Origin of the sequence: Streptomyces sp. NPDC005962 (assembly GCF_040629205.1) — a bacterium.
Taxonomy (GTDB): Bacteria; Actinomycetota; Actinomycetes; order Streptomycetales; family Streptomycetaceae; genus Streptomyces.
Genome location: NZ_JBEXVE010000014.1, coordinates 169,403 through 211,243 on the forward strand (window position 1 = coordinate 169,403; position 41,841 = coordinate 211,243).

The 41,841-nt window shown below is 72.3% G+C and carries 41 protein-coding genes (1 of these 41 running past the window's edge); 22 read left to right on the forward strand and 19 right to left on the reverse strand.

Translation table 11 applies throughout. The features are described from left to right. The 3 genes from ABZ370_RS24005 to ABZ370_RS24015 form a co-directional block, all read right to left on the reverse strand. A protein-coding gene (locus ABZ370_RS24005; RefSeq protein WP_358624408.1) for a hypothetical protein crosses the window boundary here: on the reverse strand, window positions 1–57 show its start. The gene continues 555 nt to the left of window position 1, outside the view; 57 of the gene's 612 nt are visible here — the first part of the coding sequence; its start codon is at window positions 55–57; its stop codon lies beyond the left edge, outside the window. Window positions 58–307: 250 nt separating this feature from the next. Beyond that, window positions 308–547, reverse strand: coding sequence for a DUF397 domain-containing protein (locus ABZ370_RS24010; protein ID WP_358624411.1), 240 nt, complete (start codon window positions 545–547; stop codon window positions 308–310). After that, entirely contained in the window at window positions 547–1,413 is an 867-nt protein-coding gene (locus tag ABZ370_RS24015; protein WP_358624413.1) for a helix-turn-helix transcriptional regulator, read from the reverse strand. The genes ABZ370_RS24010 and ABZ370_RS24015 overlap by 1 nt, the downstream gene beginning before the upstream one ends. A 292-nt stretch (window positions 1,414–1,705) precedes the next feature. On the opposite strand from ABZ370_RS24015, the gene ABZ370_RS24020 reads away from it, so the two are divergent. Further along, window positions 1,706–3,106 carry a hypothetical protein gene (locus ABZ370_RS24020; RefSeq protein WP_358624415.1) on the forward strand — a complete coding sequence of 467 codons (1,401 nt, stop codon included), beginning with the start codon at window positions 1,706–1,708 and terminating at the stop codon, window positions 3,104–3,106. Window positions 3,107–3,229: 123 nt separating this feature from the next. On the opposite strand, the gene ABZ370_RS24025 is transcribed toward ABZ370_RS24020, so the two are convergent. Then, a complete protein-coding gene (locus ABZ370_RS24025) occupies window positions 3,230–4,030 on the reverse strand; it encodes an SDR family NAD(P)-dependent oxidoreductase (RefSeq protein ID WP_358624418.1) in 801 nt (266 codons plus the stop codon). Window positions 4,031–4,393: 363 nt separating this feature from the next. Between ABZ370_RS24025 and ABZ370_RS24030 the strand changes: the two genes are divergently transcribed. From ABZ370_RS24030 to ABZ370_RS24040, 3 genes are all read left to right on the forward strand, one after another. Beyond that, window positions 4,394–4,975: an ATP-binding protein gene (locus ABZ370_RS24030; protein ID WP_358624420.1), complete on the forward strand. Its 582-nt coding sequence runs from the start codon at window positions 4,394–4,396 to the stop codon at window positions 4,973–4,975. Beyond that, window positions 4,972–5,439, forward strand: coding sequence for a hypothetical protein (locus ABZ370_RS24035; RefSeq protein ID WP_358624422.1), 468 nt, complete (start codon window positions 4,972–4,974; stop codon window positions 5,437–5,439). Before ABZ370_RS24030 ends, ABZ370_RS24035 begins: the two co-directional genes overlap by 4 nt. Before the next feature lie 75 nt (window positions 5,440–5,514). Continuing rightward, the gene (locus ABZ370_RS24040) at window positions 5,515–6,288 is read left to right on the forward strand and encodes a sulfite exporter TauE/SafE family protein (RefSeq protein WP_358624425.1); all 774 of its coding nucleotides are present in this window, start codon (window positions 5,515–5,517) and stop codon (window positions 6,286–6,288) included. Between the two features lies 1 nt (window position 6,289). Here the strand turns inward: ABZ370_RS24040 and ABZ370_RS24045 are convergent, their stop codons facing one another. Together ABZ370_RS24045 and ABZ370_RS24050 are read right to left on the reverse strand one after the other, a co-directional pair. Further along, window positions 6,290–7,150: an NAD(P)H-binding protein gene (locus tag ABZ370_RS24045; protein WP_358624427.1), complete on the reverse strand. Its 861-nt coding sequence runs from the start codon at window positions 7,148–7,150 to the stop codon at window positions 6,290–6,292. After that, complete coding sequence (locus ABZ370_RS24050) at window positions 7,143–7,580, reverse strand: nuclear transport factor 2 family protein (RefSeq protein WP_358624430.1); 438 nt, start codon at window positions 7,578–7,580, stop codon at window positions 7,143–7,145. Before ABZ370_RS24050 ends, ABZ370_RS24045 begins: the two co-directional genes overlap by 8 nt. A 95-nt stretch (window positions 7,581–7,675) precedes the next feature. Here ABZ370_RS24050 and ABZ370_RS24055 point away from each other — a divergent pair, with 95 nt between their 5' ends. The 4 genes from ABZ370_RS24055 (at window position 7,676) to ABZ370_RS24070 (ending at window position 12,623) form a co-directional block, all read left to right on the forward strand. After that, window positions 7,676–8,305: a TetR/AcrR family transcriptional regulator gene (locus ABZ370_RS24055; protein WP_358624432.1), complete on the forward strand. Its 630-nt coding sequence runs from the start codon at window positions 7,676–7,678 to the stop codon at window positions 8,303–8,305. 168 nt (window positions 8,306–8,473) lie between these two features. After that, window positions 8,474–9,328 carry a caspase family protein gene (locus ABZ370_RS24060; RefSeq protein ID WP_358624433.1) on the forward strand — a complete coding sequence of 285 codons (855 nt, stop codon included), beginning with the start codon at window positions 8,474–8,476 and terminating at the stop codon, window positions 9,326–9,328. 13 nt (window positions 9,329–9,341) lie between these two features. Continuing rightward, the gene (locus tag ABZ370_RS24065) at window positions 9,342–11,432 is read left to right on the forward strand and encodes a SpoIIE family protein phosphatase (RefSeq protein WP_358624436.1); all 2,091 of its coding nucleotides are present in this window, start codon (window positions 9,342–9,344) and stop codon (window positions 11,430–11,432) included. 57 nt (window positions 11,433–11,489) lie between these two features. After that, the gene (locus ABZ370_RS24070) at window positions 11,490–12,623 is read left to right on the forward strand and encodes an asparaginase (RefSeq protein ID WP_358624438.1); all 1,134 of its coding nucleotides are present in this window, start codon (window positions 11,490–11,492) and stop codon (window positions 12,621–12,623) included. Window positions 12,624–12,634: 11 nt separating this feature from the next. On the opposite strand, the gene ABZ370_RS24075 is transcribed toward ABZ370_RS24070, so the two are convergent. Both ABZ370_RS24075 and ligD read right to left on the reverse strand, forming a co-directional pair. Continuing rightward, a complete protein-coding gene (locus ABZ370_RS24075) occupies window positions 12,635–13,621 on the reverse strand; it encodes a helix-turn-helix domain-containing protein (RefSeq protein ID WP_358624440.1) in 987 nt (328 codons plus the stop codon). Window positions 13,622–13,638: 17 nt separating this feature from the next. Then, window positions 13,639–14,643, reverse strand: a complete 1,005-nt coding sequence (gene ligD, locus ABZ370_RS24080; RefSeq protein ID WP_358624442.1) for a non-homologous end-joining DNA ligase — start codon at window positions 14,641–14,643, stop codon at window positions 13,639–13,641. 80 nt (window positions 14,644–14,723) lie between these two features. Between ligD and ABZ370_RS24085 the strand changes: the two genes are divergently transcribed. Continuing rightward, window positions 14,724–15,785, forward strand: a complete 1,062-nt coding sequence (locus tag ABZ370_RS24085) for an ATP-dependent DNA ligase (protein WP_358624444.1) — start codon at window positions 14,724–14,726, stop codon at window positions 15,783–15,785. A gap of 16 nt (window positions 15,786–15,801) precedes the next feature. Here the strand turns inward: ABZ370_RS24085 and ABZ370_RS24090 are convergent, their stop codons facing one another. Further along, window positions 15,802–16,464 (reverse strand): dienelactone hydrolase family protein, encoded by a 663-nt coding sequence (locus tag ABZ370_RS24090; protein ID WP_358624447.1) that lies wholly within the window; start codon window positions 16,462–16,464, stop codon window positions 15,802–15,804. 58 nt (window positions 16,465–16,522) lie between these two features. Continuing rightward, window positions 16,523–17,308, reverse strand: a complete 786-nt coding sequence (locus tag ABZ370_RS24095) for a SigB/SigF/SigG family RNA polymerase sigma factor (RefSeq protein WP_358624449.1) — start codon at window positions 17,306–17,308, stop codon at window positions 16,523–16,525. A 243-nt stretch (window positions 17,309–17,551) separates the two neighbouring features. On the opposite strand from ABZ370_RS24095, the gene ABZ370_RS24100 reads away from it, so the two are divergent. Next, on the forward strand, window positions 17,552–18,142 hold the full coding sequence (locus ABZ370_RS24100; protein WP_358624451.1) for an HhH-GPD-type base excision DNA repair protein: 591 nt from the start codon (window positions 17,552–17,554) through the stop codon (window positions 18,140–18,142). 6 nt (window positions 18,143–18,148) lie between these two features. On the opposite strand, the gene ABZ370_RS24105 is transcribed toward ABZ370_RS24100, so the two are convergent. From ABZ370_RS24105 to pdxA, 3 genes are all read right to left on the reverse strand, one after another. Beyond that, window positions 18,149–19,117, reverse strand: a complete 969-nt coding sequence (locus ABZ370_RS24105; RefSeq protein ID WP_358624453.1) for an alpha/beta hydrolase — start codon at window positions 19,115–19,117, stop codon at window positions 18,149–18,151. A gap of 485 nt (window positions 19,118–19,602) precedes the next feature. Further along, window positions 19,603–20,385, reverse strand: coding sequence for a DeoR/GlpR family DNA-binding transcription regulator (locus ABZ370_RS24110; protein ID WP_358624455.1), 783 nt, complete (start codon window positions 20,383–20,385; stop codon window positions 19,603–19,605). 50 nt (window positions 20,386–20,435) lie between these two features. Further along, on the reverse strand, window positions 20,436–22,919 hold the full coding sequence (gene pdxA, locus ABZ370_RS24115; RefSeq protein WP_358624457.1) for a 4-hydroxythreonine-4-phosphate dehydrogenase PdxA: 2,484 nt from the start codon (window positions 22,917–22,919) through the stop codon (window positions 20,436–20,438). 171 nt (window positions 22,920–23,090) lie between these two features. On the opposite strand from pdxA, the gene ABZ370_RS24120 reads away from it, so the two are divergent. The 9 genes from ABZ370_RS24120 (at window position 23,091) to ABZ370_RS24160 (ending at window position 32,285) form a co-directional block, all read left to right on the forward strand. Continuing rightward, a complete protein-coding gene (locus ABZ370_RS24120; protein WP_358624459.1) occupies window positions 23,091–24,665 on the forward strand; it encodes an ABC transporter substrate-binding protein in 1,575 nt (524 codons plus the stop codon). 3 nt (window positions 24,666–24,668) lie between these two features. Beyond that, a complete protein-coding gene (locus ABZ370_RS24125; protein WP_358624461.1) occupies window positions 24,669–25,598 on the forward strand; it encodes an ABC transporter permease in 930 nt (309 codons plus the stop codon). Window positions 25,599–25,601: 3 nt separating this feature from the next. Further along, on the forward strand, window positions 25,602–26,570 hold the full coding sequence (locus tag ABZ370_RS24130; protein ID WP_358624464.1) for an ABC transporter permease: 969 nt from the start codon (window positions 25,602–25,604) through the stop codon (window positions 26,568–26,570). Then, window positions 26,570–27,478, forward strand: a complete 909-nt coding sequence (locus tag ABZ370_RS24135; RefSeq protein ID WP_358624465.1) for an ABC transporter ATP-binding protein — start codon at window positions 26,570–26,572, stop codon at window positions 27,476–27,478. Before ABZ370_RS24130 ends, ABZ370_RS24135 begins: the two co-directional genes overlap by 1 nt. Then, the gene (locus ABZ370_RS24140; protein ID WP_358624467.1) at window positions 27,475–28,350 is read left to right on the forward strand and encodes an ATP-binding cassette domain-containing protein; all 876 of its coding nucleotides are present in this window, start codon (window positions 27,475–27,477) and stop codon (window positions 28,348–28,350) included. Before ABZ370_RS24135 ends, ABZ370_RS24140 begins: the two co-directional genes overlap by 4 nt. Beyond that, entirely contained in the window at window positions 28,347–29,366 is a 1,020-nt protein-coding gene (locus ABZ370_RS24145; protein ID WP_358624470.1) for an aldo/keto reductase, read from the forward strand. Before ABZ370_RS24140 ends, ABZ370_RS24145 begins: the two co-directional genes overlap by 4 nt. Window positions 29,367–29,441: 75 nt before the next feature. Further along, window positions 29,442–30,647, forward strand: a complete 1,206-nt coding sequence (locus ABZ370_RS24150) for an exo-alpha-sialidase (protein WP_358624473.1) — start codon at window positions 29,442–29,444, stop codon at window positions 30,645–30,647. Next, entirely contained in the window at window positions 30,640–31,338 is a 699-nt protein-coding gene (locus ABZ370_RS24155; protein ID WP_358624476.1) for an SDR family oxidoreductase, read from the forward strand. Before ABZ370_RS24150 ends, ABZ370_RS24155 begins: the two co-directional genes overlap by 8 nt. A 149-nt stretch (window positions 31,339–31,487) precedes the next feature. Beyond that, on the forward strand, window positions 31,488–32,285 hold the full coding sequence (locus ABZ370_RS24160; RefSeq protein ID WP_358624478.1) for an endonuclease: 798 nt from the start codon (window positions 31,488–31,490) through the stop codon (window positions 32,283–32,285). 25 nt (window positions 32,286–32,310) lie between these two features. Here ABZ370_RS24160 and ABZ370_RS24165 read toward each other — a convergent pair whose 3' ends face one another. Further along, window positions 32,311–32,943, reverse strand: coding sequence for a ScbR family autoregulator-binding transcription factor (locus ABZ370_RS24165; protein WP_358624481.1), 633 nt, complete (start codon window positions 32,941–32,943; stop codon window positions 32,311–32,313). A gap of 185 nt (window positions 32,944–33,128) precedes the next feature. On the opposite strand from ABZ370_RS24165, the gene ABZ370_RS24170 reads away from it, so the two are divergent. Beyond that, window positions 33,129–33,989, forward strand: a complete 861-nt coding sequence (locus tag ABZ370_RS24170) for a ScbA/BarX family gamma-butyrolactone biosynthesis protein (protein ID WP_358624484.1) — start codon at window positions 33,129–33,131, stop codon at window positions 33,987–33,989. A 305-nt stretch (window positions 33,990–34,294) separates the two neighbouring features. Next, on the forward strand, window positions 34,295–34,972 hold the full coding sequence (locus ABZ370_RS24175) for an HAD family phosphatase (RefSeq protein ID WP_358624487.1): 678 nt from the start codon (window positions 34,295–34,297) through the stop codon (window positions 34,970–34,972). Between the two features lie 34 nt (window positions 34,973–35,006). Here the strand turns inward: ABZ370_RS24175 and ABZ370_RS24180 are convergent, their stop codons facing one another. The 4 genes from ABZ370_RS24180 to ABZ370_RS24195 form a co-directional block, all read right to left on the reverse strand. Continuing rightward, window positions 35,007–35,507 (reverse strand): hypothetical protein, encoded by a 501-nt coding sequence (locus ABZ370_RS24180; protein WP_358624490.1) that lies wholly within the window; start codon window positions 35,505–35,507, stop codon window positions 35,007–35,009. Window positions 35,508–35,590: 83 nt separating this feature from the next. Beyond that, window positions 35,591–36,568 carry an SCO0930 family lipoprotein gene (locus ABZ370_RS24185; RefSeq protein WP_358624492.1) on the reverse strand — a complete coding sequence of 326 codons (978 nt, stop codon included), beginning with the start codon at window positions 36,566–36,568 and terminating at the stop codon, window positions 35,591–35,593. Between the two features lie 196 nt (window positions 36,569–36,764). Next, on the reverse strand, window positions 36,765–38,279 hold the full coding sequence (locus tag ABZ370_RS24190) for an NADH-ubiquinone oxidoreductase-F iron-sulfur binding region domain-containing protein (protein ID WP_358624494.1): 1,515 nt from the start codon (window positions 38,277–38,279) through the stop codon (window positions 36,765–36,767). Beyond that, on the reverse strand, window positions 38,276–39,016 hold the full coding sequence (locus tag ABZ370_RS24195; protein ID WP_358624496.1) for a hypothetical protein: 741 nt from the start codon (window positions 39,014–39,016) through the stop codon (window positions 38,276–38,278). Before ABZ370_RS24195 ends, ABZ370_RS24190 begins: the two co-directional genes overlap by 4 nt. Before the next feature lie 495 nt (window positions 39,017–39,511). On the opposite strand from ABZ370_RS24195, the gene ABZ370_RS24200 reads away from it, so the two are divergent. Beyond that, window positions 39,512–40,690, forward strand: coding sequence for a helix-turn-helix domain-containing protein (locus ABZ370_RS24200; protein ID WP_358624498.1), 1,179 nt, complete (start codon window positions 39,512–39,514; stop codon window positions 40,688–40,690). Between the two features lie 122 nt (window positions 40,691–40,812). Here the strand turns inward: ABZ370_RS24200 and ABZ370_RS24205 are convergent, their stop codons facing one another. Continuing rightward, window positions 40,813–41,643, reverse strand: a complete 831-nt coding sequence (locus ABZ370_RS24205) for a sigma-70 family RNA polymerase sigma factor (protein WP_358624499.1) — start codon at window positions 41,641–41,643, stop codon at window positions 40,813–40,815. Window positions 41,644–41,841 lie beyond the last annotated feature (198 nt).

Here is a 41,841-nt window from a genome sequence, read left to right on the forward strand (position 1 = left end):
GTCACAGCCCTCGACGATCAGTGTGCGCCGCTGTGCGACCGCATGCTGGAGCTTCATCCCGTCTTCCCGTCGTTCCGGGGCGACCCGGATTGGATGGAGGGACGACACCGCCGCCCGCCACGGCGCCTTCAGTGTGCGTGGCGGGGCGACGGGGGCGGGAGTGCGCTACGGGGTTGTGCGGTTGTGCGACCGTAGTGGTTTTCGAATTGTGGCCCGTCAGGGTGTACGCCCGGCGCGCTTTCGGGGTCAGCGGCCGGGCGGGAGCCCGGCGGTGCGGGCGCGGGGCCCGGCGGCCCCGGCGCGGGGCCTACGCGATGAGGAAGTCGGCCACGCCCGCTTTGGCGGCCTCCAGGAAGGAGGCGACCTCGGAGCGGGTGTAGATCAGGGCGGGGCCGCCGGGGTCGGTGGACTGACGGAGGGCCACCCGGCCGTCCGGCAGCCGCTTGGCCTCGATACAGGTGCCTCCGTTGGACCCGCTCCAGGGCTTTTCCCAGCCCTCCGTGCCCAGGTCCGTGGCCGGCATCCCGGTGTAGACGGGGTCTGTCATCACAGCTCCTTACGCAGTTCGGCCAGGATGGTGCTGGTATCGCCGATCGGGTCGGCCTGGACGGCCATCCGGTCCAGGACCTCCAGATAGGCCCCGACCTCCTTCGGACGGTCCACATAGACCGCGCCGGTGAGGCTCTCGGTGTAGACGACGTCCGGCAGTTCGGAGAACCCGAAGCGGAAGTAGTGGAAGGGCCCGAAGGCCCCGGGGTGCGGTCCGGACGCGAAACGCATGATCTGCAGCCGGACCTTGGGCATCGACAGGGTGTCGATGATGTAGTCGATCTGGTTCCGCATCACCTCGCGGGGGCCGACGGGGCGGCGCAGCACCGTTTCGTCAAGGATGGCCCACATGATCGGCGCGTCCGGCTTGGCGAGCAGGCTCTGCCGCTGGAGGCGCAGCGCGATCCGGCGTTCCAGCTCCTCCTCGGTGTCGTTGGGGAAGCCGATGCGGAGCACCGCCCGGGCGTAGTCCTCCGTCTGGAGCAGCCCGGGGACGTAGTGCGGCTCGTACGCACGGATGACGGTGGCCTCGCTCTCCAGGCTGACATACGCACTGAACCAGTCGGGCAGTACGTCCCGGAACTGATGCCACCAGCCGGGCTGATTGGCCTCCCGGGCGAGGGCGAGGAAGCTTTCGATCTCGGGTCCACGGACGCCGTAATTCCGCAGCAGTTCCTTGACGTACGGGATCTTGAGGCCGACTTCCGCCTTCTCCATCCGGCGCACCGTCAACGGGGTCACTTCGATGGCCTGAGCTGCCTCTTCGAAGGAAACCTGGGCCCGCTCCCGTAAGTGCCGCAGTCGCTTGCCGAGGACCCTGCGTAAGACGGTGGGGGCGCCGCCGCTCGGCCGTGCCTCGCTCACGTCCCGCCTCCCGGAGTGGCTGTCATATGCCTGCACAGTGTGCCTGGACAGTGTGCCATGAGCCCGACGACACAGACAGAGCTATGCGGATCGTTCTGAAATTATCAGAACGATGGTTGCGGGGTGAGCGACTCACCACGCATAGTGAGCGGGTGACCCATCTCACCCTCCACGGCGGGGGCTCCCAACCTCCTTTGTCCACAACGTCGTTGACGCGGCCGATGAGTACGGCGGCGCGGCGCGGCGGGGAACCCGTATACCTCCGTGGCGCGTGCCGGGGAGGGTTACGGTGATGCCGGGCGCACAGCCGGGAAGCGGGCGCCAGTGCGCCCCGGCCAACGCCGCCCTGGCCGCGGCCCTCAAGGAATCCGGGTGCTCCTACGCCTCGTTGGCGCACCGGGTCAACGAACTGGGCCGCAGGCAAGGACATGAGTCGAACTACGACAAGGCGTCCGTCACCCGCTGGTTGCAGGGCGGACAGCCGCGCGGCAACACCCCGGAACTGATCGCCGCCGTGCTCTCCCACCGGCTCGGGCGGCCGCTGGTGCCCGCCGAGCTCGGCTTCATCGCCGACCGTCAGCGCCCCGTCGTCGCCAGAGCGCTGGCCTACCGGGAGGACGTAGCAGAGACCTTGCACACGCTCGCCGAACTCGGCTCCACCGATATCTCCCGCCGCAGCCTGCTGGGTGCGGTGCCCTTCGTCGCCGGAGCCCTGGTGACCCCACAGCGCGAATGGCTGCTGTGGCTGGTCGAGAACCAGGACACCCCCCGGCTCTCCTCCGTGGCCGATGGCGGCCGGGTCGAGCAGGTCCACGCGGCCATCAGCATGTTCGACGAGATGGACAACCGCTTCGGCGGCGGCCAGGTCCGCGCCAGCATCGTGCTCTATCTGTCGACCGAGGTCGTGCCGATGCTCCAGCAGCGCGGCGCACCGCCGCACGAGCGGCGCCAGCTGTTCACCGCGGCCGCCAAGCTGGCCGCGATGGCCGGCTGGAGCTCCTACGACAACGCCGAATACGGCCTGGCCCAGCGCTATATGACCCAGGCGCTGCGGCTGTGCGCCGAGGGCGGCGACCGGGTGCTCGGCGGTCAGATCCTGGCCGGTCTCTCCCATCTCGCCACCAACCTCGGCCAGCCGGAGGCGGGGGTCGAGCTGGCCCGGGTCGGCGTCGCCACCGCGAAGCACGCGGGCAGTCCGCTCGGCCTGATGCGGCTGCACGCCATGTCCGCCCGCGGCCATGCCGCGCTCGATCAGCCCCGGGAGGCGTCCAAGTCGCTGCGCGCCGCCGACGCCCAGCTGGAGGCGAGCCGGGGTGCCCAGCAGGAGTCGCCCTGGGTGCGCTTCCTGGACCACCACTATCTGGCGGCCGAGGCAGCCCTGTGCTTCCGGGACCTGGGGAACGCGGCGGAGGCCGAGAACTCGGCAGCCGAGTCGGTGCGCGCCAACGCCGACCGCCGTCGCCGCCAGGCGATCAGCCGCTCCGTCCTGGCCACGGCCTACCTCCAGCAGAACCGGCTGGACGAGGCCATCGGCACCGCGGGCGAGGCGCTGGACACCCTCAGCGGGGTGCACAGCGAGCGCTCGATCCAGGCGCTGCGCGACTTCCGCACCCGGCTGCGGCCCCGGCGGGGCGAGCCCATGGTGCGTGACTTCGAGCATCGCTCCCGGTCGGTGCTCGGGTCCGCGGCCTGACCTCGCGGCACGCGGCGGGCCCCCGGAGCGGGGGACCGGGGGGCTGCCGCGTGCACGGGCGCAGGGCCCAGAGGGTGTCGCCCGGTCCGGGCGACACCCCCTGGGTGTGTTTCGGGTATGGCGTCAGTAGCCGTTCGGGGTGGGGGCGTTCTGGGCCCGGTCCACGGGCAGATGCGCGCCCGAGACCCCGCTCGCGGCGTCGGAGAGCAGAAACGCCACGACCCGGGCCACCTCGACCGGGGTGACCAGCCCGCCGCACGGGACCTCGGCCGTGAACCGGGCGTATCTCTCGGGCTCCGAGGCGCGCATCCGGTCCCAGCGCTTGCCGGGGATGAGCATCGAGCCGGGCGAGACGGCGTTCACCCGGATGTGGTCCGGGCCCAGTTCGCGGGCGAGTGAGGCCGCCAGATGGATCTGGGCGGCCTTGGCCGCCCCGTACTGCGCCTGGGGTCCCGGTTTCCACCCGGAGATGGACGCGATCACCACCACCGAGCCGCCGCCGCACCGCCGCAGATGCGGTACCGCGGCCTTGACCAGCCGCGCCGCATGACCGACGTTCAGCTCCCAGGTCGCGGACCAGTCCCGGGCGTCCGCCTCCTCCAGTCCGCGGCCCCGTGCGCCCCCGGCACACGCCACTACGCCGTCCAGTCCGCCGAAACGTTCCGCCGCTGCCTGGACGAATGCCTCCAGCCGGTGCGGTGCGGTGAGGTCGAGGGCCTCGGTGAACAGCGCCCCGGGGTCCTCTCCATGTCCCGGCCCGGGCCCTTCCGTATATAGCGACGCCTCAAGAGTCCGCAGGTCCTCGGCCGTGCGCGCACAGGTGGCCACCCGGGCGCCGTCCGCGGCCAGCAGCCGCACGATCTGTTCGCCGAGTCCCCGGGTCCCCCCGGTGACCAGGACGCGCTTGCCGTCCAGGCGGAACACCCCGTTCACACCTGCCCCGCCAGGGCCGTACAGCCCGAACCACTACGCCCGTACAACCGGACAACCCCCATGCCCTCTCGCCCACCGGTCGGTTCAACCGTTTTTCTACATGACGGTGACCGATGACGCTCCGAGCTGCCTTCGAAGGAGGAACCATGCCGGTTTCCGGCACCAACCGCGACCGCGTCGACTCCGTCCGTGGCAGCCGGTCCAGGCGGGTCGGACGGGGGACGCGCACCAACCGCCACCGGCTCAGATGCAGCGCCGTCAGTCGCCAGCAAACGCCTACCCGTTCAACGGAACGTCAACCACCCCATGTGCCCGTATGTCATGAGAGTCCACAGACCGACGAGGACGGACACCGTGAGCCGATCCCTCCCAGGACTGCCGCAGCGGCCGGCACCGGCCGATGACGAGGACCTGGGGCGCGACCGCCCTGCCCTCGCGGTGTCCGTCAACCGCCACCGCATCCGGATCACCGGGCCCGAACCGTGCGGGGAGGGGACGATGAGTGCCCTCGTCACCCGCCGGCTCTTCCGGGCCGAATTCCCCGCCCTTCCCGACCGTGCCGCCGCGGTGCGGCGCATGGTCACCGGCCATCTGAACGAATGGCGGCTCGGCGCGCTCGTGGACGGCGCCGTCCTCGCCACCAACGAACTGTTCGCCAACGCGGTCGAGCACGGCAGTGCCGGCCCCGCCGACACCGTGACCATCACCGTCTCCCTGGAGGTCGCCGCCGGACCCTTCGGCCATGAGCTGCGGGTCGAGGTGGCCGACGGCTCGCCCGTCATCCCCATCTTCCGCAGCGCCTCGCCGATTGAGGAGTCCGGCCGCGGTCTCGCCATCGTCGACTGCCTGGCCAGCGACTGGGGCACCGAGCCGCCGGACCCGGGGGGCGAGGGGAAGAAGGTGTGGTTCACCCTGCCGCTCGAACGCGCCTCATGAGCCCTGTGGGCGGCACCGTGCAGACCGACGCGGCCGACTGGCTGCTGTCCGCCAGTGACGACCCCGGCCGGGTACGGCTCCAGTGGGCCAGCGGTGACGGCCTCGCCGACCTGCCGGTGGGCACCGTCTTCGACCTGGTCCGGATGGCCGACGACATCGGTACGGCGGTGATACAGGCCCTGCAGCGGCGCGACGCCGCGACGGGGCCCGTGATGCTGGCGACCTCCAGCCATGTGCTGACCTTCCTCGTCCCGCCCGGGGCCGCCGCCGAGTGGAAGCGCTGGCTGGCCGGGACCCCGTACGCCCGCCGCCGCACGGTCGCGGCGGCCGGGGCGGGCCGGGTGCTGCGGTGCCCCCGCCCGGGGTGTGTGCGGCGCGGGCACATCTGGCTGACCCGGCCCGGCGACGGCCTCACCGACAGCCGTACGCTGCGGGCCGCGCTGGAGGAAGCGGCCGAACGCTAGGCGGACGTCTCCCGAGCGGGCTCGGCGGCACCCCGCCGTATCCGCGCAGGTGGGGACGTAGCATCGTGTCCCGGCATGGACACCATCGCCCTCTGGGAACTGGCCGTGCTCGCCTGTGCGGCCCTGCTCGTCGGCTTCTCGAAGACCGCCGTCAGCGGGGCCAACACGGTCAGCCTCGCCCTCTTCGCGGCCGTACTGCCCGCCCGTGCGTCGACGGGCGTGCTGCTGCCGCTGCTCATCGTCGGCGATGTGATCGCCGTGTTCACCTACCGGCGGCACGCCCACTGGGCCACCCTGTGGCGGCTGCTTCCCGCGGTCGCCGTCGGGGTGGTGGCGGGCTGGGCGTTCATGCTGTGGGCCGACGACGCGGCGGTGCGTGTGTCGATCGGCGCGATCCTGCTGTTCATGGCCGCCGTCACGATGTGGCGGCGGCGTATGGGCGCGGACGCGGCGGCGGCCGACCGGCCGGACGGCGGCGCCGGGGGCGGGGGCGGGGGCCGGGTCAAGGCTGGTTCGTACGGCGCGCTCGGCGGGTTCACCACCATGGTCGCCAACGCGGGCGGCCCGGTGATGTCCCTCTACCTGATCTCCTCCGGCTTCCGGAAGCTTGGCTTCCTGGGCACCTCGGCCTGGTTCTTCCTGATCGTGAACGTGTGCAAGGTGCCCTTCAGCGTCGGTCTCGGCCTGATCGACCGCCACTCCCTGCTGCTGGACGCGGGCCTCGCCCTCTTCGTGATACCCGGCGCGATCCTCGGCAAGATATGCGTCGACCGCATCGACCAGCTGCTCTTCGAGCGGCTGGTCATCGCGGCGACCGTGCTGGGCGGAGCCCAGCTGCTGCTGCGGTGATCTAGTCCCAGGCTGCCCGGTGGGCCTTCGCGAAGTCGCGGAACGACCGCGGCTCGTGGCCCGTGATCCGGCGGACCGTGTCCGTCGTACGGTCCTCCGCACCGCCCCGGATGTCCTCGTCCAGGCCCGCCAGCACCGCCGCGAACTCCGGCGGAATCCCCGCCTCCGCCAGACTCTCCCGCAACACCCCGGCGGTCACCGGGACATGGCCGACCGGCCGCCCGGAGACCTCGGCCACGACGCGCGCCGCGTCGGCGTAGCCGAGCGCCTCCGGGCCGGTGATGACGTGGTCCGTGTCGTGCGGGCGGTCGTCCAGCAGGGCCCGGACGGCGACGGCGGCGATGTCCTCCGCGTCGACGAAGGCCACCCGGCCGTCACCGGTGGCGGTGACGATCTGCCCGTCGCCGCGGATGGCATGGGCCACCGGGTGGTCGCCGGTGAAGTTCTGCATGAACCACGACGGCCGCAGCACCGCCCACTCGGGCACGGTGTCCCGCACCAGCCGGTGCAGCGCGCCCAGGCCCGGTGCGTCGGCGGGGATCGCGGAGGAGCTGAGCAGCACCACCCGCCGTACGCCCCGGGCGAGCGCGGCGGTCAGGAACGGTTCGACGACGGGCACCGGGTCGGCCTCGCCCACGGGGGCGACCAGGTAGAGCCGCTCCACCCCGGTCAGCGCGGCGGCGTGGGTGGCCGGGTCGTACCAGTCGAAGCGCACCCCGTCCGCGCCCGCGCCCGCACCCGCTTCCGGGCCGGGCCGCCGGGCGGCCGCGCGCACCGCCGCGCCGCGCTCGCGCAGCATCCGTACGACGCGCGAGCCGGTGTTCCCGGTCGCGCCGGTGACCAGCACGGTGGGTTCAGCCATCGGTCCGGCTCCCCTCGGCGGCGAAGGCCAGCCCGTCGTTCAGTCCGTCGTTCAGCAGGAGCGGATTCCAGTAGTCCCGGTACGAGGCGATCTCGCCGTCCCGGACGGTGATGACGGCGACGTAGTCGATCCGCAGCGGGCGGCCGGTCGGGACGGCGACGGCGTCCACCGCGAACTCCACGATCAGTACGCCGGGGTCCGCGGTCCGGTGGACGGTCTCATGGACCACAGCCCGCAGATCGATGTGGTCGGTGTAGTCGCGCACGTACTCCCGCACCGCCTCGCGCCCCTCCAGCCTGCGCGGCCAGCCGGGCGGGGCGAACGGGAACTCCATGGTGCCGTCCTCGGCCCACAGATCCGCGAATCCCCGCATGTCGTGGGCGAGCAGCAGTTCCCTGGCCCGTTGGTACACCGTGACGCGGTCGTCCATGACGGGTTTCCCTTCGCATGAATGGACGGGACGGTTCCGTCCCGTCCACATCTAAACAGAACGGTACCGTCTCGTCCATCTGCTAGGGTCGGCCCATGCCGGAACCCACCCGCCCCTCCTCGCCCACCCGGCGCGCCCCGAGCGGCGCCGCCACGCTGCGCCCGGCCAAGACCGAGGCCATCCGCGCGGCCGTGCTCGACGAACTCGCCGAACAGGGCTACGGGCGGCTGTCGATGGAGGCGGTCGCCAAGCGGGCCGGGGTCGGCAAGAGCGCGCTGTACCGGAGGTGGCCCTCCAAGCAGCAGATGGTCATCGACGTCGCGTCCGAGCTGAGCGTCGCGATGGTCGAGCTGCCCGACTCCGGGTCGCTGCGCGGCGATGTGCTCGCCGCGCTGCGGGCGGTCGCCGACTGGCTGACCCATCCGCAGTTCAGCCGGATCGTCCCGGACCTGGTCGCCGAGGCGCGCCGGGACGAGGCGCTGGCGCGGGCGATGGCCGACACCATCGGCGGGCCGCGCCGCGCCCGCGCGGTCGTGCTGCTGGACCGCGCGGTGGCGCGCGGCGAGCTGCCGCCGGACACCGACCGCGAGCTGGCGCTCGATCTGCTCGCCGCGCTCGTCTACTGGCGGATCGCGGTGCGCGGGGTGCCGCCGGAGCCCGGCTATCTGGAGCGCACCGCCGACCTCGTCACGCACGCCCTGGCCGGGGGCGCGGGGCGGGCGTAGCCCCTGGGTGTGTTCCTGGGTGTCGTTCCCGGGCGCCGTTCCCCGTATGGGCCCGGAAAACAGGGCGGGGCGGGGGAGACCGCCGCATCATCCTGGGGAGGGCGATCCGTCGCCCGCGGGGCGACCGCGCCGCGCACCGGCCGGCCGACCGTCACCCGAGGAGCCCCCATGCCCACCGGTCTCTCCGTCCACATCGGACTCAACCAGGTCGACCCCGTGGCGTACGACGGCTGGAGCGGTGAGCTGAACGCCTGCGAGCAGGACGCGGCCGACATGGCGCGGCTCGCCGGTGCCGCGGGCTTCGAGGTCACCGGCCCGCTGCTGACCGGCGACGCCACCGCCGAGGCGGTCACCTCCGCGCTGGAGACCGCGGCCGGACGGCTGGCCGAGGGCGACATCCTCTTCCTCACCTACTCCGGCCACGGCGGCCAGGTGCCCGACCTCAACCACGACGAGGCCGGCGACCGGCTGGACGAGACCTGGGTGCTGTACGACCGTCAGCTGGTCGACGACGAGCTGTTCGGGCTGTTCGGCAAGTTCGCCAAGGGCGTGCGGATCTGGATGCTGTCCGACAGCTGCCACAGCGGTACGGTCGCCCGGCGGCTGCCCGAGCTGCTCAGCGCGGGCGAACTCGGCCGGCGCTTCAGCACCGAGGACCCCCGCGAGGTCGGCAGGCGGCTGCGGGCCATGCCCCAGCCCGTGCAGTCCGCCGTCTACGCGCGCGACCGCGACCTCTACGACCGGATTCAGAAGGCCCGCACCGCCAAGGACCTCGCGAAGATCGACGCCGAGGTGCTGCACATCTCCGGCTGCCAGGACAACCAGACCGCCGCCGACGGCATCGTCAACGGACTGTTCACCGGCACCCTGCTGGAGGTCTGGCGGGGCGGTGCGTTCCCGGGCGGCTACCGCGCGCTGCACCGGGAGATCGTCAAGAGGATGCCCCCGGACCAGACCCCGCATCTGGTCATGGCGGGAGCCGCGCGCCCCGACTTCGCCCGCCAGCGACCGTTCACCATCTGACCGTGGTGCCGGTATGACGACGCATGACCGTCTCGACCCGGACGGCGAGGCGGACCGGACGGATGGCGGCGGCGACGGCCTGGCCACCGCCGCGGGCGGGGTGCTCGACCTTCTGCGGGTCGCCGCCGTGGTGCTGGACGCCGAGGGCCGCATCACGCTGTGGAGCCCCGAGGCGGAGCTGCTGTTCGGGTACCGCGCGGCCGAGGCTCTGGGGCGCCGCGCGGACCAGCTGCTCGTCCGCCCGGCGGACCGGCGGGCGGCCGTGGACCTGTTCGCCCGGGTCCGGGCGGGCGACACCTGGGCGGGCGTCTTCCCCGTCCGGCGCCGGGACGGCTCCACCGTGCGCGTCGAGTTCCACACCATGGGCCTCCACGACAGCCACGGCGACGCGTACGCCCTCGGGCTGGCCGCCGACGAGGAGACCCTGCGGCGCGTCGACACCGACCTGGCCGTGTCGGGCCTGCTGATCGAGCAGTCGCCGGTGGGCCTCGCGGTCTTCGACACCGAGCTGCGGTGGCTGCGCGCCAACCCGTCGCTGCAGAGGATGAACGGCATGCCCGAACCCCTGGTGCGCGGGCGCCGGATCAGCGAGCTGCTGCCCGGGCTCGACACCGAGGCCATCGAGACCGCCATGCGGCGCGTCCTGGCCACCGGGGAGCCGATCCTGGACCAGCAGACCATCGGCCGGACCCCCGCCGACCCCGACCAGGAACATGCCTGGTCGGAGTCGTACTACCGGCTGGAGGACGCCGGTGGCCGGGTCCTGGGCATCGCCGTCTCGGTCATCGACGTCTCCGCACGCCACCGGGCGGCCAGCGAGGTCGCCGAGGCGCGCGAACGGCTGGCCGTCGTCGCCGACGCGGGCGTCCGCATCGGCACCACCCTCGACCTGCGGCAGACCGCCCAGGAACTCGCCGACGTGGCGGTGCCCCGGCTCGCCGACCTCGCCGCCGTCGACGTCCTCGACGCGGTGGTGCACCGCGAACCCGTGGCCCGGGTGCGCAGCGACGGCTCGGCCCGCTTCCGGGCGCTCGCCGTCGCCGCGGGCTACCCCACCGAGGCCGTCCACGCCGCCGATCCGGTCGGTGAGACCGCCCGCTACGGCCCGAACCGCATGATCGCCCAATGTGTGCGCGACGGTGCGCCGATCCTGCTGCCGCACACCTCTGAGCAGGACATACGCCGTATCGCGCGCGACGAGGCCGCCGCCGACGTGCTGCGACGCGAGGGCGTCCACTCCTACATCGCGGCCCCGCTCATCGCCCGCGGCGGCGTGCTCGGCACCCTCAGCCTGCACCGCACGGTCAACCCCAGGCCGTTCGACGAGGACGACCTGACCCTCGCCTGTGAACTGGCCATCCGCGCCGCCCTCGCCATCGACAACGCCCGGCTCTACGGGCGGGAACGCGACGCCGCCCTCACCCTCCAGCGCAGCCTGCTGTCCCTGCCGCCGCGCGACCTCGACGGCCTGGAGACCGCCTCCCGCTATCTGCCCGCCGTCAGCGCCGCGGGCGGCGACTGGTTCGATGTGCTGCCCATGAAGGACGGCAGGGTCGGCCTGGTCGTCGGGGACGTCATGGGCAAGGGCATCCACGCCGCCGCGATCATGGGGCAGCTGCGCACCGCGACCCGTGCCTTCTCCAGGCTCGACCTGCCGCCCGTCGAGCTGCTGCGCCACCTCGACGAGATCACCCGCAGCCTGGGGGACTCCATCGCCACCTGCCTGTACGCGGTCTGCGATCCCCGCACCGGCTACTGCGAGCTGTCCACCGCGGGCCATCTGCCGCCGGTCCTGGTCCACCCGGGCGGCGCCGCCGAGCTGATCGACACCCCCAGCGGCGCACCGCTGGGCGTCGGCGGTGTGCCGTTCGCCGCGGTCGACTGCGAACTGGCCGAGGGCGCGGTGCTGGCCCTGTTCACCGACGGCCTGGTGGAGAAGCGGCACGAATCGCTGGACGTCGGACTGCACACCCTGGTCCAGCTGCTGCGCCGCCACCGCCACGGATCGCTGGACCGGATCTGCGACCAGGTGCTGGCGGCGCTGCACGGGGCGCCGGACGACGATGTGGCGCTGCTGCTGGCCCGGCTGCGCGGGCGCTCGTGACATGGGTACGGTGGTGGATAAGCCGTAAATGACCAGAATTGAGATGGCCTTGTTCCCATGCACCAGCTCGCCCGCGCCACCACGGTCCTGATCACGCTGATCGCCGTCGGCCTCGGCGTCGGCGGCGCGGCCGGGGCGGGCGCGGCGCCGCAGCCGCAGGGCGGCCCCGAGCCGCAGGTCGCCGTCATCGGCACCGGCGGCACCATCGCGGGCGTGGCCAAGAGCCGGGTGTCCTTCCAGAACTACGAGTCCGGACAGCTCCCGGTGTCCCGGCTGGTCGACGACCTCAGGCCCGAGGTGAACCGGCTCGCCGACGTCACGACACGGCAGTTCGGCAACAAGGACTCCAACGACTACTCCCTCCCCGAATACCGGAAGCTCACCGCCGCGGTCGACGACGCGCTGCGCACGAAGGACGCGGTCGTCGTCACCACCGGCACGGACACCATGGAGGAGTTCGCGTACTGGCTGGACCTCACCGTCCGCAGCGACAAGCCCGTGGTGGTCACCGGTGCCCAGCGCCCCTGGACGGTCATCAGCTCCGACGGCCCTGCCAACCTCTACAACGCGATCCGCCTCGCGGCGAGCGGCCGCACCACCTGCTTCGGCACCGTCGTCATGCTCAACGACCAGATCCAGGCCGCCCGCGAGGTCCGCAAGGCCGACGCGCTGCGGCTCAACGCCTTCACCAGCGGCAGCAACGGCGAACTGGGCGTCATCGACCAGAACCACATCCGCATCGACCGGGCCCCGGCGCGCGTTCAGCAATGCGGCAAGCCGGGCTGGAAGACCCCCTTCGACCTGGACCGCATCGCCCGGCGGTCACTGCCGAAGGTCGACATCGCCTACAGCTACCAGGGCGCCGGGCCCGAGGCCATCAAGGCGTTCGCCGACGCGGGCGCGGCCGGTGTCGTCACCGCGGGCACCGGCGCGGGCGGCCTCTCCCCGGCCATGACGGAGGCCCGCACGGACGCCGTGAAGAACGGCGTGCTCTTCGCCTCGGCCTCCCGCACCGGCTCGGGCGCGGTGTACGACCCGCACGTACGCGGCGTGATCGGCGCGCAGGACCTGACCCCGCAGAAGGCCCGGATACTGCTGACGCTGGCGCTGGCGAAGACCCACAACGAGGACCGCATCCAGCACTGGTTCACCACCCTGGGCCCGGAACGCCAGGCGTCCCCCCGCCACTAGCTACTCGCCGGCTACTCGCCGCGGAATGTGGCGCGGTACGCGGTGGGGGAGACGGCCAGGGCTTCGCGGAGGTGCATCCGCAGGGACGCCGCCGTGCCGAAGCCGGCCGCTGTCGCCACCTGGTCCACCGGCAGGTCCGTCTCCTCCAGGAGCTGGCACGCGCGTTCCACCCGGCGCTGGGTCAGCCACCGTACGGGCGTCATGCCGACCTCCTCCCGGAACCGGCGCGAGAACGTCCGTACGCTCATCGACTCGCGCGCGGCCAGCTCCGCGAGGGTCAGGGGGCGGTCGAGGCGGGTCAGGGCCCAGGCCCGGGCCTCGCTCGTGGTGGAGCCGTGGGGCGCGGGGACGGGGCGGCGGATGAACTGGGCCTGGCCGCCGTCGCGGTGCGGTGCCACCACGGCGCCCCGCGCGACCTCGCCGGCCACCGCGGAGCCGTGGTCGAGCCGGATCAGGTGCAGCAGCAGGTCGATGCCGGAGGCGTCCCCGGCCGAGGTGAGGACGTCGCCCTCGTCCGCGTACAGGACATCGGGGTCCAGCTCGACCGCCGGGAACAGCGCCCGGAACTGGTCGGCGGCCTGCCAGTGCGTCGTCGCCCGGCGGCCGTCCAGCAGCCCGGCAGCGGCCAGGACGAAGGCGCCGGTGCAGATGGAGGCGATCCGGGTGCCGGGCCGCCGGATATGGGCGAAGGCCTCGGCGAGCGCGGGGCCGAGGCGGCCCTCGGTCTGGGGTTCGTCCTTCTCGTTGGCGGCCGGGACGATCACCGTGTCGGCCTCGGCCAGCGCCTGCGGGCCATGGGCGACGTTCACGCTGACGTCGGAGTCCGTACGCACCTCACCGGGCACCGGCGTACACGTCACGACCTCGTACAGCGGCTCGCCGGACGCCGAGACGGCCCGGCCGAACAGCCGGTGCGCCATGCCCAGCTCGAACGGCAGCATCCCGTGCCGCACGAACACGGCCACCCGGTGGCGGCCCGGGTGGGCGAAGACAGCCATGGCGCGATTCTCGCACCTCAGTGCTTGGCCCGGCTCGGCTGGACCCGCTTCGGCTCGCCCTTCATCTTGGGGTGCTCCGGCGGATACGGCAGGTCGCCGAGACCGTGCTCGCGCTCGTCCCGGTCGGCCAGTTCCAGCGCGGCGTCCAGCCGGTACGCGTGCTCGTCCATGTCCGCGTGCACATCGCCCAGCTCCCGGTAGCGCACCGGCATGGTGGCCAGGTCGAAGTCGCGCGGCCGGGCGTCGGGCACCTCCTCCCAGCGCAGCGGCGCGGAGACCGGGGCGTGCGGCCGCGGGCGTACGGAATAGGCGCTGGCGATGGTGCGGTCCCGCGCGGTCTGGTTGTAGTCGACGAAGATCTTCTCGCCGCGCTCCTCCTTCCACCACGCCGTGGTGATCCGCTCCGGTGCCCGCCGCTCCAGCTCCCGCGCGACCGCGATCGCCGAGCGCCGCACCTGGGTGAAGGTCCACTCCGGCGCGATCGGCACGAAGACGTGCAGCCCCCGCCCGCCCGAGGTCTTGGGCCAGCCCCGCAGCCCCAGCTCGTCCAGCACCTCGCGCAGCTCGCCCGCCGCCCGTACCGCGTCCCGGTAGTCCGTGCCCGGCTGCGGGTCGAGGTCGATGCGCAGCTCATCGGGGTGCTCGGTGTCCGCGCGCCGCACCGGCCAGGGGTGGAAGGTCAGACAGCCCAGGTTGGCGGCCCACACCACGGCCGCCGCCTCGGTGGGGCACAGCTCGTCCGCGTACCGCCCGCTGGGGAAGGAGATGCGGCCGGTCGGAATCCAGTCGGGGAGGTTCTTCGGCGCCCGCTTCTGGAAGAACGATTCGCCCTCCACCCCGTCCGGGTAGCGCTCCAGCGTCGTCGGCCGGTCCCGCAGCGCCCGCAGCACACCGTCGCCGACGGCGAGGTAGTAGCGGGCGAGGTCGAGCTTGGTGAAGCCCCGCTCCGGGAAGTACACCTTCCCGGGGCTGGACAGCCGCACCGCGCGCCCACCGACGTCAAGCTCCACCGTCTCTGCCATACACCAACGCTAGGTCCACTCCGCCCGCCCCACCTCCCGGCAGGCGCCCGGACCGTAAGGGCCGCACAATCGAAGGCATCATGGACCTTCCGGTGATGCCCCCGGTGGCACCGATGCTGGCCAAGTCGGTGGCCACGATCCCGCCCGGCATGCGGTACGAGGCGAAGTGGGACGGCTTCCGGGCCATCGTGTTCCGCGACGGCGACGAGATCGAGATCGGCAGCCGCACCGGCAAGCCGCTCACCCGCTATTTCCCCGAACTCGTCGACGCCTTCCGCGCCAGCCTGCCGCCGCGCTGCGTCCTGGACGGCGAGATCGTCATCGCGCGCGGCGGGCGCCTGGACTTCGACGCCCTCCTGGAGCGCATCCACCCCGCCGACTCCCGGGTGCGGATGCTGGCCCGGACCACCCCGGCGGGCTTCGTCGCCTTCGACCTCCTCGCCCTCGGCGACACCTCGCTCATGGACGCACCCCTCGGCGAACGCCGCGACGCCCTGACCGAGGCGCTGCGCGAGGCCGCCGACCCCGTGTTCACCGCCCCCTGGACGGACGACCTCGACGTGGCCCGGCAGTGGTTCGAGCGGTACGAGGGCGCCGGGCTCGACGGCGTCGTCGCCAAACGCCCCGATCTCGGTTACCGGCCCGGCGAACGCGTCATGGTCAAGGTCAAGCACGAGCGGACCGCCGACTGCGTGGTGGCCGGGCTCCGGTTGCACAAGTCCGGGCCGGTCGTCGGCTCCCTGCTGCTCGGCCTGCACGACGCCACCGGCCGCCTCCAGCACGTCGGCGTCTGCGCCGCCTTCCCGATGCGCCGCCGCCTGGAGCTGATGACCGAACTGGAGCCGCTGCGCATGGAGTCGGCCGAGGGCCACCCGTGGGCCGACTGGGCGCGCGAGGAGGCGCACGCCGGGAGCCGGATGCCGGGCGCGCCCAGCCGCTGGACCGGCGTCAAGGACCTGTCGTGGCTGCCGCTGCGCCCGGAGCGGGTGTGCGAGGTGGCGTACGACCATATGCAGGGCGACCGCTTCCGGCACACCGCCCGGTTCCGGCGCTGGCGGCCCGACCGCGAGCCGGGGGAGTGCACCTACGCGCAGCTGGAGGAGCCCGTCTCGTACGACCTGCGCGAGGTGCTCGGCACCTGAGCCGGCCAGCGGGTATCTAGCGTGTGGCGCCGCGCTGCTCGGCCATCCGCGCGAACCAGTCCCGCGCCGCCTCCGCCGCCTGCTCCAGCGCCCCGGGCTCCTCGAAGAGATGGGTCGCCCCGGGCACGACGTGCACCTCGTGCGGCGCGGCCAGCATCGCGGCGGCCTGCTCGTTCAGCCGCAGCACCTCATGGTCGTCGCCGCCCACCACCAGCAGCACCGGCGCGCCCACCCGGTTCAGCACCCCGCCCGCCAGGTCGGGGCGGCCGCCCCGGGAGACCACGGCCCGCACCCGCTCCGGCCGCTCCGCCGCGGCGGTCAGGGCGGCCGCCGCGCCCGTACTGGCGCCGAACAGGCCCACCGGCAGTCCGCCGGTGGCGGGGTGCCCGGCGAGCCAGTCGACCGCGGCCACCAGCCGCCGCCCCAGCAGCGGGATGTCGAAGCGGTGCTCCGCGGTGATCGCGTCCACCCGCTCCTCGGCGTCGGTGAGCAGGTCGAACAGCAGCGTCGCGAGCCCCGCCCGCTGCAGCACCCCGGCCACCGCGCGGTTGCGCGGGCTGTGCCGGGAACTGCCGCTGCCGTGGGCGAAGGCCACCACGGCGGAGGCCGGTTCGGGAAGCGCCAGATCGCCCACGAGCAGGGCGTCGTCCGCGGCGATACGGGCGGTCTCGGAGCGCATCGGCACCTCCTGCCGGGGGAACGGGGATTGCGGCGGGGGAGCGCGGCGGCCACGTGGGTTACGCGTGGGCCAGCAGCCCTTGGCGCAGCTCGCTGTAGAGCCGGGACAGCCGACGGGATATGTGCATCTGCGAGAAGCCGAGGATCTCGCCGATCTGGCTCTGCGAGAGCCCGGCGAAGAACCGCAGGTAGAGCACGTAGCGGTCCTGTTCGGATAGGTCTGCTATGAGAACCCGCAGCGATTCCCGGTTGACGACCCGTTCGAGCGCGGCGTCGTCCGCGCCGACCGTCTCGGCGAGCAGCCGCTCCTCGGCGCCCTGCACCGCGGCGTTGAGGGACAGCGGGGTGCAGGAGGCGCTCGCCTCCAGCCCGGCGCGTACGTCCTCCTGCGGCATGCCGGTGCGGGTGCTGATCTCCCCGACGGTCGGGGTACGGCCGCCCAGCTCCTGTTCCAGCGCGTCGCGCGCCGAGCGGGTGCGGGAGCGGACCTCCTGGATGTTGCGCGGGATGTGCAGCGTCCACAGGTAGTCGCGGAAGTGCCGCTTCAGCTCGCCGGTGATGACGGGGATCGCGTACGAGGGGAAGGCGTGGCCGAGGTCCGGGTTGTAGCGGTCGACGGCCTTCACCAGGGCCAGCGAGGCGACCTGGGTGAGGTCTTCCATGTTCTCGCCCTTGTTGCGGAACCGCAGCGCCAGACGTTTGGCGACCGGCAGCCACTCGCAGATGATCGTCTCGCGGAGCGCGTCGCGCTCGGGCCCGGACGGCAGCCGGGACATGCGCAGAAACGCGCCGCCGGTGTCGGGGGTGTCGTCGTGGCGTCGGCGGCGAGTCGCGGTTGCTGACATGGTCACTCGCCTCCGTGGTCCGATGTCACGGCCAGCCCGCGGCACAGCGGTGATGCGGGTGATGCGGTGAGGTCCCGCTCTCTTGAGGGCGATCGGTTTCACGGTCGGTTCTGCGGTCGCCACCAGGCTCGCATGCCCCCCAAGGTCGTGCAATTCGGCTAAATCGCCCTGCCTTTCCTGCGCCTTTGGGGGGAATTGCGACACCGGGGGATTCGGCGCCGGAGCGGTGGGTATCCGCCGGGGATGGACGCCACCCTTCGCCTCGCCCAGCAGCCCGAGGCCGACGCCCTGCTCGCGCGCAGCCCCCTGGCCCTGCTGACCGGGATGCTGCTCGATCAGCAGGTGCCCATGGAATGGGCGTTCACCGGCCCGTACACCATCGCGCGGCGGCTGGGCGCCGACGACCTGGACGCTCAGGAGATCGCCGCGTACGACCCGGAACGGTTCGCGGAGCTGCTGTCGGAGAAACCGGCCGTGCACCGCTACCCCGGATCGATGGCCAAGCGCGTCCAGCAGCTGTGCCAGTACCTGGTCGAGCACTACGACGGTGACGCGGCCGCCGTGTGGCGCGACGTCCCCACCGGCGCCGAACTCCTCAAGCGGCTGAACGCCCTGCCCGGCTACGGCAAGCAGAAGTCGCAGATCTTCCTGGCCCTGCTCGGCAAGCGGTTCGGGGTGCGGCCCGAGGGCTGGCGCGAGGCGGCGGGGCCGTACGGCGAGGAGGGCTCGTACCGCTCGGTGGCCGACATCACCGGGCCCGAGTCGCTGGACAAGGTGCGCTCGTACAAGCAGCAGATGAAGCGGCAGGCCAAGGCGGGCGGCGCCGGGAGCTGAGCCGGGTCAGGCCGTGCCCAGCGCGTCGCGCAGGGTGTCCACGGCCAGGGTGAGCGCGGCCCGTGCCGCATGGGTGTCGCGCAGCGCGTCGAGCATCAGGAAGTCATGGATGATGCCCTGCATCCGCAGCGCGGTCACCGGCACACCGGCGTCCCGGAGCTTGCTCGCGTACGCCTCGCCCTCGTCCCGCAGCACATCGGCCTCACCGGTGATGACCAGCGCGGGCGGCAGCCCCGTGAGCTGGCCGGGGTCCGCGCGCAGCGGGGAGGCGGTGATCTCGGCCCGCTGCGCGGGGTCGGTGGTGTACTGGTCCCAGAACCACTTCATGCCCTCGCGGGTCAGGTAGTAGCCGTCGGCGAACTGGTCGTACGAGCCGGTGTCGAAGTTCGCGTCGGTCACCGGGTAGAACAGCACCTGCTGGACGGGGGAGACGTCGCCGCGCTCCTTGGCCAGCAGCGTCAGCGCGGCGGTCATGTTGCCGCCCACCGAGTCCCCGGCCACCGCGAGCCGCCGCGGGTCGAGCCCGGCGCCCTCGCCGTGCGCCACGATCCACTGCCCGACCGCGTAACACTGCTCCAGGGCCACCGGGTAGCGGGCCTCGGGGGAGAGGTCGTACTCGGGGAACACCACGGCCGCGCCGACTCCGACCGCCAGCTCCCGGACCAGCCGGTCGTGCGTGTGCGCGTCGCCGAACACCCAGCCCGCGCCGTGCACGTAGAGAATCACCGGAAGGGTTCCGGAGACATTCGGCGGACGGACGATCCGCGCCTTCACCCCACCGGCCGGAATCCCGGTGACGCTGATCCACTCCTCGTCCACCTCGGGCTTGGGAACCTCCCCGGACTGCACCGCGTCGACCGTCCTGCGGCCTTCCGCGGGCGACATCTGGTACAGGTACGGCGGCTTCGCGGTGGCCTCGGCGAGCGCGGCGGCTGCGGGCTCCAGTACGGGGTGGGGCGGTGCGGTGCGCGGCATCTGAAGCTCCTCGACGGTCCGGGATTCGACCATCTCACCGCGCCCGCGCCCGCACCCTTCCGCTTACGCCAGCAGGGGGAGGAGTGGGTTTCGGCTCAGGTCAGCGGGCCCGGCGCCGGAGAGGGGTCGGGGACCGGATCGGGGCCCGGGGGCTGGGGAACCGGGTCCGGTGCCGGGCCCGGAGGCGGCCCCGGGGTGGGGGGCGGCGGCGGTCCGGGAACGGGCCCCGGCGTGGGCCCCGGCTTGGGACCGCCCGGCCCGGGCGACGGGGTCGGGTTCGGCGGCGCGGGGTCGGGCTGCGTCGCGCCGGCGGCGGTGGAAGTCGGGTCGGTGTGCCGTGCCACGGTGTCCTCCCAATGCTCGTGAGACGGTGGCCACGTCCTGTCTGCGGGGCGGGTGCCCTGCGGGGCGGGTGCCCGATTTCGCAAGGGCCACGCATGGCCCCGGGGCCTCCCACCGTACGCCGCGGGACGCCGTACGCGCCGTCAGTCCGTGTCCACGATCATGACCTCGACGCCCGCGGCGCGCAGCGCCAGGATCTCCTCCCGGTCGGCGCGGCCGTCGGTCACCAGGGTCCAGCCGGGTGGCAGCCGTATCCAGGTGTGGAACGGGCGCCGGCCGATCTTGGCCGCGTGCGCCAGCACGTACACCTTCTCGGCGCGCCGGGCCATCAGCTCCTTCAGCCGGGTCTGGCGCAGATCCGCCTCGCAAATGCCGTGTTCGGCCGTCACTCCGTCGGCGCCCAGGAAGACCCGGTCGAACGTCATCCGCTCCAGCGCCGCCTCGGCGAGCGGGCCCAGGAAGCTCTGGCTCAGCGGCCGGAGCGTCCCGCCCAGGCACTCGACCCGCACGGACTCCACGTCGGCCAGCTCCTGCAGCGCGGTGAGCCCGGTCGTGGCCACCGTCAGCCCCTCGGCCGTGCGCAGCTCATGGGCGAGGGCGCCGACGGTCGAGCCCGCGTCCAGCAGCACCGTCTCGCCGGTGCGGACGGCCGACGCCGCCCAGCGGGCGATGGCCCGCTTCGCGTCGAACGCCTCGCCGGTGCGCTGACGCAGCGACGCCTCGGGGTGGGCGACCAGGGCCATCGCCCCGCCGTACGTCCGCGCCAGCCGCCCGTCGGCGGTCAGCTGGGCGAGGTCGCGGCGGATGGTGGAGGCGGTGACCCCGAAGGTGCGGGACAGCTCCTCCACACTGGCGAGGCCCGTGGTCGTCGCGAGGTGGACGATCTGGTCGCGCCGGGCCCGCGCTCCCTGTACCGGCAATGTCACTCGTCCTTCTCGATCTTCTCGTCCTTCTCGATCTACTCGGTCACATGGCTTCAGCGGGTGGGCGAGGGCGACATCTCGGCGGCCTGCCGCAGCGCCTCGATCATGCTACCGGCGTCGGCCTTGCCGGTACCGGCGATGTCGAACGCGGTGCCGTGGTCGACGGAGGTGCGGATGACGGGGAGGCCGACGGTGAGGTTGACCCCGGCCTCCAGACCCAGCACCTTCACCGGACCGTGCCCCTGGTCGTGGTACATGGCCACGATCAGGTCGTAGTCGCCGCGCCCGGCCAGGAAGAAGGCGGTGTCGGCGGGGAGCGGTCCGCGGGCGTCGATGCCGTCCTTGCGCAGCACCTCCAGCGCGGGCACGATCTTCTCCTCCTCCTCGCCGTAGCCGAACAGCCCGTTCTCCCCGGCGTGCGGGTTGATGCCGCACACCCCGATCACCGGCTCCGGGGTCCCGGCCCGGACCATCGCGTCGTGGCCGCGGCGCACGGTCCGTTCGACCAGCCCCGGTTCGATCCTGTTGACGGCGTCGATGAGCCCGATGTGGGTGGTGACGTGGATGACCTTCACCGTCGGGGTGGCCAGCATCATCGACACCTCCTCGACGCCGGTGAGATGGGCCAGCAGCTCGGTGTGGCCGGGGAAGATGTGCCCGGCCGCGTGCAGGGCCCCCTTGTTCAGCGGCGCGGTGCAGATGCCCTGCACCTCACCGTCCATGGCGAGCCGGGCGGCCGCCCGTATGTACTGGTACGCGGCGTCCCCGGCGACCGCGGACAGCTCGCCCCAGGGCAGCTCGGCGGGGAGCAGCCCGAGGTCGATGATGTTGATCCGGCCCGGAGTGAACTCGGCCTCGGCGGGCGCGCCGACGGTGACGATCTCGCACGCGATGGCGCGCAGCCGGGCCGCCTGCCGCAGCCGCTCCGCGTCCCCGACGACCACCGGACGGCAGCGCCGCAGCGTCTCCGGGGCGAGCAGGGCGGGGACGATCACCTCGGGCCCGATGCCCGCGCCGTCGCCCATGGTGACCGCGATGAGCGGAAGCGGACCGGTGGGCTCCGGGTTCGTGGAGGGATTCTTGGGCGGCATGGACGGACCTTCCGTTCGGGTGTGGGGGCGCAGCGCCCGGACGATATGACGCAGGGAATCGGGATCACCGAAGCTGCCCGGGCGGGTCACGACGGATCGTCCGTCGGGAGTGCGGAGTTGTACGGCGCCGTGGTGCACCTGCCCGACGGGGTCGAGCCGGGTGATCGCGAGCGCGTCCAGGACCTGCCGCGCGGTCTCACCACCGGTCAGGACGAGGTCCCCCCGCCCACCGCCCGCCCCGAGCGCACCGGCGACAACCCGCGCCAGCGCCCGCACCAACCGCCGGGCGGGCGGGGGGCCGGGTGCCGCGCCGCGCGGACCGGCCGCCGGGGCGATGGTGACGACCGTGACCGGGGCGGTCGGCGGGGGCAGGGCGGCCATGGGCGGATCGGCCAGCAGGCCGGTGAGGTCGAGCGGGATGTGTACGGCGCCGTCGGCGACCAGTCGGCGCACCTGCTCGACGGCGCCCGGCTCGGCCGTACCGACGACGACCAGCAGGGGCGGGTCGGCCGCCGCCACGGCTTCGGCCGGAGGCGCGGTTTCCCCGCACGGTGCCGCGTCCGTCGTCCCGGGGCGCGCGGCGGTGCCGACGCGCGCTGCGGCTTCCGCGTGCGCGGCCGCCGCCACGGTCTCGGGGCGCGTCGCCGTGTCCGCCCGTGTGGCGCTGTCCGCCGTGGTGGGACCGGCGTCCAGCGTGGTGGGCCAGTCTGCCGTTGTCAGGTGGCGGCCCAGGGCCGTGGCCAGGCCGCCGGTGCCCACCAGGTGGGGGTGGGGGCCGTCGGCGAGGGCGGCCTCGACGATCGCGTCCAGGTCGGCGTCCGTCTCCGCGTCGCAGACCGCCACCCGGCCCGCCGCCACCGCGGCGCGCAGGGCGGACAGGAGGGCGGGGCGCGGGGCGCGCACGGTCGCGAGGGGGATCGGCTCGGTGGGGAGCCCGCCCAGCGCCCCGGCCACCGAGGACGGCGGGGACGTGGCCTCGGCGTGCCAGGCATCGCCCTCGTGCAGCGGCACTCCGCCGACGTGGACCACGCCCGCGCGCACCACGCGCCCGGCGACCGGGAGGGCGGGGGCGACGATCACGCCCGTGCCGTCCGCGGCCAGCGCGGCGACCTCGGCGGCGACATTGCCCCGCAACAGTGAGTCGATCTTCTTCAGGACCAGGGTGTCGCTCGTGGACGTGGACGTGGACGCCGACGTGGACACGGACCGCAGCGCCGCGCGCACCGCGTCGGCCGCGGCTTCGGCGGGGAGGTGGCGCGAGTCGAGATCCAGGACGGTCACGGCGTGCGGGTCCGTCGCGGCCGGTTCCTCGGGACGTGCCCCGGAAGGCCCAAGAAGGAGGACCTGACTGCGCGTTGTGCGCGATCTCAGTCCAGCGGCTGTCTCGGCGGCGCCGGACAGGTCGTCCGCGATGGCCAGCAGCCTCCGGAAGGGCGGTATCTCCACCGGTACCTCCTTGAATGGCCATGACAGGGGGAGCGGGCAGACGGCGGACACGCTGTCTCCGTGGTCTCGATGATGACACACGTTGCGCGAACCGCGCGAGAGGTATTGCGTAAAGCGCGCAGCCATGTCACGGTGACCGCCGCGACACCTAGAACCGCCGAGAGGTCAACGATGACCCGAATCCCTCACGCTACGGACGTCAGCCGCCGGTCCGTGCTCCGCCTCGGGGCGGGCGTCTCCGCAGGTCTCACCCTCGCCCCGCTCGCCGGGTGCGCGGGCCCCACCGGTGGCCCCGGTCCCGGTGCCATCAGCCTGGGGCTGAACCGTTCCCTGGTCAGCCTCGACAACAAGCTCAACCAATTCGACGCGGCCGTCACGGTCCAGCGCGCGGTCCGCCAGGGCCTGACCCGGATGGGCAAGGGGCTCCTGCCGGAGCTCGTGCTCGCCGACCGGTTCGAGATGACCGAGCCCACCCGCTGGACGGTGCGGCTGCGGGCCGGAGTGCGCTACTCCGACGGCAGCCCGGTCACCGTCAAGGACGTGGCGACCGCGCTGAAGATGTACTGGGGCGTCAACGGCTCGTTCATCGTGGGGCTCTTCCCCGAGCGGCCCGCCCTCGAACCGGTGGACGAGCGCACGTTCTACCTGCACACCAAGCGCCCCGTCCCCATCCTCGACCAGCTGATGGCCAACATCCTCATCAGCCCGGCCGCCAAGAACCGGCCCGAGGAGCTGTCCGGTGGCGTCGGCTCCGGACCGTACGTGGTCACCTCGGCGAACTCCGGCACCGGCGAGTACGCGCTCGCCGCCAACGACCGGTACTGGGGGCGGCACCCCGCCACCCCCCGGGTACGGGTCCGCTTCGTCCCCGAGGAGTCCAGCCGCGTGGTCGCCCTGCGCAGCGGTGAGCTGGACGTCATCGACACCATCACCCCCGACTCGGCCGAGCAGCTGCGCGGACTGCCCGGGGTACGCCTCGACCGGACCACCGGCACCCGCGTCAACCAGCTGTTCTTCAACTTCCGCAAGCCGCGCGGCCATCCGCTCGCCGATCCGCGGGTGCGCGAGGCGCTGAGCTACGCCATCGACGGCAAGTCCCTCGTCGACGATGTGCTCACCGGCTCCGCCCAGCAGGCCGAGGGCGTGGTCCCGCTCGCGCTCAAGGGCGCGATACGCACCGGTGGTTACGTCCACGACCCCGGCAAGGCGCGCAAGCAGCTCGCCGCGCTCGGCCACCGTGACCTCAAGGTGAAAATCATCTGGGAGTCGGGGGAGTTCCCCGGCGACACCTCGGTGATGGAAGCCGTCCTGGAGATGCTGCGCGCGGCCGGAGTCCGCGCGACCCTCCAGCAGTTCGAGCCCGGCGGCGACATCCAGCAGTGGCGGCAGGGCCGCCGCGGCGACTGGGACGTCCTCGGCAACGGCTTCTCCGTCCCCACCGGCCACGCCTCCACCAGCCTTCAGGGCATGTACGGCGGCACCCCGGAGAAGGAGAAGACCCGCGACACCTACCAGGGCTACGTCTTCCCGCAGATCGCCGACCGGCTGGCCGACGCCTCCGCCGAAACCGACGAGAAGACCCGGAACGCCAAGCTCGCCGCCGTCCAGAAGGAAATCTGGAACACCCGCCCCTGTCTGTGGGCCTTCGTCCCCGACGTGGTGCTGGCCCGCCGCTCCCGGGTCCGGGACGTACGGCTTCTGCAGCTCAACTCCTACGACCTCGCCGCCGCGCGCCTGGAGGGCTGAGCCGTGCCGCGCTATCTGATACGCCGCCTGGGCCAGAGCGTCCTGACCATCTTCCTGACCCTCTCCACCGTCTTCGTCCTGGTGCGCATGGCACCCGGCGACCCGGCCGCCGCCCTGGCCGGACCCAACCCCAGCAGCGCGGATCTCGCCCGAATCCGTGAACAGTTCGGGCTGGATCAGAGCCTGCTCACCCAGTACGGCGTCTTCCTGCGCGATCTGTTCACCGGCGACCTCGGGACCAGCTACTCCTTCCACGCGCCCGCCTTCGACGTGGTGTTCGACCGGGTCCCCTACACCATCACCCTCGCGCTCTCCGCGATCCTGCTCACCACCGTGGTCGCCGTGCCACTGGGGGTGTGGATGGCCCGCCGCGCCGACACCAAGCGCGAGCTGGGCGCCAATGTGCTGACCATCGCCGGACAGTCCATGCCGGACTTCTGGATCGGCGTCATGCTGCTGACCGTCTTCGCCGTGCTATGGCCGGTGATGCCCGCCTCCGGCTTCACCACCTGGAGCGGCCTGGTGCTGCCCGCCGTCACCGTGGCGTCCCTCCAGATGGCGCTCATCTCCCGGCTGGTGCGGCGCGAGATGGTCGCGGCGCTCAGTTCGCCGTACGTCATCACCGCCCGCTCCCGCGGTGTCTCCGAACGCGCCCTGACCTGGCGTTACGCCATGGGCAACTCGGCCATTCCGGTGCTCACGGCGCTCGGCACCCGATTCGCCGCGATGCTCAACGGCGTCGTGGTGGTCGAGGTGGTCTTCGGCTGGCCCGGCGTCGGCTCGCTGGTCGTCCGCGCACTGGAGACCCGCGACTACCCGCTGATCCAGGCGACCGTCCTGGTCACCGCCGCCCTGGCGGTCTTCGTCCAACTCCTCATCGACCTGGCCTACCCGCTGCTCGACCCGCGGGTACGCCTGGGAAAGGCGGCCTGAGAGATGAAAGGCGCCCTCGAACCCCCGGCCTCCACCCCCACCGGCTCCCCGGGCCCCGCCGGGTCTCCCGCTCGCGCCCAGGCCGCGTCCGGGCCCCGCCTCAGCCGGGTCACCGCCCGCGACCTGGCCCGCGCCACCGCCACCCGGCGCCGCCGCAGTGCGAGCCTCAAGCTGTGGGCGGGTGCGGTGTGCACCCTGCTGGTGGTGGTGCCCGTCGCCCTCGCGCAGGTGCTGCCCCTGTCCGGCGCGAACGACCAGGACCTCTCCCGGCGGCGGCTGCCCCCGCTGGCCGACGGCCACCTCTTCGGCACCGACCAGCTCGGCCGCGACCTGCTCTCCCGGGTGCTGCACGGCGGCCAGGTGTCCCTGTCGATCGGTGTGCTCGCCGTCCTCGTCTCCGGCCTCATCGGCATCGTCGCGGGCGCGGCCGCCGGATACTTCGGCCGCTGGGTGGACGCGATCGTCTCCCGGCTGCTGGAGGCGCAGATGTCGCTGCCGCTGCTGATGATGCTGCTGCTCGTCGTCGCCCTGTTCGGCCCGTCCGTCACCGTCATCACCTGCGTGATCGCCATCGCCCAGTGGCCCGAAGTGGCCCGGCTGACCCGCTCGCTGGTACTGGTGGAGCGGGAGAAACCGTACGTGGCCGCCGCCCGGGTGCTGGGGCTGCGCCAGGTCGCCATCCTGACCCGCCACATCATCCCCAACATCGTCCGCCAGGCGTCGCTGGTCGTCCTGCTGCTGCTCGCCCAGGCCGTCCTGCTGGAGAGCGCGCTCAGCTACCTCGGCGCCGGGCCGCAGCGGCCGTTCGCCACCTGGGGGCGCATCATCTCCGACGGCCAGGACTACATCACCACCTCCTGGTGGCTGGTGACCCTGCCCGGTCTCGTCATCGCGCTGCTGGTGGTCGGGGTCAACCTGCTGGGCGACGGGCTGCGCGACCGTACCCGCCGACGCACGACGGAGGGCTCCTGATGAGCGACGCGACGAGAAACGCGCCGCGTGACGCGATGAGCGGAGCGACGGGCAACGCGACGCGGGACCGGCAAGCCCCGCTGCTGGAGGTCGAGGACCTGCAGATCGAGCTGATCACCGACCGTGGCGTGGTCCGCGCGGTCGACGGCGTCGGCTTCACCCTCGCCGCGGGCGAGACCGTGACCCTCATCGGCGAGTCCGGCTCCGGCAAGTCCACCACCGCGATGGGCCTGCTGCGGCTGCTGCCCGAAGGGCTGGCCGTGCTCTCCGGCACCGCCCGCGTCCGGGGCGTCGACGTCGTCGCCGACCCCCGCGCGGCCCGCCGCATCCGGGGCCGCGGCGTCTCCCTCATCCCGCAGGACCCGATGACCGCGCTCAGCCCGGTGCACACCATCGGCCGCCAGCTCGGCGAGGCGCTGCGCATCCGCCACCCGGAGCTGTCCCGCGCCGACGCCCGCGCCAAGGGCATCGAACTGCTCGGCCGGGTACGGATTCCCCACCCCGAGACCCGGTGGGGCGCCTACCCCCACCAGTTCTCCGGCGGCATGCTGCAGCGCGTCCTCATCGCCATCGCGCTCGCCGCCGAACCCGAGCTGCTGATCGCCGACGAGCCGACCTCCGCCCTCGACGTCACCGTCCAGGCGGGCGTCCTCGACCTCCTGATGGAGCTTCAGGAACGCACCGGCATCGGCATCCTCATGATCACCCACGATCTGGGGGTGGCCCGGCTGGTGTCCGACCGCATCCATGTCATGCGCGACGGCCGCTTCGTGGAATCCGGCCCCGTCGAACAGATCGTGGAACACCCCGCCGAGGCGTACACCCGCGATCTGCTCGCCGCCGTCCCCACCCTGGGCCCCTGGGACGAAACCCCCGCTACCGCGTCCCCCGAGGAGGCGTCGCCATGACCACACCCCTGCTGGCCGTCGAGGACCTGGTGGTCGAATACCCGGTACCGGGCGGCGTGTTCCGCGCGGTCGACGGCGTCGGCTTCACCGTCGCACCCGGCGGGGCGCTCGCCATCGTCGGCGAGTCCGGCTGCGGCAAGTCCACCATCGCCCGCTCCCTCGTCCGGCTGCTGCGCCCCACCGAAGGCCGCATCCTGCTCGACGGCACCGACATCGCGACCCTGCCCGAGCGGCGGCTGCGACCGCTGCGGCGCCGGGTGCAGATGGTCTTCCAGGACCCGTACGGCTCACTGGACCCGCATCTGACCGCCGAGGAGATCGTGGCCGAGCCGCTGCGGCTGGCCGGGACGCGGTCCGCCGCCGAGCGCGGCCGCCGGGCCGCCCAGCTGATCGACCAGGTGGGCCTGCCCACCAGCGCCCTCCAGCGGCGCCCCGCCGAGTTCTCCGGCGGTCAGCGCCAGCGGATCGGCATCGCCCGCGCCCTGGCCAGCGGGCCCGAGCTGCTGGTGTGCGACGAGGCCACGTCCGCGCTGGACGTGTCCGTACAGGCCCAGGTGCTCCAGCTGCTGCGCGAACTCCAGGCCGAACAGAACCTCGCCTACATCGTCATCTCCCACAACCTCGGAGTGGTCCGGGAGATCAGCTCCGAGGTGGTGGTGATGCGCGGCGGGCGGATCGTCGAATCGGGACCGACCGCGGACGTGCTCGCCGCGCCCACCCAGCCGTACACCAGGACGCTGCGGCGCGCGGCGCTCGACCCGGCGACGATGCGGGGACGCAAGCCACGCGCCCTGGTGTCCGCGATCGCGACCGACCAGGGCCATGATCGTGGTCAGGACGACCATCACCGAACATCTGGAGCAACGCAGTGAACGCGCACGCGCAGACCCACACCACCTCCCAGGCGTCGCCCGGCGGGGTGACCGTGCCCGGGGCCCCGGTGCCGCTGTCCCGGCTGGTGCTGGGCACCATGACCTTCGGCGACACGGTGGACCGGGCGGGCGCCGAGGCGATGCTGGACACCGCGCTCGACGCCGGGGTGACGGGCGTGGACACCGCCAACGCCTACGTCGGGGGCGTCACCGAAACCATCCTCGCCGAGCTGCTGCCCGGCCGACGCGACCGGATCGTCCTCGCCACCAAGGCCGGGATGCCGCACGCCGACGCCGGTGACCACTCCCCGCTGTCCGCGCGCGGTATGCGCGCGGCCCTCGAAGGCAGCCTCCGCCGCCTCGGCACCGACCACGTCGACCTCTTCTACCTCCACCAGCCCGACCGCAGGGCCCCGCTGGAGGAGACGCTGGGCACGGTCGCCGAGTTCGTCGCCGAGGGCAAGATCCGCGCCCTGGGCGTCTCCAACTTCGCCGCCTGGCAGATCGCCGAGCTGACCCACACCGCCGACCGGGTCGGCGCCCCGCGCCCGGTGGTGGCGCAGCAGCTGTACAACCTGCTGGCCCGGCGCGTCGAGGAGGAGTACCGGGAGTACGCGGCCACCAGTGGCCTGCGCACGATGGTCTACAACCCGCTCGGCGGCGGCCTGTTGACGGGTCGTCACACCTTCGAGGAGGCCCCCGAGTCCGGCCGCTTCGGCGACTCCAAGCTCGCCGCGATGTACCGGAAGCGGTACTGGGACCCCCGGCTCTTCGAGGCCGTCCGTGACCTGGGACGGATCGCGGACGAGGCGTCCATCCCGCTCACCGACCTGTCGCTGCGCTGGCTGCTGGGCCGCGACGGCGTGGACGCGCTGCTGCTGGGCGGCTCCCGGATCGAGCACCTGCGCGCCAACCTGGCCGCTGCCACCGCGGGACCGCTGCCGCAGGACGTGGTGGCGGCATGCGACGAGGTGGGCACCCGGCTGAGGGGCCCGATGCCCCCGTACAACAGGTAAGCCGCGCCCCTTCCCGATCCGGGGGCTCCGCCCCCGGACCCCGTATCACCGCACACCATGAGGAGCCCGGCGACCATGACCGCCGACCATGACACCGCGATACCGCTGACGGACGGCCGGGTCCGGCCACGGCCGGGCGACCCGGCGCGGCAGGAGGCGTTCCTGCCCGCACCGGCCGTCCAGAACCACGCCGCCAACCTGACCGTGCTGCCCGGCGGCGACCTCGGCTGCGTGTGGTTCGGCGGCACCCAGGAGGGCGTGCCGGACATCTCCGTGTGGTTCTCCCGGCTGGCACCGGCCGCCGACACCTGGTCGGAACCGGTCCGGCTCTCCGACGACCCGGCCCGCTCCGAGCAGAACCCGCTGCTGTTCCCCACCCCGGCCGGTGAGCTGTGGCTGCTCTACACCGCCCAGCAGGCGGGCAACCAGGACACCGCCGAGGTCCGGGTGCGGGTGTCGGACGACAACGGGGAGACCTGGGGCGCGCCGCGCACCCTCTTCCCGGCCACCGGCGGGGGCGGGGTGTTCATCCGTCAGCCGATCGCCGTACTGGGCGACGGGCGGTGGCTGCTGCCGGTGTTCCACTGCGTGGCCACGCCCGGCGTCAAGTGGGTGGGCGACCATGACACCAGCGCGGTGATGATCAGCGACGACGAGGGCCGCACCTGGCGGGAGCGGCCCGTACCGGGCTCCACGGGCTGTGTGCACATGAACGTCCACCCGCTCCCGGACGGCACCCTGCTGGCCCTGTTCCGCAGCCGCTGGGCCGACGCGGTGTACCGCTCGTACAGCGCGGACGGCGGGGAGAGCTGGAGCGAGCCGGAGCCCACCGAGCTGCCCAACAACAACTCCTCCGTCCAGTACGTCCCGCTCGCCGACGGGCGGCTGGCGCTGGTGTACAACCACAGTAGCCGCGCCGACGCGACGGCCCGCCGGGTCTCGCTCTACGACGAGATCGACGACGAGGGAGCGGCGGGCGAAGCTCCGGCCGCCGCACCCGCGCGGTCCGGGGACGCCCCCGGGGCCTTCTGGGGCGCGCCCCGGGCGCCCATGACCCTCGCGCTCTCCGCCGACGGCGGCCGCACCTGGCCGGTACGGCGCGATCTCGACGTCGGCGACGGACACTGCCTGACGAACAACTCACGCGACCGGCTCAACCGGGAGCTGTCGTATCCCACCATCGGGCAGACCCCGGACGGCACGCTGCACATCGCGTACACGTACCACCGCCAGGCCATCAAGTACGTCCGCGTCCGGCCGGACTGGGCGGCCGATGCCTGAGCCCCGCCACCGGCACGCCGTGGTCACCGGCGCCAGCTCCGGTATCGGCGCCGCCATCGTCTCCCGGCTGCTGGACGAGGGGTGGCGGGTCACCGGTATCAGCCGTACGGCGCCGCCCCACGGACACGAGCGGCTGCGCTGGCTCCCGGCCGACCTGGCCCGGCCGGAGGAGCTGCCGGAGGCGCTCACCCCGATGGCCGAGGACGGCCCGCTCGACGCCCTCGTGCACGCGGCGGGCGTCCAGCGCTCGGCCCGGCTGGGCCAACTGGACGCCGAGGACGGGTCCCTCATGTGGCGCATCCACGTGCAGGCGGCCACCGTCCTGGCGGACGCGCTGGTCGACCGGGTCCGGGACGGGGGCCGGGTGGTGCTGGTGGGCAGCCGGACGATGACCGGCGTACCCGGCAAGAGCCAGTACGCGGCCACCAAGGCGGCGCTGACGGGCCTGGCCCGGTCGTGGGCGGCCGAACTGGCGCCGCGCGGGGTCACCGTGAACGTGGTGGCGCCGGGCCCGACGGACACCCCGATGCTGCGCGACCCGGGCCGCAGCCGTACCCCGCCCGTCGTTCCGCCGCTCGGCAGGCTCGTACGCCCCGAGGAGGTCGCCGGGCTGACGGCCTTCCTGCTGGGTCCGGAGGGCGGTTCGGTGACCGGCCAGACGCTGGTGATGTGCGGGGGCGCCTCGCTCTGACGCACCACCGGCCGGAAGGCCGTTTGGTCATGGCCCCGTCACGGAACCTCCTCTCCTTGTTCACCATTGGACGATCATGTGTCTGTCACGCTTTCGGGGTTCGAACAACGGTCGTAAATCGGTCGTGAATCGGGGAGAGGACACCACACATGACCCGTGTGACCCGCTGGAAATCCCTGGCCCTGCTGGCCGGTGTCGTGACGGTCGCCGTCACGGCGCAGACCCCGGCCACCGCCGTGCCCACCAGCACCGCGTATGACGACACGTACTACCAGGACGCGGTCGGCAAGACCGGGGAGCCGCTGAAGGACGCCCTGCACCAGATCATCAGCAAGGACGTCAGCAAGCTCTCGTACGACGAGGTCTGGGACGCCCTCAAGAAGACCGACGAGGACCCGGACAACTCCGCGAACGTCATCCTGCTCTACACCGGCCGGTCCCAGAGCAAGGACTCGAACGGCGGAAACCCCGACGACTGGAACCGCGAACACGTCTGGGCGAAGTCGCACGGCGACTTCGGCACCGCCACCGGACCCGGCACGGACATCCACCATCTGCGCCCGACGGATGTCTCGGTCAACAGCACCCGTGGCAACAAGGACTTCGACGAGGGCGGCTCGGAGGTGGAGGAGGCGCCGGGCAACCGCACCGACGACGACTCCTTCGAGCCCCGCGACCAGGTCAAGGGCGATGTGGCCCGGATGATCCTCTACATGTCGGTCCGCTACGAGGGCGGCGAGGGCTTCCCCGACCTGGAGCCCAACGACAAGGTCGACAACGGCAGCCAGCCCTACATGGGGCGGCTCTCCGTGCTCAAGAAGTGGAGCGACGAGGACCCGCCGGACACCTTCGAGAAGAAGCGCAACCAGGTCATCTACGACGACTTCCAGCACAACCGGAACCCGTTTATCGACCACCCGGAGTGGGTCGGCGAGATCTGGAAGTAGCCCGGCCCCGCGTCAGGCCCCCGCCTTACGCCCCCCGCGCCGCCGTCAGCAGTTCGGCGGTGCGGCCGGGGTGTCCGGGGCGGGGCTGCAGCGAGGGCAGCAGCAGGGTCCACAGATCGGCCAGATGGTCCTCGACGAGCCGCCGCCCGTCGAGGGCCTCGGACACCGTGTGCAGGCCGAAGAAGGCGCAGACGATGGACCGTGCGGCGGGCAGCGGATCGACATGGCCGGCCAGCTCGCCCTCGCCGTGGGCCCGTTCCAGCATGGCCCCGACGGCGTCGATCCAGCCGATGAACGGGGGCGGGAAGGGCGCCGCGATCAGGGAGCGCTCGGTCCACAGCCGGGCGCCTGCCCGCACCACGATGTCATCGCGGAAGGCGCGGGCCACCGCGAAGCTGAGCCGGACGAGCTGCTCCAGCGCGGGCACCTGGAGCCCGGTGTGCCGGCCGACCAGGGGCGGCCAGGTGGCGAAGTGTTCCTGCACCACGGCGAGGGCGAGCCGTTCCTTGCTGGTGTAGTGGAAATAAATCGCGCCACTGGTGTGACCCGAACGGGCGGTGATGTCGCTGATGCTGGTTCCGGCGTATCCGCGTTCGTCGAAAAGGGATGCGGCCGCTTCCAGAAGAGACCGGCGAGTTTGTTCGGCCCGTTCTTGCACGTGTTCGTCGTCCTTCATCAGCCGGTCGGGTGTGACGGAGTGAACTTAGCGGACTTTCGGCCGCCGATGGTGATGAGGACAGACAGGTCAAACATTATTAGTATTTTATGGTGATCGTTCGTGACGCTCGCGGCCTTTCGGAGCCGACCGGTCCCACCGGTCGGCCGCTCAGCTGGTCCCGCACCGTGGCACGTGAAGCCGTGCACCGGGTTTCGGTGGCCGAGGTGCTGCTCACCGACGTCCGTACGCTGGGTGACGGACGGTTCGAGGCGGCCGCCCAGTGGCCCCGCTCCCATCCGACGTTCCCACACGGCGGGGACGGCCTGCACCATCCGCTGATGATCGCGGAAACCCTGCGCGAACTGGGGATCTACATCCCGACCCGCTACTACGCCGTGCCCGCGGGCGCGCACTTCCTGATCCGCGACCTGTCCTTCCGGCTCGACCCGGAGACCGAACCCCGAGCCCCGCACGGGGCGACCGACATCACCTGCCGGATCGCCGTGACGGACGTCCGCACCGCACCGCCCTCCGGGCGGCTGGTGTCCGGGATGCGGCTCGACGTCGGCCTGTGGGCCGGTGGCCGGATCTTCGCGCGGGCCGGGGGCACCGCCCGCTTCCTCGACGGCACCGCGTACGCGGAGACCCGCTCCGCGCACTCGGGCCAGACCGCGCGGCGCCGACTGCGCGCCGCCGTACGGCCCTCGCCAGGGCAATTGGGCGTCACGGCGGCCCGGGACGTGCTGGTGGTGCGGGACGGGGGAGTGGTGTACCTGGACCCCGCCGACCCCCGCCACCCGTTCTTCTTCGACCACTGGAGCGACCATGTGCCGGGGCTCGTGCTGCTGGAGAGCGCGCGGCAGGCCGCGGCGCTGGCCAGCGGGGGGCTGCTGCTCCGCCCCCTGGCCTGCCGGATGAAGGCGATCCGCTTCACCGAGTCCTATCCGCCCGCCGTGGTCGAGTGCGTCTCCCACGGCAGAACGTGCGTCTTCCGGCTGCGCCAGGCGGACATCTGCACGGCCGTCGGTGTGCTCCAGTACGGCTGACCGCACACCTGGACGACGAACGTAACGAACGACGAACACAGCGAACGACGAACGCATTGCACTACGAACGCCCTGAGCGACGAACAAATCGCCGACGCCGAGTGACCCCTTGCTTACTCCGGGTCATCTCACTAACGTAGTGATCGTTATGTTTCGGGGCAGGCAATTCTTCGCCTGAACGACTTTCCACGTCACGCCCGGCATTCCGCGCACAGCGCGCCGCCCAGGAAATCACCGCGCTGTCCCCCGTGGTCACAGGCAAGCCCCTGCGTCGATTCCCCCATCTCTCCTGGAACGGCAGGCAGATGACAGCAGAAACGCTTCTCGCATGGACCCCCGCCGCCATCGTCTTCGACTGTGACGGCACGCTGATGGACTCCGAACGGCACTGGGAAAAGGCCCGCGAAGTGGTGCTCGCGGACTACGGGGCCGTCTGCGACGAGGAGTTCGCGCGGCGCACCAAAGGGCTTCACTACACCGAATGCGGCCGTATGCTGGCCGAATTCGCCAAGCTCCCCGACCTCGCCGACGAGATGACGCGGCAGCTGCTGAGCGCGTTCCGCAGACTGGTGGCCGACGACCCGGTCACCATGCCGGGTGCGGCCGAACTCGTCCACAAGGCGGCGGCGTTCGCACCGCTCGCCGTGGCGAGCAACTGCCCGCGCGACGTGGTCGAGGACGGGCTCTCCAAGGCCGGGCTGCTGCGCTACTTCGACCATGTGATGGTCCCCGGCGGGGAAGTGCGGCCCAAGCCCCATCCCGATGTGTATCTGGCGGCCGCCCGCCTGTGCGGTGCGGCCCCCGGCGACGCGCTCGCGGTGGAGGACTCCCACTGCGGTTTCCTGTCCGCCTCCCGGGCCGGGCTGAGGGTGCTCGGCGTGGGACCGCGCAAACCGGTCGACGAGCGTCCGCCGGTGGATCTGTGGGTCTCCACGCTCGCCGATCCCGACCTGCTCAAATGGGCCGATTCCCGGGTGGCTTGAGGCCTGGAGAGACCTGAAGGGACCGTGGCACCGGTCAGTCCATCTTCATCCCGTCGTGGGACGTGGAACCGCCCTGGGACTTCGACCCACCGTGGTGCATCATCGAGCCCTGCTCGATGGCCCCGCCGAGCTTCGAACGCAGTGGCTTGAGGGACCCCGAGGACTGACCGGTGACCGACCAGCGGGCGCCGACCAGATACATGCCCCCGTAGTCCTTCGAAGTGTTCAGCCAGTCCTTCTGGCCCTTCTCGGTGGCGAAGGTGACCATGGTGTAGCGGTCGCCCTTGCTGGACTGGCAGTTGCCCTGGCGCAGTTCGTCCGCCTCGGTGACGATGGTCGCCTTGCAGCCGATGGCATCGGCGATCTGCGTCAGGGCCGCCGGCTTCCCGGGCTTCCCCAGCTCCTTGGCGGCGTGTGCCTTCTCCTTCTCCGACTTCTTCCCGTCGGCCTGGCTGCTCCCACCGCAGCCGCTCACCACCCCGCTCGCGAACAGCACTGCCGCGCAGAGCGCGGTGGCACGAAGTGCGCGTGACACATCAACCTCCCGTCGACATCCGGCGGGGAGGCCCGGAGCGCCTCGCTTCCGGGCCCCCGCCGGGGTGGACCATCATGCCGTCTCTACTGGCCCGCCTTCTTGCCCTTGTCGGTGACCGCGAACCACGTGCCCTTCACACCCTGGCCGTTGGTGTCCCCGGGCTTCTTGTCACCGGCGAAGGTGTACAGCAGCCAGCAGTCGAAGGCGGCCTGCTTGCTGCCGTCGGGGCGCTTGAAGGAGGTGACCTTCGAGGCGTCCACCCCGGAGACCTTGGTGGTGTCGACGGCCTTGACCGGCTTCCAGGTGTTCAGGCACGCGGCGTCGACACAGGCCGTCTTCATCGGCCACGCGCTGTCCTTGTCGAACCGGTAGACGGTCATGCCCTTGCCGTCCACCATGATCTTGCCGAGGTCGGCGTTGTTGTTGACCATCAGCTCCAGGGCGGCGCTCCCGGCCTTCTTGCCGGCCGGCTTTCCGTCCGGGGCCAGCGCGTTCCAGGTGCCGCCCACGCCCTGGCCCTTGGTGTCGCCCGCCTTGGTGTCGCCCGCGTAGCGGTAGACCGGCCAGCCCTCCAGGGTCAGCTGCTCGGTGCCGTCCGCGCGCTTGACCTTGCCGAGCTTGGCGGCGTCGATACCGGTACCCGCGGTGGCGTCGTCGGCGGGCACCGGCGGCCACTTGGTGGCGCACGCGTCGTTGCAGTTGGACTTGGCCGGCTTGGGGGTGTCCTCGTCGAACCGGTAGAGGGTCATGCCCGCGCTGTCGGCGACGAACTTGCCGAGCTTGGCGTCGCTCTTGACCGCGAGCTGCTTCGCCGAACCCGTCTGGCTCCCGCCACTGCCCGCCGCCGCGCCGGTGTCGCTGCCGTATCCGCCGGTGGCGCCGGCCCCCGCGGCCGCCGCACCCGCACCCGCCGACGCCGTGGCACCCGCTGTCTGGCTGCTGCCGCCCACGGGCTGGACGTTCGCGCTGCCCGCGGAGGTGTCATTGCTGCCACACGCCGCCGTCAGCATGACCACTGCCACGGACATTCCCGCGAATGCGATCTGACGCCGCTTCTCCATGACCACTCCCTGCGAAATCCTTATCGGTGTCCGGCGGTGAAGGCGCCGACGTCATGTCCATACGGAGCCCGTGTCGACCGACGTTCAGACGGTTTAAAATTTGTCACCAGACGCAAAAAACGCCGGATGCGTGAGCGCACAGCAGTCGACGGCCGTTGAGCAACGGCCGTCGTGGCAGGGGGACTTCCCGTGCGGGCTACTCCTCGATGCGCAGCGCGAGCGCGGGACAGCGGCGCACCGCGCGCACCGCCTGGCCGCGCAGCTGGCGGGGCACGTCCATCCGGGCGGAGGACGGGTAGCCGTCGATGCCCAGTGTCAGCACGTCGGGCGGCAGGATGTCCGCGCACAGCCCATGGCCCTGGCACAGCGACCAGTCCACCAGGAGCTTCTCCGTCGGGCCCCGCTGCTGCCGGTCCGCGCGCGGCGGCGCGGACGCCGGACCGGGCGGCAGGGCCAGCGGCTGGGACTCCTCGGGCAGCGGCAGCACACCCATCGTGGGCCGCCCGCAGCCCGAGCCGAGCGCATGGGCCTCGAACTCCTCAGGAAACGCGTCCAGCGCCGTGGTCACGAACCCGGCCGTACCGTCGGGATGGCTGCACGCGCCCCGTTTGCGCACCGAATTGATGTACGCGCGCACATTGTCGATGGACGACTGGCCGCCGCCCCGCTCCACCTGGCCGATGGCGTCCGCGAGTGCGGGCAGGCCGATGAAGCACGGACCGCACTGTCCGGCCGTCTCGGCGGCCAGCCAGCGGGCCACCCGCGCGGTCTCGCCGAGCGGGCAGGTGTCCTCGGGGATGGGCAGCACCGCGCCCGCGCCCAGCCGCGCGCCGTACTTCTTCATGGACTCGCGCGAGATCGTGGTGGCGTTGATGGCCTTCGGGTCCAGCCACTTGCCGTGGTAGCCGCCCACCAGCACACCCTGGCCGGGGGAGAGCCCGCACAGCTCCAGGACGTAGGTCAGCGGCACCCCGGTCGGCGTCTCCATCACATACTTGCCGCCGACCGTCAGCAGCGTCGTGCCCGGTTCGGTGGGCAGCCCCACCGAGCGGTACGGCAGGGCGCCCATCCGCGCCGCGACGGCGAGCTGGGCGTAGGTCTCGGTGTTGGACAGCAGGGTGGGCAGCCCGCCGAGACCGTTCTCGCTGGACCGGATCTTCCGGCCGTTGGGGATGGCCGGGGCGCCACTGATGCCATTGATGACGGCGCCGCCCTCACCGGCCACGAACCGGTCGGGGGTGAGGGTCACCGATACCGGGACACCGCTGGGGCCGCGCTCGGCCACGGCGGCGTTGAGCGACTCCTCGACGTCCGCGCGGTGCACCGCGATGGCCACTTCCTCGGCGCCGATCGCCTCGGCGGCCAGCGTCGCGCCGTCGATCACCAGATGCGGGGTGTGCAGCAGCAGCGCGGTGTCCTTGAGGCAACTGGGCTCGCCCTCACTGCCGTTGACCACCACGTTGCACCGGCCACCCGCGCGTCCGGCCGCTTCGACGACCGCGCTGACCTTCTTGGCGAAGGGGAAACCGGCCCCGCCGCGCCCGCGGAGATCGATGTTCTCCGCGAGCGCGACGAGTTCGTCCGCCCTCAGGGCGGGCATGGTGCCGTGTACCGTCAGGTGGCCGACCCGGTCGAGCCGGTAGGCCTCGTCCAGCCCGGCGAGCAGCCGGGGCGGATCGACACAGGCCAGCCTGGGTTTTGTCTTGATCACCGGTCCCACCCACGGGAGGCACCGAGTGATGCGCCGTCCCGTCGGCCCGAGTCGGCCGAGCGCGGGCGCGGCACGGTGGGTGCGGCGCGCCGGGTGCGGCCTTCCTGAAGGCCCCGGGCGGGCGGATTCCTCACGGAGATGCCATCCCCTCGATCGTCGTCATGGCTGCGCCGGGCTGCGAGCCGCATCCACAGCGCGATGGCCACTCCGGCCAGAGCCGCGATGTAGCCGTAGGTCGCCCAGATCTTGGCCGCACGACCGGCCTTCAGACCATGGACCAGGGCGGCGCCCCAGGCGGGGTAGGCGCCCACATGGAGCGCCCGCCACCACCGGTACCGCCAGCGGGAGTTGCCCGCCGCGGCGAACGAACTGCGAACCGCTCCGGTCACCGCCGCGATGACGAAGAGGTAACCGGCAATGGTTCCGAGCCCGATCAGGACCGGCTGCTTTGCGTCAGCGAACGGTAGCACGATCGAAGCTGCGTTCGTATGGCTCTCCGCGACCTTCACCCAGATGTGAATGCCGAGGAAGAGCAGGCCGGCGATCGCGGACGCCCGGTGGATGCCCTGGGCGATGAGCCGGTGGTTGGAGTGCAAGATCATCTGGTCGGTCGCGGCGAGTCCCCACAGCACCGCCGCGGTCAGACAGACCAGGGCGAGTACCCCGGCGCCGAAGTCGAGGAACGCGAAGGTCTGGCTGAAAGCACCGGCGTTGTACGTCACGATGAGGGACAGCACGAGGGTCGCGACGATAGCGTAGATGCGGATGTTCCGGGACCAGCCGATACCGGGCTGGTCCCGCCGAGTCCGGCGAGCGGCTCGTCGTCCTCCAGGTGCTTGGCGTCCCCCGTGGCGCCCCTGTGAGGGAGAAGGCGTTTGGGACATGGACATGGAGCCTCCCGATCGCGCGTGTTCCGCGCGGATGACGAGATACGTCAAAGTCGTCTTGGGGGCAGCAGCTTCTCGGAACTACACGTGATCTCCATAAGATTTGTCGTAACGTGACAACTTCTCGTGTATGAACACTGCCCAGACCGTCTTCGGCTGATCCACTGTCATCCCGATGGCAAAGACCCGGCAAAGCACCGGGACCGGTAGGGGCGGGGGTCCTCTATGAGGTAGCGGAGGACCCTCGACTCCTCTTCCGGTCCGGACGAACCGGAGACGGAGGCAACCTCCACGGGTCCGACCGACCCCCCAACGGTCGGGCCTCCCCCCGGCAAGAACGAGGTAATGATGGGCGAACTGGTGAACCGCATCTGGTCCCGCCCCCGTGGCGAGTGGACCCGCGTGCTGCGCAATGAACTCCCTTCCCTGGCCGACGAGGTGGTTGAGAACCTCCGGCAGAGAATCCCGGGATTCGCCGACCTTCTGGAGAACACCGAGCGTGAAAAGGTCCGCGGGGAGGTCGAGCAGGCGATCCTGACCGCGCTCGGCCATCGGAAGCCGGGCGAGGAGGGCGCCGGAGCACTGGCGCTCTCCGAGGCTTCCCACGGCGAGGAACAACTCACCGACATCCCGCCCGAGCGGGCCCGGCGCGATCTGTTCGAGGCCCTGATCGGTGAAGTCCCGGTGTCCGAACGGACGCTGGCCGAGCTGTCCCGGGCGGCCCGCTGGCCGCTGCCGGAGACGGTCCAGGCCATCGCCCTGCCCACCCCGGGCGAGGCGCCGCCACTGGCCGCCGTGCTGGGCGACACCCTCATCGGCGCCGTCGGCGACGAGCTGTGCCTGCTGATCCCCGACCCGGACGCGGACTCCGACCCCGTCCCCGACCCGGGCGCGGAGCGGCTCCAGGACGGCGAGCGGGACCCGGACCGGGAAGCGCCGGTGGACGCCGGTGTCCGTGGCGCGCTGGAAGCCGCGCTGCGCGGCCGGACCGCCTCCGTCGGCCATGTGGTGCCTTTGAACGACGCGGCGTCTTCGGTCCGGTGGGCCCGGCGGTTGCTGACCATGGCCCCCGGCCGCGGCGGCCCCGACCCCCGGGTGCTCTTCGTCGACGACCATCTGTCGATGCTGCTGCTGCTCCAGGACGAGTCCCTCGTCCGGGCGCTGGCCTCGCGCTGGCTCAAGCCGCTGGTCGGGCTGACCCCCCGGCAGAGCGAACGGCTGCAGATGACCCTGCTGGCCTGGCTGGAGGGCGGTGGCGCCCCCGAGGCGGCCAAGGCGCTGAAGGTGCATCCGCAGACCGTGCGGTACCGGCTGCGCCAGATAGAGAAGCTCTTCGGCCCGGGCCTGCGTGACCCGCGAATACGGTTCGAGCTGGAGATGGCGCTGCGCGGCCGCAGGCTGATGGCGCAGATGGACCGCATCCGGCGCCATGCGACCCGGGTGAACCGGCGACCCCGTACCGGCGCTGCCCCAGGCGTCCGTCCGCTGGGTATCGCCCGGGAAGCACGCGTCAACGGACTCTGACCACACCGGCACACAAAGGACTGCCGGCCGCGGAATCGCGGCCGGCAGTCCGGTGCGTGCTCGGCGAGATGACGGAGACATACGTCACGGCGGCGTCCGCCGGGTGCGAGGGAGTGAGTGACTCATTTCCTCGCCCCGGCGGGCGCCGCCGTGGGATTCGCCGTGGAGTTCGCCGTGGGATTGCCCGTGGGGTTCGCCGTGCGCATCGCGGCGTTGAGACCCCGTAACTCCTTGTACGCGTGGGCGCAGAAGGCACACTCGGTCAGATGGCGCGCGAGCGCGTGGCCACGCACCCCGCCACGCCGCACCGAGGCGCCGATCATGGCGCTGAAGTGGCGGCAGCGCTCGTTCGCCGCGGACTCCAGATGGGCCTGCAGATACGACTCGCGCAGCCCCTCACGCGCCCGGAAGGCCAGCGAGGTGACCCCGCTGGGGGAGATGCCCAGTAACGCCGCCACGCGCTGCGGGGGTTCCTCCTCGACCAGGGTGTGCCACAGCACGGTCTGCCAGCGCTCCGGAAGTCTGCGGAAGCTGCGGATGAGCAGCTGACGGTCCTCCCGCGCCACCAGATGCCACTGGGGGTCGGCGGTGAGCGCGTGCTGCCGCCAGGACTCGAAGTCCGCGGTCAGCAGGATCTGACGCTCGCCCTCGCTCCATTCGAGCGCCGTATGACGCACGACGGTCAGCAGATACGGCCGCCACGGACCCCGCGGGCCACCGCCCGACCGGACGGCCTGGAACGTGCGGATGAACGCCTCGGAGGCCAGGTCCTCGGCGTCATGGAGCGCCCGGCAGCAGGTCCGGGCGTACGAGAGCGTCGCCTGGTGGTGGCGGCGGTACAGGATGTCGCCCGAGGCCGGGCTGGTGGCGCCCGAGGCGTACTCCTCCCTGAGCCTGCCGGTCAGTTCCTGGTCGGAGGGCGCGCCGGCGCCGGTGGCGGAGAGCCCCCGCACGCACGGACCGCCCGGCTCCCGGGGGGCGGGAAGGACCGGACGGTCTGGGGGGCCGGGGTGGCCGGGATGGTGCCCGGCGGCATCGTCGGCGGCCGCGTCACCCGCGCTCTGGTGGTGCGACGCAGCGCGGCGGGGGGGGGGGGGGGGGGGCGCGCGCGCCCGCGGGGGGGGGCGCGACCAACACGGGGGGGAATAAGA

Coding starts and splice junctions, on each gene's coding strand:
- ABZ370_RS24010 (WP_358624411.1), bottom strand. CDS start 547: ATGACAGACCCCGTCTACACCGGGATGCCGGCCACGGACCTGGGCACG.
- ABZ370_RS24020 (WP_358624415.1), top strand. CDS start 1,706: ATGCCGGGCGCACAGCCGGGAAGCGGGCGCCAGTGCGCCCCGGCCAAC.
- ABZ370_RS24035 (WP_358624422.1), top strand. CDS start 4,972: ATGAGCCCTGTGGGCGGCACCGTGCAGACCGACGCGGCCGACTGGCTG.
- ABZ370_RS24040 (WP_358624425.1), top strand. CDS start 5,515: ATGGACACCATCGCCCTCTGGGAACTGGCCGTGCTCGCCTGTGCGGCC.
- ABZ370_RS24045 (WP_358624427.1), bottom strand. CDS start 7,150: ATGGCTGAACCCACCGTGCTGGTCACCGGCGCGACCGGGAACACCGGC.
- ABZ370_RS24050 (WP_358624430.1), bottom strand. CDS start 7,580: ATGGACGACCGCGTCACGGTGTACCAACGGGCCAGGGAACTGCTGCTC.
- ABZ370_RS24055 (WP_358624432.1), top strand. CDS start 7,676: ATGCCGGAACCCACCCGCCCCTCCTCGCCCACCCGGCGCGCCCCGAGC.
- ABZ370_RS24060 (WP_358624433.1), top strand. CDS start 8,474: ATGCCCACCGGTCTCTCCGTCCACATCGGACTCAACCAGGTCGACCCC.
- ABZ370_RS24065 (WP_358624436.1), top strand. CDS start 9,342: ATGACGACGCATGACCGTCTCGACCCGGACGGCGAGGCGGACCGGACG.
- ABZ370_RS24070 (WP_358624438.1), top strand. CDS start 11,490: ATGCACCAGCTCGCCCGCGCCACCACGGTCCTGATCACGCTGATCGCC.
- ABZ370_RS24075 (WP_358624440.1), bottom strand. CDS start 13,621: ATGGCTGTCTTCGCCCACCCGGGCCGCCACCGGGTGGCCGTGTTCGTG.
- ligD (WP_358624442.1), bottom strand. CDS start 14,643: ATGGCAGAGACGGTGGAGCTTGACGTCGGTGGGCGCGCGGTGCGGCTG.
- ABZ370_RS24085 (WP_358624444.1), top strand. CDS start 14,724: ATGGACCTTCCGGTGATGCCCCCGGTGGCACCGATGCTGGCCAAGTCG.
- ABZ370_RS24090 (WP_358624447.1), bottom strand. CDS start 16,464: ATGCGCTCCGAGACCGCCCGTATCGCCGCGGACGACGCCCTGCTCGTG.
- ABZ370_RS24095 (WP_358624449.1), bottom strand. CDS start 17,308: ATGTCAGCAACCGCGACTCGCCGCCGACGCCACGACGACACCCCCGAC.
- ABZ370_RS24100 (WP_358624451.1), top strand. CDS start 17,552: ATGGACGCCACCCTTCGCCTCGCCCAGCAGCCCGAGGCCGACGCCCTG.
- ABZ370_RS24105 (WP_358624453.1), bottom strand. CDS start 19,117: ATGCCGCGCACCGCACCGCCCCACCCCGTACTGGAGCCCGCAGCCGCC.
- ABZ370_RS24120 (WP_358624459.1), top strand. CDS start 23,091: ATGACCCGAATCCCTCACGCTACGGACGTCAGCCGCCGGTCCGTGCTC.
- ABZ370_RS24130 (WP_358624464.1), top strand. CDS start 25,602: ATGAAAGGCGCCCTCGAACCCCCGGCCTCCACCCCCACCGGCTCCCCG.
- ABZ370_RS24135 (WP_358624465.1), top strand. CDS start 26,570: ATGAGCGACGCGACGAGAAACGCGCCGCGTGACGCGATGAGCGGAGCG.
- ABZ370_RS24140 (WP_358624467.1), top strand. CDS start 27,475: ATGACCACACCCCTGCTGGCCGTCGAGGACCTGGTGGTCGAATACCCG.
- ABZ370_RS24150 (WP_358624473.1), top strand. CDS start 29,442: ATGACCGCCGACCATGACACCGCGATACCGCTGACGGACGGCCGGGTC.
- ABZ370_RS24155 (WP_358624476.1), top strand. CDS start 30,640: ATGCCTGAGCCCCGCCACCGGCACGCCGTGGTCACCGGCGCCAGCTCC.
- ABZ370_RS24160 (WP_358624478.1), top strand. CDS start 31,488: ATGACCCGTGTGACCCGCTGGAAATCCCTGGCCCTGCTGGCCGGTGTC.
- ABZ370_RS24175 (WP_358624487.1), top strand. CDS start 34,295: ATGACAGCAGAAACGCTTCTCGCATGGACCCCCGCCGCCATCGTCTTC.
- ABZ370_RS24185 (WP_358624492.1), bottom strand. CDS start 36,568: ATGGAGAAGCGGCGTCAGATCGCATTCGCGGGAATGTCCGTGGCAGTG.
- ABZ370_RS24200 (WP_358624498.1), top strand. CDS start 39,512: ATGATGGGCGAACTGGTGAACCGCATCTGGTCCCGCCCCCGTGGCGAG.